Origin of the sequence: Cohnella caldifontis (assembly GCF_029360585.1) — a bacterium.
In the GTDB taxonomy this organism is placed as follows: Bacteria; Bacillota; Bacilli; order Paenibacillales; family Paenibacillaceae; genus Cohnella; species Cohnella caldifontis.
In genome coordinates this window covers 57,672-115,342 of sequence record NZ_JAQZSJ010000002.1, presented here as the reverse complement: position 1 = coordinate 115,342, position 57,671 = coordinate 57,672, and the positions used below count along the sequence as shown (strand labels likewise).

Genomic DNA, 57,671 nt, shown 5'->3' with positions numbered 1-57,671 from the left:
CTCGCCGACCGAAGAACAGGCCGTTCGTTCCGCCCAGCGTTACATTGAAGCATTCCGGTCGCTGCTCGCGGAATCGGAAAGGCTGGACCGTCCGGGCGCGTGGGAAAGCGCATCGTATTCGGCATTCGCGGCGAAGGTTGCTCCCGTTGCCGAAGGGTATTACCGCTTCGAGGGAGGACTTCAGCGGCTGCGGCTGGAGAACCGGATCAATCTGAATCTTACTCCGACGTATTTGAACGGGACGCTGAACGAGAATCAGGAATACAACCGCATCCTGTTTTACGCCGCGCGCGGCCAGGCTTACCCTCCGCTGCCGTTGGTCGAACTGATGGATCTGTGGCTCGAGGATCAGCTGGGGCACGCGCTGCTTCTCGCCAATATCCTCGATCCCGGGGAAACGGATCTGCTTGCGCAGACGGCGGCGTCCGCGGCTGCATTCCGAGGATTATTCACGCAAAACGAACTCATCCGCGGCTATCTCCGCTTCTCACCCGCGAACCTGCCCGTGCAAATCCGGCTGGCCCGCGAAGCGCTGGAATCCGTCCAAGCGTTCAACTCCTTGGTCCTCACGGTGATTCGCATGTACCGGGGGACAGAGTTGGTCAGCCGCACCACGCTGCGGTTTTTGGAGCACCATTTGCCGGAGACGTGTTATTTCATGCGCAAATTGACCGAATTCATCCCCGATGCCGCTCCGCTGGTCAACTGCCCGCTGACCAAGCCCGACTTCACGCAGAACGTTCAGCTTCCTACGAATCCTCCCGTCGTGTGAAGGCGTTTTATTTCGGTTGGCTTGTCGGCTTCAAGTACAGCAGCAGTCCGATAATGGCGAGCGCGCCTCCGATCAGCTGAAACGGGTTCAGCATTTCCCGGAACAGCGCGATGCCGAGCAGGCTGGCGCCGACCGGTTCCGCGAATACGCTCATGGAGATCGTGGTGGCGCTCACGTAGGCGAGAAGCCAGTTGAAAATCATATGGCCGAGCACCGTCGGCACGATGGCGAGCAAGAGGAAAATCAGCCACTCCCGGGGCGGATAGCCGAACATCGGCGTGCCCGTCGCCGCATTATACAAGGCGAAAAAAAGAAAGGCGACGGCGAATACGACAAGGCTGTACAAGTAGGAGGGGACGCGTTCTAATATCCGTTTGGCGATCAGCATATTGACCGCGATCGACAAGACGGACAGGAATGACAGGAAATCCCCGGTGACGGCCGACCTTGAGATGCCCATATCTCCGGAACCGACGAATAAGATGCCGGCGAAGGCGGTCAGCAGCCCCGCGATCCCCATTTTCGAAGGCTTGTCCTTGAAGAGGAGAAAGGATCCGATCATGACGAGGACCGGCTCCAACGACAAGATGATCGTGGAGCTGGCAATCGACGTCAAATCCATGGACATCATCCACCAGAGAAAATGGAGGCCCAGGAAGAAGCCGGCCAGCGCCAGCAGCCCCCAGTCCTTCAGCCGGATGCCGCGGATGGCGGGCAACTGCTTTCTTCCGAACGGAAGCATGAGCAGCAGCGTGAACAGCATCCTGTACATGCCTTGGATGGAGGCTGGCGCCTGCGAATATTTGACGAGAATAGGCGCGAACGAGATCGCGATCATGCCGACCAGCAGCGGGAATATGGGGGCGATCGGCGGCGTTCTCGGGAATGGATTGTCGGGCAAAGGCCGGGTGTCGTTCATTTCTAGGGTGTCAAACCTTTCCGGATAAAATCGATGGTCGCTTGCCGTTCCCGCGTATCGTTCCACTCCGGGTTGCCGGACGAGCCGAAGAACGTCCGCATCAGCACGTATCCAATCGCCGCGGAGGCGACCAGGCGTATGATCGTGACGGACGGAAGCTCGATCAGCTGGCCCTTTTCCCGGAAACGGTCGATGACTTTCTCGATACGTTCTTTCACTTGAGGAAAAACGACGCTCCGAAGCTGCTCCTGCAGTTCCGGATGAAACGGCAGCTCCTGCAGCAGGATGCGCAGAAAGCTTTTGTTTTTCTCCAGGAATTCGATTCGGTTCTCGATCATCGCCCGCAAAAACTGGTCGATCGTTTCATAATCGGTTTTGAAAACGTCGCGGAATTCCCGGAGGACGAACGGAGCCAGCATGCGCACCATGGCCGGGGCGACGATCGCGATGAGCAGTTCTTTCTTCGTCCGGTAATGGCGGAAGATCGTTCCCTCCGCCACCCCCGCGCGCTGGGCGATTTCGCTCGTCGAGGCGGCGGAGTAACCTTTCTCCGCGAATACCTCGACGGCCGCTTCGAAAATGCGTTTTTGTTTCTCCGTCATCCGTTCTCCGGAGGAGCCCGCGCCCATCAGCTCGGCCAGCCAGGGTTCCATGGCTTCGGACATGCGGCATCCCCCCTGATCGTCCGTTTAGTGGTTAGGTTAGATCGTTCTTTGCTTCTTCAAGGCGGCAACGTTCAGCAGCGCGAACAGGACCGAGAAACCGAGCAGCACGTAGATGTCGACTTGTATGCCTGCCAAACCCTTGCCCCTAAGCATGATGTCCCGCATGGCGTCGGCGCCGTAATACAGCGGCATCACATAACTCAGCTTCTGCAGCCAAGGATTCATGGCTTCCAGGTTGAACAAGCCCGAGAAAAATACTTGCGGCACGATCACGAGCGGGATGAATTGAATGATCTGGAATTCGGTTCCGGCATACGAGGACAGCAGGGTGCCCAAGGTCAGCGCCGTCAGCGTGAGAAGCAAATTGATCAGCAACACCAACCACACCGAACCCGCCATGTAGATCCCAAGCACGCGAATGGAGAACCAGGCGATCAGCGTCGCCTGCGCCAAGGTGAACAAGCCGAAGCCGAGCAAGTACCCCGCCACGACTTCGGAACGGCGTATCGGGGTCGCCAGCAGCCTTTCCAGCGTCCCCGTCGTTCTCTCCCGCAGGAACGAGACGCCCGCGAGCAGGAAGACGAAGAAGAACGAGAAGAAGCCGATCAGGACCGGACCGAACGAATCGAAAGAGGACAAATCCTCGTCCCCGTATAGATACGAAATCTGCGGCTGTACCGTCAGCATATCGGCCTGGAGCGTTTTTTGCAAGAGAAGCTGGACGGCCTTGGCCATGGAAGGATCGGTGCCCTCCAGCAGGATCGCCGGCTTGCCGTTCTCGATGGAGATGACCGCATCCAGCTTGCCGTCGCGCAAATCCTCCTCGGCTTCTTTCCGATCCGGGTAATCGACGATCCGGGCCGTTTCCGGATCCACTTTCGCGGTGACCGCGGACGGGATCCCCGCGACCCCGACGTCCGGTTTGACCGTCTGCCCGTTGAACACGAAATGCATCAACGTCAGCACGAGCAGGGGAGCCAGGAACAACAAAGCCATCGTCCGTTTGTCCCGCAGGAACTGCCGGATGATCCGAACCGCAAGGGCGCGCGTTCTCATGATGGGGCACCTCCGCCAAGGACGATAAACGCTTGCTCGATCGAATCGGTTCCGCTTCTGTTTTTCAACCCCTGCGGGGTGTCGACGGCCGTAAGGCGGCCATCCCGGATCAAGCCGATACGGTCGCATTTGTCCGCTTCGTCCATGACGTGCGTCGTCAGAACGATCGAGGTGCCGCGGTCCCGCAGCGCCAGGAGCTCTTCCCAGATCGACCGGCGGAGCACGGGATCGATGCCGACGGTCGGTTCGTCCAGAATCAGCAGCTCCGGCTCGTGCAGCAGCGAGATGGCCAGGGAAAGGCGCCGTTTCATGCCTCCGGAATAGGCGGATACAGTTTTATTCAAATGGTCGTTTAGATCGACGATTTCCATGGCGGCGCGGATCCGCTCTTCGCGCCGGGATCCCGCGAGTCCGTAAAGAGACGCGAAAAACCGCAGGTTCTCGCGCGCGGTCAGCTCCTGGTAGAGGGCGTCCGATTGCGCCATGTAGCCGTAACGTTGCAGCAACGAGAGCTTCGGCATGGTCTCGCCGAACATCCGAACCGTGCCTTCGTCGGCTTTGTCGATTCCGGTAATCAGCTTGATCAGCGTCGTTTTGCCCGATCCGGAAGGGCCGAGCAGCCCGAAAATCTCGCCGCGCTCGACGTTCAGGGAGACGTCGTCCAGCACGGTTTTGGCGCCGAACCGCCGGCTGACGCCGCGGATTTCGACGAGGGGAACGTTCTCCGCCGCGGGTGATTGACCCATGGAACCATCCTCCTTGCGATGAAAATGAGTGAGGACTCACTTTTATGGTTTCATTATAGGCGGGCAGGCGGGAATTGGGAAGGGGGGAAAAATTCAAGGATTGAGGACTTGACGGCCGTACAGGAAGCGACGGGAGCTGCCTATTTATTCGGACATAGCTATGGAGGGCTCGTTGCGTTGGAAACGGCCAGAACGAACGGGAGATTCACGAAACTCGCCCTCTATGAACCTGGCGTTTCCGTCAATCAGTCCATTCCGATATGGCGGGCGGCAAAAGCAAGGAGGCCGTACCTTCGATCAGGGTTCTCGAGCAGACCCTGTCCAATCCGAAGACGCTGATCCTGCCGAAATCCGGTCACATGGCTCCGTTGAATGGACATCGGCCGTCCGGGGTGGTACAACAAGTGAAGCGGTATTTTTCTAACTAGGAGGCCGGACTTTGTCGCCTTTAAGCAAAGAGCAATTAAGCCAAATTCGGGACGAACGCAAAGATCAGATCATGCGGGCCGCGCTTAAGGTTTTTGCCCGGAGGGGAATCGACGGAACGAAAATCAGCATGATCGTCGCGGAAGCGGGGGTGAGCCAGGGGCTTTTCTACCATTACTTCAAGTCGAAAGACGAAGCCCTTATCGCCCTCGTCCAAGAAGCGATAGACATCTCCTATTCCGCAACGAAAAGCCTTCGGGATCTGCCGATAGCCCCGCTGGAGAAAATCCGGTTTTTGACCCAATCCATCTTGAATGATGAGGGCAAGTACTACTTTCTGTTGATTTATCAAGCGCGCATGTCGGATGATTTGCCGGATCGGATCAAAGAGCTTTTTTCGGAATATTCGATGAAAGCTTACGTCGACTTGATGCGTCCCATCTTCGAAGAGGGGCAGCGCTCCGGCGACATTGCGGCGGGTGACCTGGAGGAAATCATCGCCTCTTACTTTACGATCCTTTCGGGCGTGATGGTCGTGAACGCCAAGGGAGACGGCGTCTATCGGATTCCGGATGTCGATACGATCATGCGGCTGGTTACCAAGTAAACGGCAGGTGTCTAGGACGAATGGGCTCGTTTTTCAACCGATATTACGACCGTTTGATGGGACCCGTGGAGAGAAGGATATGCCATCCGGTCCGGGAACGTTTGCTGCCGCAGATCCGGGGTGCCGTGCTGGAAATCGGTTCGGGCACCGGCGTGAATTTCCCCTATTATCGCCAAGCCGATCGCGTCGCGGCGATCGAACCCGAGCCGGTCATGCGGGAAGTTTCCGCCAAGCGTGCCCGTCAGTCCCGCGTGCCGATCGAAGTGATTGACGCGGGAGCCGAGCGGCTCCCCTTCGAATCGGACACCTTCGACGCGGCCGTAGGAACGCTGGTGTTCTGCACGATTCCGGACCCGAAGACCGCCCTGGAAGAGATTCGCAGAGTTTGCAAACCGGGCGGCACCCTCGTGCTGTTCGAACACGTGAAGATGGACCAACCCGCGCTGGGAAAGCTGCAGGATTGGCTGACGCCGGCTTGGAAGCGGATGTGCGGGGGATGCCATCTGAATCGGAACACCTTACAGCACGTCGAGCAGGCGGGATTTCGGATCCGGCGGACGGAGCGGATGTACAAGAACCTGTTCCTGATCGTGGAAGCGGAAAATCCTTGACGGTTATAAACGCTCGTCTCAAACGATAGCGAAAAGGAAGAGGTGTCGATGGTGCTGATCCCCATCCGAGACAAATTACATGACGATGCCATCATGGAATTGGTAGGGTACTCCGTTTTTCCGGATCCGGAAAAGTTGAAGGCCGCAATGGAATCGTACGAATCGAACGACAATATCCTGATGGGATATTCGCTGGACGGAGAAATCATCGGCGTCATCGGATATCGATCCCTGCCAGACGAAGGGATTTATATCCGCCATCTTTCGGTTGATCCGGAATACAGAGGCTTGGGATATGGCAGAGGCATGATCTTGGAATTGATCGATTTGATTAAACCCAAAAAAATCAAACTGGAGACCGACGATGACGCGGTCGATTTTTATCGGAGCATCGGATTCGAAATCACGAGTCTCGGTCAAAAATATCCTCATGCCGAACGATATGAATGCGTGTTTGAAACGGATTTCGCTTGAGGATCAAGGCCTCCTCATCAAGCCTCCGCATGGGGCCGTCACGGTAAAGCCCTTAGCAGAACGAGACTTTCCGGCAATATCGCGAGATTCCGCCCGAAAAACGCAGGGAATCCGCGGGCGATCCCGATGTAAGCGCTGTACGGAACTTGTAGATGCCGGAAACCTCCGACGACGAGGCAAACCTTGCTTTGCGCGCCGCGTCGGAAGGGAGTATGATTCATTTCGTGATCCAACATATCGACAATACCTGATCGCTGAATTCCGCCAAACCGGAAACGGGGGAACCAATGAAGGCCGGATCGACCGATCCGGCTTTCGGGGTGAATCGCCGCGCTTGACAGGCCGGCGTAGGGCTGCTTTCGTGCCCGAATCCGTCAGCTAACCTCGTAAGCGTCCGAAAGAGGGAATGTTCACGCCTGCCTTGCGCCGCAAGGCGAGCCGCGGAAAGCCCTGCTTTCCTGCGGCTTTTTTGTCGTTCTCGTCGAATCCCATCACAAGGAGTCTGCATCCGGAAATGGTCAGCAGGTTCAAACGGTTCTTGATCGGCCGCCCGCTCAGAAGCGCCGAAATCGAAGAAGAGAAACTCGGGAAATTAAAGGCGCTCGCGGTACTTTCGTCCGACGCGTTATCGTCCGTGGCTTACGGAACGGAGCAAATCTTGATCGTTCTGATGGCCGCGGGGTTCGCCGCCGTCTGGTACTCGATTCCGATTTCGTTCGCCGTGCTCGGTCTATTGCTGGTTCTCGTCTTGTCCTACCGCCAAACGATCTACGCCTACCCGGCCGGAGGCGGGGCCTACGTCGTCGCCAAAGACAATCTCGGCGTTCCCGCGGGACTGCTGGCGGGCGGATCGCTTCTCGTCGACTATATCCTGACCGTGGCCGTCAGTTCCTCCGCCGGTACGGACGCGATCACGTCCGCGTTTCCCTCGATGCACGACCACCGCGTGCTCATCGCGCTCGTCATGATCGCGTTCCTGACGGTCATGAACCTGAGGGGGATCACGGAATCCGCTTCCGTCCTGGCGATACCCGTCTATTTGTTCGTCGCGGCAATCTTCGTCCTCATCGTGTCCGGGTTCGTCAAGTATTTGACGGGCGGCGTACACGCCGACGTGCCGGAGTGGGGGACGGCGGTCTCCAACATCAGCCTCTTTCTGCTGCTCAAGGCGTTCAGTTCGGGTTGTTCGGCGCTCACCGGGGTCGAAGCGGTCTCCAACGCGATTCCGAACTTCAAGAAACCCGCCGAACGGAACGCTGCCGCCACGCTGGTCATGATGGGCGCCATCCTTGGCGCCATGTTCATCGGGATCAGCCTGTTGGCCTATTGGTTCGGCATATCCCCGAATCCGAAGGAAACGGTCGTGTCCCAGATCGCGGACGCCACGTTCGGACGGGGCGCCGTCTACTATGCCATTCAAGGCGTAACGGCCCTGATCCTGTTCCTTGCCGCCAACACGGCGTATTCCGCCTTTCCGCTGCTGGCGTTCATGCTGGCCAAGGACAAATTCATGCCCCATGCGTTCAAGGTCCGCGGCGACCGCCTCGGATTCTCGAACGGCATCATCTTTCTCGGCGTGTTGTCGGCACTGCTCGTCGCGGCCTTCCACGGCGACACCGAAAACTTGATTCCGTTGTATGCGGTCGGCGTTTTCATCCCGTTCACGTTGTCTCAGCTGGGGATGATGGTCCGCTGGATCCGCCGGAAGCCGCAAGGATGGGCGATCAAATTCGCGGTCAATACGGTCGGCATGCTGACGACGCTCAGCATTACGCTGATCTTCATCTTCACCAAGTTCCATCAGGTATGGATGATCTTCGTTTTCCTGCCCGCCGTGATCTATCTGTTCTATCAAATCTACCGGCATTACGCGAACACGGCGAATCAGCTCCGCATCGATCCGTGCCATGACAAACCGGTCATCAAGGGCAGCACGATCGTCGTGCCGGTCGCCGGGATCACGCGCGTCGTCTTGAACTCGCTCAGCTACGCCAAATCCCTGACGGACAACGTCATCGCCGTATACGTCGGGTTCGACGACGAAGAAATCGAACGGATGGAGAAAAAATGGGAGGACTGGAATCCCGGCGTCCGCTTGATCGTGCTCCGGTCCAGCTACCGCAGCATTACCCGGCCGATCGTGAAGTTCATCGAAACGGTCGAGTGGAAAAAAGCGGAGACGGACCATCTGACCGTGCTGATCCCGCAATTCATCGTGAAGCATTGGTGGCAGCATATGCTTCACAACCAGTCGAGCCTGCTCCTTCGGGCGTATTTGTTCAACCAGAAAGACGTGGTCATCGCCACGGTGCCTTACCATCTGAGGAAGTGAAACTCCGCTTGCGGTTAAACGTCCCGGGAGCGGGGGAACTTACCACCATGAGCGGGAAATTCCGTTGCGGTGGTGAGCGGTATTGGGTTGGTCCCTGAAAAGATGGCTGATCGGCCGTCCGCTGAAGTCGGCCGAATTAGGGGAGCAGAAGCTGATCAAGACGAAAGCGCTGGCCATCCTGTCGTCGGACGCCTTGTCCTCCGTCGCGTACGGTCCCGAACAGATCCTGCTGACCTTCGCGGCAGTCGGTCCGGCGGCTTTCTGGTTTTCCGTCCCGATCGGGGTCGGGGTACTCGTCCTGTTGACCGCCTTGATCCTGTCCTATCGGCAAATCATTTTCGCGTACCCGCACGGCGGGGGCGCCTACGTCGTTTCCAAAGAAAACTTGGGGTTGTACCCCGGCCTGGTGGCCGGGGGCTCGCTGCTCGTGGACTATATTCTGACGGTTGCCGTCAGCGTATCGGCGGGAACGGACGCCGTTACGTCGGCGTTTCCCGTCTTGCATGCGTATTCCGTTCCCATCGCCGTCGCCTTCGTCGTTTTCATTACCGTTCTGAACTTAAGAGGGGTGACGGAGTCCGCTTCGATCCTGGCTTACCCCGTGTATTTGTTCGTTGCCGCGCTTTTCGTCCTCATCGTCGCGGGCCTCGTCCGCGAATTCTCCGGAGTTGCGCTGCCCGAGCCTCAAACGCCGATCGGCACGCCGGTTGCCGGCGTCGGCCTGTTCCTGCTCCTCCGCGCGTTCGCTTCCGGCAGTTCCGCCTTAACCGGCGTGGAAGCCATCTCGAACGCCATTCCCAACTTCAAGGCCCCCGCTACGAACAATGCGGCGAAAACGCTGCTGGCGATGGGACTCCTGCTGGCCGTCTTGTTCGCGGGCATCGTCTATTTCGTTTACGATTTCGGGGTCGTGCCCGATCCGGAGGTCACGGTGCTGTCGCAACTCGCGGAAACGACCTTCGGAAGGGGCTGGATGTATTACTTTATCCAAGCAACGACCGCGCTCATCCTGATTCTCGCCGCGAACACCGGATATTCCGCCTTTCCGTTGCTGGCGGTGAATCTGGCCAACGACCGGTTCATTCCCCGCATGTTCACCGTCCGGGGAGACCGGCTCGGGTATTCCAACGGCATCCTGTTTCTCGGCTTGCTCTCGATCCTCTTGATTATCGCGTTCCAAGGGCAAACGGAGCATTTGATCCCGCTGTACGCGGTCGGGGTATTCATCCCGTTCACGTTGTCCCAGACGGGGATGATCGTCAAATGGATCCGGGAAAAACCGAGGGGCTGGCAGGGAAAGCTGGCGGTTAACGCGGTCGGGGCGTTCATTTGCTTGACGGTGACCGGCATTTTCTTCGTCACGAAATTCGGACGGGTATGGCCCGTACTCGTGTTTCTGCCGCTGCTCATTTACGGGTTTCACCGCATCCGAAAGCACTATAACGCCGTAGGGGAGCAGCTCAGGGTCGTCCCCGGCGAACCGGCGCTGCGGATCGAAGGGAACGTCGTCATCCTCCCGGTGGGAGGCATCACCCGCGTCGTGGAGAACTCCGTCAATTACGCGAGAACGCTGCACGCGGATCAAATTATCGCGGTGCACGTTCCGTTCGAGCGGGGGGAGGAGGAGCGTTTTGAGCGGAAATGGCGGGAATGGATGCCGGAGATCCGGCTGGTGACGCTTTACTCGCCTTATCGAAGCATCCTCCAGCCGCTGAGCAAATTCATCGACACGGTCAGCCGCAAAGCGGAAGAATCGAATTATACGGTGACGGTGGTGATCCCGCAATTCTTTCCGAGGAAGGGCTGGCACCACTTCCTCCACAACCAGACGAGTTTGTTGCTGCGGACGCGCCTGCTGTACCGGCAGGACGTCGTCGTGACGACCGTGCCGTACCATTTGAAAAAGTAGCCGCGGGAACGGGAGTTCAGTTGAACCGGTACGACGCGTATCTCATTGCGTTGCGCAGGCTGACCCATACGTCCGGGCTTTCGCCGCCCATGTACCAGTATGCGTACCCCGCGATGGAGGAAGCTTCGCCCAGTTTCATTTTCTCGGACAACGAGCGGCCGTCCTCCAGCCAGATCTCGTGGAGCTTCCCTTGGTTCCAATAGGATGCCGTATATTGGCCCGATTCCGCGTTCCAGAGCGTGGGAAGGGAACGCTGCGCGACGAAATCGTTCTGCCAAGGCAGGCTCCATTCCTCCGAGGAAACGGCCGCGCCGCCGTTTACCGTCCAGTCCCGGGTGTAGAAGGGCATCGCGAGGATGGCCTTATTCGCCGGCACTTTCCGCAGCAACGTCTGCAAGCCTTCTGACAACCAAGGCAAGGACGAGACGGAGCCGGGCACCGGATCGTTGCTCCAGTGCTCATCATAGCCCATCAATACGATATAGTCTGCGTCTCGCCCCAATGCGGCGTAATCGTAGGCGGCCGTCCAATCGGTTCCCATGTCCGGGGAAAGGTTCACCGAGAGCGTCGCCGGGATCCCGCGCAACGCGGCAGACAGTTCGGAAATGAACGCCGTGAACGCCGCGCGGTCGGCCGGCGCCACGTTCTCGAAATCGATGTTCAGGCCGTCGAGTCCTTTCGCTTTCGCTTCTTTCGCCAATTCGGCGACGACCGCGGCTCGGAGCTTCGCGTCCGACAGCTGGTCATGCGTCACGCTCTGGTCGGAATGGTTGCCGACCATCGCCCATACCGGATAGCCGTTTCGGTGCGCCCATTCCGTCAATGCGGCGTCGTAGCCGGAGGAAAGCTCGATTCCCGTACTTTCCAAGTAGAACCACCGAGGGGCGAGCGTGTTCACGTTGGACGATAAAATTTCTTTCTCGAATTGGGCCGTCGTGAGTCCGTATTGCCACCCAAGCTGGACTTTCGCTTTCGGCGAGGCCTGGATTTGCGTCATCCATCCGCTCGCACGGACGATCTTGTCGAGCAGGACGGCCGCTTCCTGCCGGGTAATCGGACCGGCGGGACGGAAAGAGCCGCCGTATCCTTGCATCAGGCCCAGCTTCGTTAATCGCAGCACGGATGGAAGGGCGTACCCGGCGATTCCGGCTTGGTCCAGATAGACGGGGGAGTATGCCGTCGTCGCCGATACGTCCGTCTGCTTCGCCGCACGGGCAATGATGACGGCGGCGTCTTGCCGGGTAACGGCCCGGTTCGGCCCGAACTTGTCCGCCGAGACGCCGGTCACGAGTCCGAGCTGCGCGGCGGACTCAACCCACCGGTAAGCCCAGGATTGCCGCGGCACGTCCGCGAAGACGGGGATCGCGCCGTCCACCGGTTCGATCCGGAACAGCCGATCGACCATCGCGGTGAACTCCGCCCGGGTAACCACCCGGTACGGCTCGAAACGTCCGTTGCCGGTGCCGTCTATCAAATCGAGCTGATAGAGCCTCGCGATCGCGTCCTTGGCGTAGGAACCGCCGATGTCCTGGAACGGAAGCGAAGAAGCCGCCGCTGCCGACGGCACAGCCAACGGCAAGGAAGCGCCAAGGAAAGAGAAAAAGACCGCCGCGGCGGCCGTCCAAATCAGGGAGATGCTGCGGATCACACGATTCACCCACTCGATGCAAGAATAGAAGACCATATCTTCTATTCTATTAAAAAGCGAGGGGGGTCCGCGAGTCCCAAAATGTGGGGTCATTCCGATCCAGTCGGCTTGCCGATTCGGAAGACGACGCCGAAGTCGCCTCGGTACGCCGGTTCGCCGAACGTTCTCGTCCAGTCCTGAAGCAATTTGGCCGACACGCCGCTGCGGGCGATGACGTAGTCCGGATGATCGGAGGCAACGATCTCGGGCAAATATTCGCCGAAGCCGTACATCGACCGCTGAAACGCGTTCCAGCCGAGAGCGCCTTTCGACTCGTCGGTGACGAACGGATCCTGCCGGCCGTCGCACAGCACGTCTCCGCCGCGGTACATGACGTATCCCGACGCTCCGTATGGCGCCATCACCCGAGGACGGACCCCGTCCGGCGCCTGCCGAAGGATATAGTCCATTTCTTTGACGGGATATTCTCCCGCGTTGACGGTAGGCGGAACGGCGAACACCGATATCGCGTTGATGACCAGGCCGGCCGCCGCGGGCAGCAACAGCCAGCGCGTACGGATCGGAAGGCGGAAACGGTTCTTATTGAGCATGGGAACGGAATCCGGCAAAGCGGCGGCGAAATAAGGAAGGAACAGCCAGAGGAACAGGTTTTGCTTATAGCTGGATACCCCGAGGTACAGGATGCCGAGCATGAACAGGTAGCGAAACAGCTTGCCCCGAAGCGCGAACGGGAGGATGGCCGCGAAAAACATCAGCGCGAGCAGAATCGGCAAGTTTTCCGGCTTGGAAAATTCGATCGGCTGCCATTCGTTGATGAGCAGATTGAACCGGCCTTTCGTGACCGCGAAAATGAACAGCAAGCTTTTCAGCCCGCCGGGATTCAGCAGTCCGGCCAAGAAGATCACTCCGTAGGTCCACGCATGGCGCTTCGTCCATTGGCGTTCCCGCAGCGCTTCGATCGCCGCCATGACCGTGAAGACGGCGGCGACCGGCCATATGCCGGCATGGAAATTGGCGATGCCTAACGATAACGCACCCGTCAGGACCGCGAACCGGATGCGGGGCACGTGCCGGAACTCGCGGAGATAGACGAAAAACCAGACGATCATCCATGCGGAGACCATTTGCGGACGGATCGTAAAGTAACAATAATAGACCCAGCACGCGGCCGGCAACAGGATCAGCAGGAGGACCGGGTCCCGCCGTTCGTCCAGCCCGAGCTCCCGCCTGGAGACGCGGGCCAGGCGGTCCATGCCGGCGATCGTCAGCAGCAGGCACGACGCCGTAAGCAGATAGGCGCCCGGCCAGCCGAAAACACGGACCAGCAGCGCGAGCACGATCTGAAAGGCGTATTCGTGCGGGATGTAAGGAAGGCGGTCGCCGTAGAACGTATGGATGGCGTGATGGAGGATCGTGCGATGATCGATCATGTACCGGCCCAACTCGTAATGCCAGAACGTGTCCGGGTCGTCGTACGAAAATCGGGGAATCATCAGCAGGGCCGCGGCGAACGCGGCTAAACCGGGCAGAAGGGCGAAGAAACGTTTGGACATGCGGGACTCCTTTGCGGCCTCAAGGGCCAAGCCGATCGGCCGGATCCGTCGTTACGGTTTTAGGAATGAGGCAGGAATTTCAGCTTGCCGGTCAGTTTGCGATAGAGCCGAATGAAGATCATGGAAAGACCGTCCATCCGCTCGCGGTTCTTCCGGACGGCGAAAGCGATGATTCCGGACAAGAGCATCGCGCCGAGGATATCGCCCGGATAATGGACGCCGACGTAAATCCTTGAAATCCCGACCAAAACAGCCATGGCCAACAGCAAGGTCCCCAGCCGCCTCTTGACGAATAATACGCTGAACGCGAGGGAGAAAGCGAGCGTCGCATGATCGCTCGGAAAGGACGGATCCGCGGCGTGACGGATCAGCAGGTGAACGGTATGGCCTACGAAAGGACGGGGATGGTTCGCCATCGGCGATACGAGCCAGCTCGCGAGCAACAGGGATAAGGCGGCCGACAATCCGGAGAAAAATGCCAGCTTCTGATTGGACGTCTTGCCGGTAAACCATAGGATCACCACGATCCCCAGCATCAACCAGATCATGTCCTGCGCGAAAAACTCCATCCAATCGTCTACCGAGTCGAATCGGCCCGCCATGTCGTTGAGAAGTTCAAAAAGTCGATCATTCATGATTCCACATTAATGTTTCCAGACATTCAGCGGCTTGGCCTGTTTGCTGGCGCCGAGCGCCGGCAGGCCGTACAAATCTTCGACCGTTCGCAACACGGAGTAATGATCGGATTTCTCCTCATCGTTCCCGGGTTTAACCATCGGTCCGACCAGCACGGTGGGAATCCGGTTTTTGGCGCTCATGTCGTCTTCGTCCCAGGTGAGGATAAGCAAGCTGTCGTTCTTCATCGCCCAATCTACGTAACCGGACAAATTTTGCTTCAGCCAATCGTCCGCTTGCTTGATCGTGCCGTCATGGATATCGTGATCCAAGTCGGGGATGACGAAGGATACGGTCGGAAGCTTGGCGTAGTCCTTCGGAAATTCCGCGAAGGGCATGTTGGCGGAAACCGGTACGTTCGAGAAGCCGACCCACGGATTGTGTTTTTTTGCGTATTTGAATTTCGAATCGTACGGTCCCGTAAAGCCCGTTTTCGGCAAACTCTCCGAATAACCGCCGAACGTGTAACCTTTGCGTATCAATTCGGAGGCGAGATTCGCCGTGTTGAACGTCTTTTTCGGAGGCGCGTCATTCTTGATTCCTTGGTTCGAACCGGAAAAAAGATCGTAGTAATTCGGCTGGCTCGGGTGCCGGGTAGCGAAATGATTCGTTAAGTTCGCTCCAGCCCGCATCAAATCATTCATGTACGGCGCTTCGGGATTGCCCGAGATTTCGCCGTACGAGCGGTTCTCTTCAACGACGACAACGATTTTGTTCACGGGGGGCGGACGGTAAGCCGTTTGTTCGGGCGCGATTCGCTCTTTCGGCGGCGGGGATGAAGCAGCCCCGGGCTCGATCTGCGTGCATGCGGACAGGCCGGCGAGTGACAAAATAAGAGCACGCGCGAACCATCCCGGTTTGTTCATGGTGTCCACGATCCTTCGGATTGGAATGCAACGCGCCCTCATTATAGGCCAAGCCGCTTCCGAATACAAACGGTCCGCCGGGCATCGGCCGGCGTGTTTTAACACAAGTGCGAACATTGGCTTCATTCCGATTTCATACTTCCGTTATACAATGGACCCGACTGCAATCCCATTCCGAATGGAAAGCCGGTGCCGCATTTGACAAAGGGACAGCGCATCCTGATCGTGTATTCTTCCTTCGGGGACGGACATTTCCAAGTCGCGGACGCGATCCGTGCGGCTCTGGCCGAGCGGGGCGCCGGGCCGATCGCCATGGTAGACCTGCTCGCGGAAGCGCACCCCCGTTGGAATGCTTTGTCCCGTTGGGCGTATTTTTACAGCACCACGCATTGCCCATGGCTGTACGGCATCAGCTACGACCTGACGAATCCCGTCAAGCCGAATCCGTTGCTTAGCCGGGCATTCCTGTCGATCGGACGCAAGAAGATGCGGGAACTCGTGGAGCGGCTTCAGCCGGACGCCTTGATCCATACGTTCCCCTACCTGGCCGTACAAAGCTTGAATGCCCGTAAAGGAGCCCGCATCCCTTCGTATACCGTGGTCACGGATTACGTCCTTCACAGCCGATGGGTGCATCCGGACACCGACGGGTATTTCGCCGCGACCGAACAGGTCAAACGATCGCTCGTTGCCGCAGGGGTGGACGGCGAGCGCGTCGCCGTCAGCGGCATCCCGGTGCGTCCCGTTTTCGAACGATCGATCGACAAAGCCAGGGTGGTCGCGGAGAAAGGGTTGGATCCGGAGAAAAAGTACGTTCTGATTTCCGCGGGAGCTTACGGCGTGCTGGGGCAAACGCGGCAGATGACGGAAACCGTTCTCCGCCGGTCTTCCTTCGATCTGATCTTGATATGCGGGAAAAACGAAAAGTTATTCCGCCGGATGCAAATCGCTTACCGGGATGAGCCGCGCGTTCGCGTCATCGGATTCGCCGAAAGGATGGAAGAGTGGATGGCGGCCGCCAGCTGCCTGATCACGAAGGCCGGAGCCGTTACGTTAACGGAAGCGATGGCGCTCGGGCTTCCCATGATCGTATATCGTTCGCTGCCGGGCCAAGAACAAGGAAACGCCCGCGTTCTCTCGGAACGGGGCGCGTTGCTGGAAGCAAGAAATCCGGACGAGCTTGAGGGATGTCTCGCCGCGGTCTGCCGCGAAGACGTCCGCCGGGGGCTGATACGTGCCATGCAAGCCGTCCACCGCGAGAGCGCGGCAGCTCGGATCGCGGATCGCGTATTGCATTCGGCCGAATCCGTCAATCTTCTTCCGGTGAAAACGGCGAAGCGTAGATTTGGTCGAGACGTTCGGCGGTGGCGGACCAACTGAAACGGTTTAAGCAATCCAGCCGCGCTTCTTGTTTCATGGCTCCCAGCAGCAAGGGCTCCCGGGCCAGCCGGAGAATGGCTTCGGCAAAGGCGCGGGGGCTCCGGTAGTCGGAGACGAGAAGACCGCTTCGATCGTGCGCTACGATTTCCCGGATGCCGCCGATCTCGGATGCGATGACCGGCAGGCCGGTGGACATCGCTTCGACGTTGACGAGGCCGAATGCTTCGTGTTTCTGGGAAGGGCACACGAACACGTCGGCGTTCCGGTAAATCCGATGGATGCGGCGATGCGGCACGGTACCCAAAAACGTCGCCCGGATGCCGAGGGAGCGGGCGAGGCCTCTTAATTTCCTGGAATAGCCTTTCTTCAAAGCGCCTCCGGCGATGACGAGATGCAGCGGCCTTGGACTTTCGGCCCGCGCGAATTTAACGGCCTTGAGAAGCACCGGAAGTCCTTTGCGGGGGATGAGCCTGCCTGCGAACAGCAGGGTCATGGCCCGTCCCGTTTTTTTTCGCTCGGCGGGGCGAAAACGGTCCGTGTCCACGCCGAGCCACACCGTTCGGATCTTCCCGGACGCAAAGGGAAACCGTTCCTGCAGCCGGAAATGAAGCGAATGGCTGTTGACCAGAACGAGATCCGCGGCGTCGATCCCTGCGAGCGTTTCGGAATCCCCGCCGTAGGGGGGAGTGACGTACGTAAGGGAATGCAGGAACAGGGAGACGACGGCTAACGGATGTTGCGCTTTGATCGGAGCGACGAAGTTCGGCCGGTTGTCGATTTGGACGACGTCGAACGGATTTCCGGCCATTTCCCGCATGACGTTCTCGAGATAGGTGCGGGGACTGCCGGTCGAAACCCGTACGAATTCCACGCCTGAATCGAAGGAAGCGGCCGGGTAACGCCGCGTCCGGCGGCTGTAAACGGTCACCGAATGACGCTTAGCCAATTCCTTGGCGACGGCCCATATGGCGATTTCCACGGAACCCCCCAGGACGGGAGGCACCGGGTTCCGTTCCGGCGCGACGATCGCGATGCGCATAGATTCACCCGCTTCGAAATGGGATCAGATTCTCTTGAGCATTCGTGCGTACCGCAGCACCCTTCGGGACACTCTTTTGTCCTTCAGGAAACGGAACAAGTAAGGATCCGGACTCGTATTCAATTCGATGATCCAAGGTTTGAGGGACCGGTCCAGGCCGATATCGGCGCCGACCATGTTCACGCCGGGGTAGCCCCGGTTCAAGGCGGCCGCCGCACGGCGGGACACCGCCGCCATGGTCCGCATCAAGACGTCTATTCTTGCCGGTTTGGCGTATCCGCGCAGCAGCGTGCGGACGTCCGTAGGCTTGCCGCCGCTGTGGTAATTCGTGACGACCCGCCCGGGGCGGGCCAGCCGCCCGATGATCCCGGTCGCTTTCCATTTCCTGCCCGGCGGCTTCTGTACCATCACGCGGATATCGAACAGCTTGCCCCGGACAGTTAAAAGCCGGATTCCCCTTTGAACCAAGTACGGTCGTCCCCGCGTCCTCTTCCGAATCGCTTCGTATAACGGGCGAAAGCCGCGATATCGGCTTCCCGAGCTTCCCCACCGGCAAACGTAACCCCCGGCGCCTGTCCGCGCGACCCGCATGACACCTTTGCCATGCATGCCCGAAACCGGCTTGACATAGACCATCCGGTATCGGTTCAGCATTGCTTGCAGGGACGCGGCGTTTATTCTCCTCGTCTCGGGAACGTAAGGGCGGAGCGCCCGGTCCCGCAAGATCACTTTGGTTTTCGACCACTTGCTACCTACGTGCCGGATTCGGCTGCGGTTCATTTCGTGGATCCACCCTCCCCATTCGGGCTGACAGGCTGAATGCTCTCCCTTACTCTATGTTCAGGTACCCGTTTTCGCATGAGGCAGATGCGGGACAAGGCGGGAGAATCGGGAAATTCCGCGATTGGCCGGTTTCCAAGGTTCGGAACCGTAACAACTGCGGAGGGGCGTTCATACATTATTTTGTCGGATGGAACCGGCGATTGAACGGGACCCATTCGGTGAGGACCTAGTAAACGGAGGGTTTCACCCATGGATGAGTTTAAAAGAGGATTGCAAAATCTGGACGTCGCTCCCTATCAGGCGGGACCGGTAACGCCCGCGGACGCCCAGGTCGCGGCGCAGGCGGGAGATCGGCTGTGCATCGGCTTCTGCGTCGGCATCGGCTTCGGCGTTTGCGTCGGCTTCTGCGGAGGCTGCGCAGGATGCGCAGGATGCGGGGGCTGCTTCCGCTGCGGGGGATGCGGGGGCTGTTTCCGCTGCGGCGGCTGCTTCCGCTGCGGATTCCGCTGCGCCCGCTGCTTCTGATCGGAGCGGCGCGAATTTTCGAATTCGCCATTTCGGCCGACGGCCGAAGTGGCGTTTTTTTTGTCGAAGTCCGATTAATAAGAAAAGAAAATAAAGGAAAGCAAGCGAGGATGTCGAATGAGAGAGGGAAGTCTTCTTCATCCCATTTCATGGGGGCAACTATCATGTCGACTACCAAGAGCGTTTCCCTCACCTCGATTGCCTCTTTCGCGCTAGCCGTATCGATCGGGATTTTGGCCTCCCGGTATCCGTTGCGTTTTTTATACGGAATCGAATTTTTCTTTTTGAATGCGGTTTCATGGTTCGCCTATAAGAGAAGCGGCATGCCTGCCGCATTCGCGACCTCATTCGCGGGTGCGGCATTCGGCGTTTTCCTCTTCGGGCAGTCGCCGCTGCTCGTTCTCGCTCCGGTGGAAGTCTCCCTGGTCCACGCACTGCTGAGAAAAACCAAACGGGCTTCCCTGCTGTACGGGTTCGCGCTCTACTGGGTTCCGCTCGGTCTCCTGCTCCATGGGGCGGCCTACCTATGGCTGCCCGCGTCTCAGACGGCGTACGTCGCGTTGTTTTTGTTGTTCCAGACGGCGAACGGACTATTGAATGCGCTGCTCGGAGAGGTGGCGGGCGATCATTGGCCGGTCTCGATCTCCCGGCGCGTAAGCCTCCGTTACCGGGATTGGAGCATCAAAAGGGTCACGTTTCAACTGTGCGCGGTCCTTCTCGCGGTTCCTTTCGCGGTCTATCTGTTCATTAACGGTCAGTACGCGTACCGGGATACGGTGAAGGGAACGGCGGATAAAATGAACACGATCCAAGCGCACTTGAACGAAACGATCAACGTGCTATCCGCGCAAGATCTGCGTGAATTCAAAGTCCATTCCGCGCTGCAGAAGGAATCCATGCACGAAGCGTTCGACAATCTGACCTTGGACTCCAAGGCGAAACTCGTACTGACCGATCCTAACCGCCAGGTGATCGCGACGAGCGATCCGGCCGTCCAGGACGGCCAGGAAGACTATCGTTGGAGCAACGGCTTCCGCGTTCGGCGGTTGTCCGATTCCCTCTATTTGCTGCAGCCGGCGGACATTCCCGAATACAACCCGATCGCCCGCTGGTCCGCCAGCCAATTCGTATCGATCGCTTCGCTCCAACGGGTTCCCGGCTATCAATTGATCATGAAGGAACCAGTTGCTCCTTTCCAGCAATCCGTGTTCGGTCTCTATCTGCTCAGCGTGAGCGTGATGTTCGTATGGATTTTCGCGTTCGCGGGTTTGGCGCTGTGGACGACGCAGAGGATTTCGAGCGCGCTGACGGAGCTGGCGGATTATTCCACCGGATTGCCGAAGAAAATCCGGCAGCGTACGGCGTTTGAATGGAAAAAAAGCTCGATCCACGAAGTCGACCGGCTGATCCATAACTTCAAGGATATGTCCGCCGAGCTTATGAACATGTTTCAAGAAATCAACGAGAACGAGGATAAATTACGGCTGCTCGTCCATTACGATTCGCTGACGGGCCTTGCCAACCGGTACAGCTTCAGCCGTTATTTGCCCGCGCTGATTCAGGAATCCAGGGAGAAAGGCGCCGAAGCGGCGTGTTTGTTCCTCGATTTGGACCGGTTCAAGGAAATCAACGACACGCTGGGCCATGAAGCCGGAGACACCGTGCTAAGAGCCGTGGGCGAACGGCTGAACCGGTTTAACGGCGAACGCGTCAAATCTTTCCGTCTCGCCGGAGACGAGTTCGTGGTCGTGCTGAGCGCGCCGCTGCCGGACGATCTCGAAGCGTGGGCGGCACAAGTGCGCGAGACGTTGACCCGCGAGCCGATCCGGCTGAAGGAACGTTCGCTGCGATTGGAGTTCAGCGCAGGGATCGCGAGGTACCCCGAGCACGGCCAGGATGCCGAGAGTCTGCTGCGCGGCGCCGATCAAGCCATGTATGAAGCCAAGCTTTCCGGACGGAACAAAATCAAGCTGTATGCGGGAACAAGGACGGAACAACGGAAGGGAGGCGCTGCGGAATGACGGCGAAGATTCGTTCCGTGCTTCTCGTGTTGTTGTTAATCGGCGTCTACCTGTACGTGGAGCGGGATCGGGGGATATCCGGGGCGTCGGCGGAAACCGAAGCGTCCGTCCTTCAAGGCGAGCGATCCGATGAACCCGGCACGGGAGCGGAGAAGACCGAGCTTACGATCTGGTCGTCTCTCCCTCTATCGGAATACGACATTTCACAATACGAAGCGGCCAACCCCGGGATCGAAGTCGAATTGAATGTAATGGACAACGAAACGCAGCTGGTCGAACGTTCATTGGACAATTTAGCCGATGGGACCGCGCCCGACATCCTCGTGCTGAGCCACCGGATGCTCGGCACTTTCAATACGATCGAGAAGCTCGCCGATTTATCGAGTCCGCCGTTCTCGATTGCGGAAAACCTTCGGAACGATGTCGGGGATTACGTCTGGAACATCCATCACTCGCTTGACGGACGGCGGTTGATCGCCGTGCCGTACGAAATCCATCCGAACGTGCTGTATTACCGAGCCGATCTGCTGCAGGAAGCGGGTTTTCCTACGGACCCGAACGAGCTTGCCGAATACTTGGAGGCTCCCGGCAATTGGCTGAAACTGACGAAGGAGATGAGCCGGAGGGGCGTCGCGACCACGGAGTGGACGAATGACGCGGTTCGGACGATCGGCGGCGGGCAATTCCTGTTTGACCGCAAGTTGAACTTCATGCGCTCGAACGACAAATACAAGCAAGCGATCGAAGCAGCGGCGGTATCCAAGCCGTCTTCCGCGAATGTAACCATCTGGAACTCCAATGGACAAGATCAGCTCAAGCAAGGGAAGCTCGGCATGGTGATGCTGCCCGACTGGGGGGAGGGTACGCTGGCCGGTTGGCTGCCGGAGCAATCCGGAAAGTGGCGGGCGACGGCGCTGCCCTTCGGAGCGAGAGCCATCGATTACGGTTCCAGCCGATCGTTCGCGGTTTCCCTCCAAAGCCGGCATAAAGAAGCCGCCGCGAAGTTTTTGAACGGAATCCTGCATTCGTCGGGCAGCATGAATTGGCTGCGCGCGAGCAAGGAATCCGTGTTCTTGGGAGGGCAGGATTCGGCGGCCCTTTATCAGCGGCTGATCCGCGAGCAGCCGGCCGAAGCGGTGCCGACCCCGCTGGACGATACGGCGTTCGAGATCTGGAGCACTACGCTGGAGTACGCGATCAACAAAGGGATGTCGGCGGAAGATACCCTGGATGCGGTGCAGCGGCAAATTTCGGATCGGCTGACCGTTAAGCAGCGGCAGTTGGTCGACTATAACGATCGGTACAAGTGAACGACATTGATTCACCATTCATGGTTCAAGGCCGGGCCAATCCCGGCTTTGAACCACATACGCGAATTTGCCGATCCGCCGTCAGACCGCCGAAATCACGTACCACATACGCGAGTTTGCCGACTCCGCCGTTAGACCGCCGAAATCACGTACCACATCCGCTAAATTGCCGATCCCGCCGTCAGACCGCCGAAATAACGTACCACATCCGCTAATTTGTCGACTCCGCCGTCAGATCCCCGAAATCACGTACCACATCCGCTTATTTGCCGATCCCGCCGTCAGACCGCCGAAATCACGTACCACATCCGCTAAATTGCCGTTCCCGCCGTCAGACCGCCGAAATAACGTACCACATCCGCTAATTTGTCGACTCCGCCGTCAGATCCCCGAAATCACGTACCACATCCGCTAATTTGCCGATCCCGCCGTCTGACCGCCGAAATAACGTACCACATCCGCTAATTTGCCGATCCCGCCGTCAGACCGCCGAAATCACGTACCACATCCGCTAATTTGCCGACTCCGCCGTCAGACCGCCGAAATCACGTACCACATCCGCTAATTTGCCGACTCCGCCGTCAGACCGCCGAAATCACGTACCACATCCGCTAATTTGCCGACTCCGCCGTCAGACCGCCGAAATCACGTACCACATCCGCTAATATGCCGACTCCGCCGTCAGATCCCCGAACTCACGTACCACATCCGCTAATTTGCCGACGCCGCCGTCAGACCGCCGAAATAACGTACCACATCCGCTAATTTGCCGATCCCGCCGTCAGATCCCCGAAATAACGTATCACATCCGCTAATTTGCCGACTCAGCCGTCAGACCGCCGAAATAACGTACCACATCCGCTAATTTGCCGACTCCGCCGTCAGACCGCCGAAATAACGTACCACATCCGCTAATTTGCCGATCCTGCCGTCAGACCGCCGAAATAACGTACCACATCCGCTAATTTGCCGATCCCGCCATCAGACCGCCGAAATAACGTACCACATCCGCTAATATGCCGATCCCGCCGTCAGACCGCCGAAATCACGTACCAAATCCGCTAATTTGCCGATCCCGCCGTCAGACCGCCAAAATAACGTACCACATCCGCTAATATGCCGACTCCGCCGTCAGACCGCCGAAATAACGTACCACATCCGCTAATTTGCCGATCCTGCCGTCAGACCGCCGAAATAACGTACCACATCCGCTAATTTGCCGATCCCGCCATCAGACCGCCGAAATAACGTACCACATCCGCTAATATGCCGATCCCGCCGTCAGACCGCCGAAATCACGTACCAAATCCGCTAATTTGCCGATCCCGCCGTCAGACCGCCAAAATAACGTACCACATCCGCTAATATGCCGACTCCGCCGTCAGATCCCCGAAATAACGTACCACATCCGCTAATTTGCCGCATGGTTCAACCCGCGCAACAAAGCGTTTCACTCGCAGCTATTCATAATTGGACGGGTGAAGCCACGTCTTCCGGAATGATAGACAAATTTCCCGACATACGCTTGAAGGAAGCGGATTGAAAGGAGTGGGGTGCTTGGACCCGTCCATGCGGCCGAAGGTGTCGGGGGACGCCTTCTACCTTCCCGATCCCGAAGGGATCGTCTATTTTCGCGGAAACCGGGGTTCATTCCGGATGCAAGGCCCAATGATCGACCGGTGGATCGAACAACTCGTTCCGATGTTCGGCGGCGAGCATACGCTTGCGGAGTTGACCGACGGGCTGCCGGAGCCCCACCGGAGCCGCGTGTTCGAAATCGCGGCGACATTATACGAGAACGGGTTCGTGCGGGACGCCGGCCGGGACCGGCCCCATCGGCTCGCCAAGCCACTGCTGGAGAAATACGCCCAACAGATCGAATTCCTCGATGCCTTCGGCGGGTCGGGCGCGGCGAGATTCGAGGATTATCGGCAAACACGGGTGCTAGCCGCCGGGAACGGATCGATCCTCGTGTCCCTCGTGTCCGCGCTTCTCCATTCGGGTATGCCGAAATTCCGGGTCTTATCGGGCGGCTTGACGGAAGCGGAGCGGAACCGGATTCGGGAACTGGCCGCTTATGTCCGCCTGACGGATCCGGAGACGGAACTCGGGGAGATCGGGGAATCGCCGGGAAGCATCGAAGGGTGGGAGAAGGAAGTCGCCTCCTGCCAGGCCGTACTCTATGCCTCGACCGGGGAAGACCTGGCGGAGTTCCGCAGCCTGCATGAGGCGTGCCTGCGGCGGGACGTCCCGCTGCTGCCCGCGCTTCGGATCGCGCAGACGGGCGTCGCGGGCCCGCTTGTCCGCCGTTCGGACGGCTGCTGGGAATCGGCGGTGCGCCGTCTGCACCGCGGGGCCATCGAGAAAGATCCGGCGTTGCATGCGATGTCCCCGACGGCCGAAGGGCTGCTGGCGAACGTGCTCGTGTTCGAGCTGTTCAAAATGCTGACGGAAGTCTCGGTGCCGGAGCTGAAAAACGAGATTTACGCGCTCGATTTGGAAACGCTGGAGAGCGCGAGGCATCCGTTCCTGCCGCATCCGGCCGTTGCGGGACGGCGGGATCCGAAACCGCTGGAAGCGGCAGCGGTTCTCCAGCTGCCGTCCGCGCAAACGCAAGCCGGAGATTTTGCCGCTCTCGTGACGAACGTCTCCCGAATCACTTCCCCGGTAACGGGCGTTTTCCAAGCCTGGGACGAAGGGGATTGGGAGCAGCTGCCGCTTTCGCTCTGCCGCGTCAGGCCCGCCGATCCGCGGAGCGAAGGGCCTGCGGAGCTGCTGCAGGAGCTCGTGTGCGGCGGATTCACCCATGAGGAAGCCAGGCGCGAAGCCGCGCTGGCCGGTATCGAGGCGTACGCGTCGCGGGGGTTCGGCGAGCCGGGGCTGGCCCTGGGCGCGGGATTCAGTCCCGCGGAAGGCGTTGGCCGGGCGATTCGCCATCTATTGCGCGAGCGGTTAGGCGTTCCGATCCGGGAAGCGGCGCCGGAAGGCATTGTCGCGCCGGAAGCGGATATCGATGACGAACGGGCTGCGTTTTATTTAAGGTCATTAACGATCATGCAGGCGGAACCGGAGATTTGGGCAGGCCACGCGCTTCTCGGGTTCCCTGTACGGTGGGTCCGCAGCGGAGAACGCTGGTACGGCGCCGTCGGGCCGACGCCGGCGATGGCCCGGCGCGAAGCGCTATTGCTGGCCGTGCTGGCGATCCAGACGCGAGATCGGATCCCCGATACGGCCGAAGCGGCGGAGCGGATCCGCCCGGCACCGGAAGCGGCCGAATGGGAATCGTCGTTCGGCAATGGCATCCGCCTTCTGGAGGAACAGGGGTTAGGGCCGGAGATCGACGACGTTTCGGCAGAGCCGTTCATGAAAGAAATTTTCGCCGGTGTGTACGGCGTTCGGCTGAAAGGGGAGGAGGCGCCGTGAAAGCCGCCGTCGCGTTGATTGGCGAGGGGACGTTGGCGGAAGAGGTGGCGGAGCGGTTGAAGGACCGAATGAAGGACCGGTTCAGACTCACCCGCCGGCCGGATTTCCGGGACGGCCCTCCCCGCGATGCCGATCTGGCGCTTGTGCTGAGCGACGGATGGTCTCCCGCTCGGCATTTGGACGCCGAGGAAGCGTTCCGGCAGACCGGCACGCCGTGGCTGCGGGGCGGCGCGCTATTCGGCGAAGGCTTCGTCGGCCCTATCGTCCGCCCGGATCGGCCGGGATGCTCGCAATGCGCGGACCGAAGGCGCATGATGACCGGGCGGGACCGAAAGGAAGCTTGGATGATCAAACAAGCCATCGTGGAAACGGGCGGGGAGCGCGAGGACGTATGGGCTTCGCTGCCGGGTCTTCGGCAGCTGGCTCTACTGATCGCGGAGGAGACGGAGCGCTTGCTGGAAGGGAGCAGCTCCCGGACCGACCAACGAATGCTGTTGATTAATTTAACGACATTAACGATAACCGGCCATTCCGTGTTGCCGGATACCGCATGCCCCATTTGCGGGTCAATGCCGGAGGATGACGCCGAGGGCGCGAGGATTCAGCTGCGGGAAAGCCCGAAGACGGGGCCGGGCAATTACCGCACCCGATCGCTCGGCGAGTTGGAGGAAGGCCTGCTGCGGGATTATTGGGATAACCGGACGGGCTTGCTGAACGGCAAAGTGTACGACTTGCTGTCCCCGTTCGCCGACGCCAGCGTGAATCTGCCTCTGTTCGAAGGCGACGAAGGGACGGCGGGTCGCACCCACCGTTACCCCGACAGCGTGCTGGCCGCGATCCTGGAAGGTTTGGAACGGCACTGCGGCGTCATGCCGCGCGGCAAACGGACCGCCGTCCGGGACAGCTTCCGGCGGTTGGGGGAGTCGGCGCTCGATCCGGCATCGGTCGGCCTCCATGCCGAAGAGGGGTACGCGCGGCCCGACTTTCCTTTTCCGCGTTACGACCCGGACCGCGAGATGGACTGGGTGTGGGGTTATTCGTTCCGGCGGGAACGCCCGATTCTCGTGCCCGAGCGGCTGGCGTATTACAGCGCCGGCTGCGGGGAGGGCTTCGTCTACGAGACGTCGAACGGATGCGCGCTGGGAGGCAGCCTGGAGGAAGCGATATTCTACGGCATCCTGGAGCTTGCGGAGCGGGACTCGTTCTTGCTCACCTGGTACGCGCAGCTGCCGCTGCCGAGAATCGATCCCCGCTCCGCGGGAGACGCGGAGCTGGACCTCATGATCGAGCGGATGAGGTCCGCGGCCGGCTACGACGTCCTGCTCTTCGACGCCACGATGGAATACGGCATCCCGTGCGTCTGGTCGATCGCGAAAAACCGGGGAAACCGCGGCTTGAATCTGCTCTGCGCGGGAGGCGCCCATCCCGATCCGGTGCGGGCGGCGAAAGGCTCGATCCATGAGCTGGCCGGCATGGTGCTGGCGCTAGGATCCCGGTTCGAGGAAGGCCGGGAAACGTGGAAGGAAATGCTCTCGGACCCCGGCAAAGTCCGGGCCATGGAAGACCACTCCATGCTGTACGCCCTTCCGGAAGCGGAGAGCCGGTTCGATTTCCTCCTTGATCCCGCGCGTCCGACGCGTTCTTTCGCCGAAGCCTACGGTTCGCCCGCCCCTTGGAACCCCGACCTGGCGGCCGATTTGCGGAAGCTGATCGATGCCTTCCTCAAGCAGGGCCTGGACGTCGTCGTGGTGGACCAGTCCTCGCCGGAGACGCTTCGCAACGGGCTCCGTTGCGTCAAAGTGATCATTCCGGGGCTGCTGCCGATGACGTTCGGCTACCACTTGACCCGGCTCGCCGGACTGGAGCGCGTGCTTCGGGTTCCCGCCCAACTCGGATATACGGAGCAGCCGCTTACGCCCGCGCAACTCAACCGCCATCCGCATCCGTTCCCGTAATCCGTTCTCCGGAGGATCAACCCATGGACAAGGAACTTCTCCGATTCGTAACGGAGCTGCATTTCGAGACCGACAAAGCCAAACCGCACGATTGGGAGGCGGATTGGGAAGACGCCCCGCTGCCCTACAAGCTCTACCGGGGGGTACCGGCCTTCGATCTGGCGGCCGATTTTCCGCTGACGCTGGAAGATTCGCCTGCCGGCGGTCAACCCGCCGCCCGGAGCCTGGGGTATTTTCTCGGATACGCGTATGGCATAGCGCAGATCAGCCGGTCCGTGCCACTGTCGGGCGAGCAGGCCGAAATCGCGCTGGGCCGGCGGGTCGTCCCGTCGGGCGGAGGGCTGTACCCGAACGAACTGTACGTCTACCTCAAGCTGCCGGACCTGCCGCGGGGCGTCTTTCATTACGATGCGGCCCATCATCGGCTTCTGCTCCTCCGCGAAGGCGATTTCGACGACGTGCTGGAGCAGGCGCTTGGAGAACGCTGCGACCTGTCGGCTTGCTTCGGGGCCGTGTTCGTATCCGCCGTGTTCTGGAAAAACTTTTTCAAATATTATCATTTCTCCTACCGGCTGCAAGGTTTGGACGCCGGCGTGCTGCTCGGACAGCTGCTCGAGTCGGGAAAGCGTTTCGGCTACGGCGCCGTCGTCTGCTATCAGTATCTCGACCGGGTAATCGGCCGGCTGCTCGGATTGAATGAGGGCGAAGAAAGCGTCTATGCGGTCGTTCTGTTGACGGACAGCCTCGGGCGGAAGGTGCGGAAATCCGGTTCGGAAACCCGGCGCGCCGGCGCGGAGGAACTGCTGCGGCAGCTGCCGGAGCTGAATCACGCGCATTACGTCCGTTCCCGCCGGATCCGGGAATACCCGATGCTGCTCCGGATGGACGCCGCGTCGCGGATCGAATCGGCGGAAGCGTTCCGGTTGCGGGAATTCAACCGGGAAGACCCCGGCGGATTCCCCCTGATCCGGCTGCCGGAGACGTCCCCGCGCCCGTGCGATTTGGCTGTCCTGGCCCGCCGGAGGTACTCGCCGGAGACCGACTTCGTTCTGAAGCCGATCGGTTTGCCTTCGCTTGCGGAGTTGCTGCGGCAGACGTTGGACGATGCGCGGTACCGCAACGATCTCGCCCGCTCCGACGAGGAAACCGGACCGCTCGCGGAACTCGTCTTTTGCGCGTACGGCGCCGAAGGGCTGGAGAACGGGGCTTATCGGTACGACGGCGAAGCGCACGCGCTTCGCCTGATCCGCCAGGGAGACCATCGGGCTTGGCTGCAATACGCCACGACGTTCCCTAACGTCAACCTTTCCCAAGTCCCTCTATGCTTCCACGTAACGGGCGACCGGGAACACGGCTGCCCGGGCTTCGGACCGAGAGGCTACCGCATTCAGCAGATGGAAGCGGGGATGCTGCTGCAGCGCCTGCTGCTGCGCGCCGCGGCGGCCGGGTGGGGGGGCCGGCCATTGCTCAGCTACGAGGCGGAAGCGATCGACGATCTGTATCGGCTGCCCGCCCGGGGCGATACGGCTTTGATCCAAGTGCCGGTCGGCCCCTACCGTTACCGTGCGAGATGGGAAGGCGGGTTGTTCCGCTGACCGGATGCCATGCCCGCGCCGACGCGCGGGCTTTGCTTTTGGTTTTTGATAGGAGGTAGATTATACTAGTGACTGAAACCGTATAAGAGGAGATGGTCAACGTGGAGAGACGAGTTTACGGCAGAACCGGCATGGATGTAAGCGTATTGGGCTTCGGCGGAGCCGAAATCGGCTTCCGGGGCGCGACTCCCGCGGAAGTGGACAAGCTGCTCGGCAGCGCGCTGGATGCGGGCTTGAACGTCATCGATACCGCGGAGTGCTATAAAAACAGCGAAGAGCTGATCGGCCAGACGGTATCGCACCGCCGCAGCGAATATTTCCTGTTCACCAAATGCGGCCATGCGTCCGGTCTGGACACGCCGGACTGGGATCCGGTTACGCTGGAAGCCAGCATCGACCGCAGCCTGAAGCGGCTGAAAACGGATTATGTCGACCTGATCCATCTGCATAGCTGCTCGAAAGAGGTGCTGGAGCGGGGAGAGGTCATCGAGGTGCTGGAACGGGCCCGCGAAAAAGGCAAAACGCGCTTCATCGGATACAGCGGAGATCACGACGCGGCGCTGTACGCCGTACGGACGGGGCGGTTCGATTCCTTGATGACCTCCTTCAACATCGCCGACCAAGAGCCGCTGGACCAAATTCTGCCCGAAGCGGCGAGCCGGAACATGGGCGTCGTGATCAAACGGCCGGTCGCCAACGTGGCATGGCGGTTCCGGGAGCAGCCGGATCGTTCCGCTTATGAATACGAGTACTGGAACCGTCTTCAGAAGCTGGATTACGGGTTCCTGAAGTCGGGAAGCGCGTCGCCGGAAACCGTCGGGGTCGCGCTGCGCTATACGCTGTCGGCCCCCGGCGTCCATACGGCTATCGTAGGAACGTCCAACCCGGGACGTTGGCAGGAAAATGCCCTTCTCCTGCAAGCCGGCCCCCTCGCGGAATCGGAGTTCGCGGGCATCCGGAACCGTTGGAAAGAAGTTGCGGAGCCCGACTGGATCGGACAAGAGTAAGCGAATGGGCGCAAACGAAGGGTTGCGGGATCCGCAGCCCTTTTCTTTTGCAATGTATGTCGAAAATTGTGGAATCTTGGTAATAATTAGGTCTATATACCTATGATCAAAAGACTCGCTAGGCGTAAAATTTACGAGTGGAAGACGTTTGAACACCGGGGGAGCGAGTACATCATGTGCAGCGTCGGCGACGGAACCCGCGCGGATGACGCATTCGCCAGGGAGTTTTGGGAGAGCCCCGATTTCGCGTTATGGTCGTTCGACAAACGGACAAACCGGGCGGCGATTTCCAAGGGAATGGTCCATCTATTCGGATACGGGGAAGAACAATTCGCTCGCAATCCTTGGCTCTGGCGAGACGTCGTCCATCCCGACGACGCGAAGTTGGCCGAAGACTTCATGGCGACCCTCGATTCCGGCATCGCGAGCACGTTCGAACGCCGGATCGTCCATGCCGGCGGCGAAGTCAAGTGGGTGCGGACGATGGCTGCTCCGATCATGGACGAGTTCGGGCGGGTCGTGAAGGTCAACGGAATCGACCTGGACATCACGGAAGCGAGACGGCGCAAAGAAGAAGAAAGCGAGCAAGAGCGGACGATCCGCGATTTGCTGGAAGACGCGGGGGCGGCCATTTGGACATACGATGCGGGATCGCGGCGGTTGGACGGAATCGCCGACGCGTTGGCGCGGGTGACCGGTTATCCCGCGGAGAATCTCGCGCGGGACGATGTTTTGAAAACCGTCATCGATCCGGAAGATCGGATTCCGTTCGAACGTTATATCGAGCGTTTATGCACCGGCGAGGTAGAAGCAGGCGAGTTCCGGATCTCGCGGGCCGACGGCGAGATCCGCTGGATTCAAGTGAAAGCCGCCGTGAGCCGCGGGGGCAGGGGAGACGTCCGCAAGCTGCATGGACTGATTCTCGATATCACGGAACGGAAACGGATGGAACAAACCCTCCATCGCAGCGAGCAGCGCTATAAATCGCTGTTCGAACGGCATTCCGACCCCATCGTGGAATTGGACCGCGACGGACGGATCCGGGCGATGAATCCCGCGGCCGTCCAGGCGCTCGGTTCGGACTTCTCCGGGCAGCGCATCGAGAAGACGGCGGATTTCATGAGCCCCGACGCGGAGCGTATGGCGGTCCGTCAGTTCCGAAAAGCCGCCCGGTACGGGAAGTCCCCGCAATACGAATTGACGACTTTGCTTCCGAACGGGGAGTTCGCGGATTGGCAGGCCAAAAACGTGCCGATCTACGTAAACGGACGGATTGACGGCATGTTCGTGATCGGGACGGACAATACCGGCAAAAAGCAGGCCGAACGGGCGCTCGCGGCCAGCGAAGCGATGCATCGCCTCATCACGGAGAATATGCAGGATCTCGTTGCCATCGTGGACTCGGACGGAGTGATCCTCTATGCGTCGCCTTCGTTTCGAATGGTGCTTGGGTATGATCCGTTGTCGATGATCGGAAACGACTGCTTCGACTATTTGAACCCCGGCGAAGAGAAAGACAAGGCGGTCGCGGCATTCGTCGACCTGAAGATCTACGGAAACAGCGCGCACGTTCGGGCGCGCTGCCGGCGGTCGGACGGATCGGAACGATTCTTCGATTTCGTCTGCACTCCGGTCGCGGGCGTTTCCGGACGCGTCGAGCAGGCGGTGGTGGTCGGACGGGACGTGACGGAAGAAGTGCGCTATGAGGCGGCCTTGCTGGAGAGCGAAGCGCGGTACCGCAAAATCGTGGAATTGTCCCCATCGGCCATCGTCGTCTATCGGAACCTGCAGGTCACCTACATTAATCCTACGGGTCTACGGATGCTGGGGGCGGATTCTCCTCTGCAAGTTCTCGGCATGAATCCGCTGGATCTCGTCCATCCCGATCGGCGGGATTACGTCCAAGGCCGCATGGGAAACACGGTGAAGACGGGGTTCAGCGCCGCGGCCGAATACCCGATCGTCAGCTTGGACGGAAGAACGGTGGACGTAGAGGTTACGGCCATATACGACGCCGCGTCGGAATCGGTCCAACTGGTATGCAACGACGTTTCCGCGAGGAAAGAGGCGGAGAGAGCGCTCTTGGAGAGCGAGGAATTCAATCGGCGGCTGGTCGAGTTGCTGCCGGAAGCGGTCCTCGTACATAGCGATTACCATTGCATATTCGGCAATCCGGCGGCTTGTTCGCTCTTCGAAGCCCAAGAGGGATTGGCCGGCTATCCCGTCGCGGAGCTCATCCATCCCGAGGATTAGCCGAGGGCCGTCAGCCTGCTGGACAAGGTGTATCACGAACGCTATACGAGTCCGTTGGAAGAACAAAAAATCTTGCGGATTGACGGCTCTTGGGCGAATGTGGAGATCATCTCCGCCCCCATCCTCTACCAAGGAAAAAACGCCGCCATTTCGGTCCTCCGCAACATTACCGAAAGGATCGAAGCGGAGCATCTGCGCCGAATGGCCGAAGAAAAGCTGCGGATCAGCGAGAACCGGTATTTTCGCCTGCAGGCCAGCTTGGACCGTTTTTCCCACGATTTGTTCGGCGTCCTCAAAATCCCGGAATTGGAGGACCGGCTCGTCAAGGAAGTAGGAGCCATGCTGCCTGCGGAGCGGATCAGCTTGCTTGAGGTCAGCGGTCAAGACCGCGTGTCGAGCAGGCGGGGGAGCCATCTGCCGATGATGAAGCCGAAGACGCTCTGCCGGCTGAGCCGACAGCTGCCGATCTGCAAGGTAACGGAAATTCCCGAGGGCAACGTGCTGAAAATCGGGGAATTCCAGGGTGCGGATTATTTGCTGTTCATCGGGGAACGGCCGCACCTGCTGGAGCTGGAACCGGTCAAAATATGGCTGGAGACGATCTGCAGGTACGTCAGCGTGCTTTACGACAATTTCCGCGCGATCGAGGATTTGACCCGCGAGCTGGAACAGGCGGCGGGCCGGAAGCAGGCACCGTCCTGGCTGCTGCGGCTGCTGTTCCGCTTGAACGAACACGAGCGGAGGAGATTGGCGCAGGATCTCCACGACGCGGCTCTGCAGGAGCAAATCATCTGGTATCGGAAGCTGGACCAACTGTTGTCGGACTCCGGCATGCCGCCGGCCGCGCGGGAGCAGCTGGAGCGGATTTCCCAGGGGCTTCTGGACGTCATCTACCAAATCAGGCTTACGTGCGTGGATCTGCGGCCGCCCATGCTGAAGGAAGAAGGGATCGTCGCCGCGCTCGAATCGATGTTCGAATTCACGCAGCTCCGTTCCGATTACTCGATCCGGTTTCAAACCGACGGCTTCCGGACGCCGCTGTCGGAGGACCAAGCCATCGGCCTCTACCGCATCGTGCAGGAATTGCTCGCCAATGCGAGCAAACATTCGAATGCGTCGTCGGTTTCCTTCAAGCTGACCCAATCGGCGGGTTGGATCGAGTTGGTGTACGATGACGACGGCATCGGCATGGACTTGGAGAAAGCCGGCGACAATTTCGTCAGCATGGGCGTATACGGCATGAAGGAACGGGTGCACAGCTTGAACGGAACCATCGCGTTCCGTTCCTCCCCCGATCAAGGCTTAACCATATTCATCCGTTTTCCCGTCACGGAAGCGGAATCGAATCCCGGCGAAAGGCAGGAACCATCATGATCGACGTCTTGCTGGTTGACGATCATCCGGCCGTCATGGAAGGGACCAAATTGCTGTTGGAACAAGAAGGGGACATTCGGGTCATTTTCGCGCAAACCGCGGAGCAGGCGCTGCAATTGGCCGGGGACCGGCCGTTCGACGTCATGCTCATCGACCTTCAAATGCCCGAGATGAACGGAATCGATCTGGCGAAACGCATTTTCGCCGGCGTGCCGGACGCGGTGATCCTGATTTATACCGGTTACGAATTCAAAAACCATTTCAACCTGATGGTGGAAGCGGGGATATCGGGATTCGTGCTCAAAACCGCAAACCGCGAACAGTTGGTCACGGCGGTCCGTTGCGCGCTGAGAGGCGAAGCGGTCCTGCCGGTCAGTCTCGTGAAACAGCTCCGGAAACTGTCCGCGCCGGTCCGGCAGAACGAAACGCCGGAAGAAAAACTGGCTTTGTCCGATCGGGAGATCCGGATTCTCGAAGACATCGCCGAAGGAAGAAGCAACAAGGAAATCGCGCTCGCCCTGCACATGAGCCAGCGCTCTCTCGAATACGGCTTGACGGGACTGTTCCAAAAGCTGGGCGTCAAGTCCCGCGTCGAGGCCGTCATGAAAGCCAAGCAGCTCGAACTCTTGGGCGCCGAGACCGTCCGTTAACCCTCCGTTAACCCTCCGTTAACCCTCCGTCCTTTTCCCGACATGTTCCTCCCCATAGCGTAACTCGGCAAGCCTCTTCCCCTTCGGAGAGGCTTTTTTCGCGTACCCGCATCATAAACATCCAATTTTCGACAAAATTCCGCAAAAAATTTGCGCGACCGCGCAATCGATTTTCGGTTACAGGAACATAGACCCAGCACTATGATCATTATGAGTTCCAAACGTTGACATATCAGGGTCGGAAATATGAGTCTATAGACCCAGAAGCGAGAGGCGGATATGAATCTGAGTTCGGAAAATCAGGCTTTGATCGATAGTCTGGTCGCGTCCATCCGGCAGGTCGTACCCCAGACCGTCACGCCGGGTGAAGCCCATCCGGTGGAGGATGCGGTTGCGTTGAACGACATCGGCGTTATGGTCGGGATTACCGGCGACTTCCATGGACAAGTGGTCCTTCAGGGAGGCGACGCCGCATTCGGTCAATTGGGGGCGAGCATGTTCGGCATGCCGCTGGATGGCGAGATGCTGCACAGCTTCGTCGGCGAATTGGGGAATATGGTCGCGGGCAACGCGGCCACGCTGGTAGCCGGCATAGGGAAAAGGATCGACATCACGCCGCCGGCGGTGATGCGCGGACAGCTGCAATTGTACGGATTCGAACAGGGGTTCCGGATTCCGCTGACGCTGGACCCCGGCGGAGAGTTAAACCTCATCGTGAAAATTAACGACCAAGGAGTTGCTTAACATGGCGAAAGTGCTGGTAGTCGACGATGCGGCGTTCATGAGGATGATGCTGAAGTCCATATTGGTCAAAGGGGGACACGAGGTGGTCGGCGAAGCCGAGAACGGCGCCGTAGCCGTCGATCAATACGCGGCCTTGAAGCCCGACCTCGTCACGATGGACATCACCATGCCGGTCATGGAAGGGATCGAGGCGGTCAAAAAGATCGTTTCTTCGGATCCTGCAGCGAAGATCATCATGTGTTCCGCGATGGGACAGCAAGGCATGATCGTGCAGGCGATCCAGGCCGGGGCGCGGGACTTCATCGTGAAGCCGTTCCAGGAAGAACGCGTGCTCGAATCGATTCAAAAACTCGTGGGGTGAAGGAAAATTCATGTGGAATTGGACCGTAAGAACCCGATTGATTCTCGTTTGCCTAGTCATTCTGATTTTGCCCAGCGCCGCGATCGGATGGTTCTCCTATCAAAGCGCGGCGGACAAAGTATCCGCGGAAATCGAAACGAACGCGATGCAGAACGTGCAGACCGTGAATAACCAAATCAACGAGTTGATCCAATCCGGCTTGGCCGACGCCGATTATTTGGCGAAATCGGTCAAGGGCACGATGGTTGCCGGCGATCAGACCGCGGAAGCCGACCGCATCCTGGAACCGTTCAAAGCGGTGAAGCCGCAGCTCGACAACGCCTTCTACGCGACGGAAACGGGGAAGTTCCTCATTTATCCGTTCAAGGCCATGGAGGAAGGATTCGATCCCCGCACCCGGGCTTGGTATCCCGCCGCGATGCAGAATAACGGCCGTGCGGTCGTGAACGATCCGATGATTTCGGCGGACGGAAAAGGCTCCGTGATCGTCGTGACGTCCGAAGCCGCCGCCGACGGTTCCGGCGTGGTCGGCGTCACCATCAACCTGGCCAGCTTATCCAAGCAGATCAACCAAATCAAAGTGGGGAAAAAAGGCTATGTCTTCATTTTGGACAAAAGCCGGAAGTACGTCACGCATCCGACCGCGAAGCCCGGGACGCCGAACGAAAGCCCCCACGTCCCGAAATTTTACGAGAAAGATTCCGGAACGCTGAATTACGCCTTAAACGGAAGCGCCAAAAAAGCGGTATTCCTGACCAACGAGACGACCGGCTGGAAAATCGTCGGAGCGATCGAGACAAGCGAAATCGCGGACGCGACCCGCTCCATCCTGTATACCACCGTGATCGTCATCGTCATTTTCGTCATGGTCGGAGCGCTGCTCACGGTGTGGATCGTCCGTTCGATCACGCAGCCACTCAGCCGCTTGATGGATGCGACGGGGAAAATCGCGGAGGGCGACTTGTCGGAGGAGGTTCCGGTCCGCAGCCGGGACGAGCTGGGGCGGCTTTCCGCTTCGGTCAACGCCATGGCGGGCAAGCTGAGGGATCTGATCGGGGAGATCGTGCATACGTCGGAAAGCGTCGCCGCGTCATCTGAACAAATCTCGGCCAGCACCGAGGAAATCGCCGGCGGAATGAACATGCAGTCCGAAGCCGTCCAGCACATGCAGGAGCGATTCGGCGAGTTGTCTTTGGCCGTGGCGGCCGTGGCATCCAGCGCGGAAGAAGCCGCCAGGCTGGCTTCCCAGACGTCCGCGATCGCCTTGGAAGGCGGGGATGTCGTGCGGAAGTCCATCGAAAGCATGGGACAGGTCGGGACCCAAATGGAACGGTTGGAGTCGGACTCCGCCAAGATCGGGGAAATCATCGAAGTGATCGACGATATCGCCGAACAGACCAACCTGCTGGCACTCAACGCGGCGATCGAAGCGGCCCGTGCCGGCGAACAAGGCAGGGGATTCGCCGTCGTCGCCGACGAAGTGCGGAAGCTCGCGGAACGGAGCGGCGAAGCGACCAAGCAGATTACGTCGATCATCAAGGAAATGCAAGAGAACACGCACAAGAGCGTAACGGCGGTCACCAGCGGGGTCAGCCAGACGCGGGAAACCGGGGAAGCGTTCGACCGCATCATCGCCATGGTTTCCGAGACCGAGCACAAGGTCGGGGAAATCGCCGCCGCGAGCGAGGAGCAGGCCGCGCAGTCGGATGAAGTGATGCGTTCCATCGAGAATATTTCGGCTGCCGCCGAAGAAGCGGCAGCGGCTTCGGAAGAAACGGCCGCCACGTCCCAGACGCTTGCCGTACTCGCCGAAAAGCTGCACGCGTCGGCGTCGGTTTTCAAGGTCAAACGATAACGAAGCGAATTCCATCAAAGAGGGTGCGACCATGCAAGCGACGGAAAAGGACCAGTACGTCGAGTTCGGAATCGAAGCGGAACAATACGCCATTCGGATCCACGATATCCACGAAATCATCAAGATGCAGGAAATCACGCAGATCCCCAGCGTGAAACCGTACGTCAAAGGCGTGATCAACCTTCGAGGGAAAATCGTTCCGGTTCTCAGCCTGAGGAAACTGTTCGGCATGGAAGAAGCGCCTGCCGAGAAATCGACCCGGATCGTGGTCGTCAACCATCTCGAGGACACGGTCGGCATCATCGTCGATCGCGTCAACAAAGTGGCGACGTTCTCCGACATTCAGCCGCCTCCGGATCGGGTCGGCGGCATCGACGGCAACTTTTTCGTCGGGATCGGACTGACGGCAGGCGGGCTCGTCGGCATTCTCCGCCTCGATGAAGTGCTGCTTCACGAATAAGGAGGCCGCCATGCTGAACGAATATAAAGAGGTTTTCCTGGAGGAATTGGAAGAACAGCTTCAGCTGATGGACGAGTTCATCTTGAAGCTGGAGCGGGAAGGCGGTTCGGATGACGCCGTCCAGAGCTTGTTCCGCGCCGCCCATACGCTAAAGGGCTCGTCCGCGGCCATGGGATATGAAGAAATGAAACAGCTCACCCACCGCATGGAGCATCTGCTGGATCGGGTCAGGGCCAAGAAAACCGCGGTGACGCCGGAGCTGATCGACCTTCTGTTCCGTTCGCTCGACAACCTGAAACTGCTCAAGAACGGCATCGTGGATTCCGACGCGCCCCGGGCGGACATCTCGGACAACGTGAAGGCGCTGGAAGCGTTCGAACGCCGCGCGGAGGAAGCGGCAACCTCGGCCGCGGCGGAGCGGGACGCCGGATGGACGCGGCCGGTTCTCTCGCTTTCCGACCGCTTGAAAGTGAAAGAGCAGAAGGAGAAAGGACACCGCGTCTATTGGTTGTCCGTCGGCATCGCGCCGGAGTGCGTCATTCAAGGCGCGCGTGCCTACGTCATCCAAACGATGCTGTCCGAATGGGGAGAAGTGCTGCTCGCTTCTCCGGAATACGAGAGCCTGGAAGAAGGCTATACGGAATCGCTGACCTTAACCTATCTCTATGCCGGAACGCAAGAGGCCGATGAGATTCGCGAGAAGGTCCAGGGGCTGGCGGACGTGGCGGACGTAAAAGCCGAGCCGGTGGACACGGCGGAAACCGAAATGGCGGCCGTTCCGCAGGCGGCGGACAAGCCGACCATGGAAGATCCGCAATCGGCGGCCAAGTCGAAATCCCAGACGATCCGCGTCAGCGTGGACCGGCTGGACCACTTGATGAACCTGGTCGGCGAGCTGGTGATCGACCAGACGCGGATCCAGCAAGTCGAACGCACGCAGAGAAGGCGGTTCCAGGATCCTTCGGTCAGCGAACTCGGCCATATCTCGGACCATCTGTCGCGGATCATCGGCGATTTGCAGGAGAGCGTCATGAAGGCCAGGATGCTTCCGATCGAACAGCTGTTCAACCGGTTCCCCCGGATGATCCGGGACTTGTCCCGAGAGCTGGGCAAAGAGCTGGAACTCACGATGGAAGGCCAGGACACCGAGCTGGACCGCACGTTGATCGAAGAGATCGCCGACCCGCTGATCCATCTGATCCGCAACGCGGTCGACCACGGACTGGAAAGCCCGGGAATCCGGGAGCAGAGGGGCAAACCCCGCAAAGGCTCGCTCGCGATCCGCGCCGCGCATGAGGACAATCAAGTGGTCATCTACGTCGAAGACGACGGCGCGGGGATCGATCCCGTCAAAATCAAGGCGTCGGCGGCGGACAAAGGCATCATCTCCGCCGAAGAAGCGGAAACGTTGAGCGACCGGGAAGCGATCCATCTCATTTTCCGGCCGGGCTTTTCGACCGCTCAGCGGGTCAGCGACGTATCCGGGCGCGGGGTGGGCATGGACATCGTCCGCAGCCATATCGAGAAATTGAACGGTCTCATCGATATCGAAACCCGGCTGGGCGAGGGGACGAGCTTCAAGATCAAGCTTCCGCTGACTTTGGCGATCATCGTGGGATTGCTGGTCAAGGTGAACGGGCAGACGCTGATCATCCCGATGTCCAACATCGCCGAGATCGTCAGGGTCACCCGCGGGGACATCCAGAACATGCAGGGACAGCCGGTCGTCATGATCCGCCACCAGGTCATCCCCGTCGTGAGCATCCACGACCGCTTCCGTTCGGAGAACCGACGGGAAGAGAAATCCCAAATTCCCCTGGTCATCGTAGGATCGGCGGAGAAGCGGCTGGCGCTCGTGGTGGACGATCTGATCGGCAACCAGGAGATCGTCATCAAATCGCTGGGCGCTTATATCGGCAAAGTGGAAGGTATCGCCGGGGCGACGATTCTGGGCGACGGAAGCGTGGCGCTGATTTTGGAAATCGCATCGCTGTTCCATCGGAACGTCGGCCAGTAAAAATAACAGGGCAAACGATGAGGTGCCGCATCCATGAAATGGTTCCAAAACCTGAAAACATCCATGAAGCTGATCTCCGCATTCGTCGTCATGTGTATCATCATGGCTTTCGTCGGCTGGTCCGGCTTGAACAGCACGGGCAAAATCAAAAGCTCGATGGACGACCTGAACGACAACAGCTTGCTGCCGATCGTTTATTTGACGGACGCCAAGTATTTGTACCAGAGAATCCGCGTGAACATCCGGGATATGGCGTATATCGCCGTTACCGATCAGGAGAACAACGATTACAAGGATAAAATCGAAGGCTTCAAAAAAGAACTGCTGGCGGATATCGACAAGTATAACGCGACGGAAAAGACCGATGCGGAAAACGAAATGCTCGCCAAGTTCCAACCGGCATGGGAAGCGTATTCGAAGCTGATCGATCGAGGATACGCGTTGAACGAGAAAAACGAGGTGGAAGCGTTCGCCGTGCTGTTGAAGGGAGAAATGAAGCAGAGCGGGGACGAGCTGCAACAGGTGCTGGACGATCTTGTCGCGCTCAACGTTAAAATCGCCGGGGAAACGAACGATCAAGGCGACGCGCTTTACAAATCCACCCGCGCGACGACGCTCGCGGTCATCGCCGTTGCCGTTTTGCTGAGCATTTTGCTGGGCTTCTGGATCTCCCTGCTGATTTCCCGGCCGTTGAACCGGACTTTGGCCGTGGTCGACAAGGTGTCCCAAGGCGATCTTCGGGAAACGCTCGACATCGAGACGAAGGACGAGGTCGGCCGTCTGGCCGCCGCGGTCAACCGCATGATCCGGAACCTGCGTTCGACGGTCGGAAGCATTCAGGCGTCCGCCGAGAGCGTCGCCGCCGCCTCCCAGCAAATTTCGGCCAGCACGGAGGAAATCGCGAGCGGAAGCTCGACCCAGGCGGGAGCGGCGCAGACGATGACGGAGCTCTTCCGCGAGCTGACCGACGCCATCAACGCCGTCGCTCGCAGCGCGGAGCAAGCGTCCGAGCTCTCGGGCCGCACCGTGACGGTCGCCCATGAGGGCGGGGAAGTCATCCGCTCTTCCATCGAAGGCATGATCCAAGTCAACGACCAGATGCAGCTGCTCGAACAGGATTCCAACCGGATCGGGGAAATCATCGAGGTCATCGACGACATCGCGGAGCAGACGAACCTGCTGGCCTTGAACGCGGCGATCGAAGCCGCCAGGGCGGGCGAACAAGGGCGCGGGTTCGCCGTCGTCGCGGACGAAGTCCGCAAGCTGGCGGAACGGAGCGGCGAAGCGACCAAGCAAATCACCTCGATCATCAAAGGCATGCAGGCGAATACGAAGACGAGCGTGAAAGCCGTGACCGAAGGCGTCGCTTCCTCGCGCCGGACGGGAGAGGCGTTCAAGAACATCGTGGACATGGTGAACGAGTCCGCCGGCAAAGCGAACGAAATCGCCGCCGCCAGCGAGCAGCAAGCCGCCCAATCGGGCGAATTCCTGTCCTCGATCGAGAGCATATCCGCGGCGTCGGAAGAGGCGGCGGCCAGCAGCGAAGAGACGGCCTCCACCGCGCAGTCGCTCGCCCTGTTGGCGGAAGACCTCAACCGGTCCGTCTCCCAGTTCAAAATCCGATAAGGCGGGATTCCCATGTCGTCCATGACGGCGTCTGACCTCGATTTCGAGCAGTTCAAAACGAAGCTGAAAGCCAAAACCGGCATCGATCTGTCGCTCTACAAGGAAAACCAGATGAAGCGCCGGCTCATCAGCCTGAGGGATAACAAAGGTTTCAAGACGTTCGGCGAATTTTTCCGGGCGTTCGCCGCTGACCGCAAGCTGTTCGAGGAGTTCCTCGACCACATGACGATCAACGTCTCGGAATTTTACCGGAACGCCAAACGTTGGGAAGTGCTGGAGCGGAAGATCGTGCCGGATTTGCTGAAGCGGAGCCGATCCCTGAAATGCTGGAGCGCGGCATGCTCGACGGGGGACGAGCCCTATACGCTGGCCATGATCCTGCTCGGTTCGCTCAGGCGCCACGAATTCCAGGTGCTGGCGACCGACATCGACGAAGGCGCGCTCCGCAAAGCCAAAGAAGGCGTCTATCCGGCCCAATCCGTCCGGGAAGTGCCCAAAGCCGTCCTCGGCCGGTTTTTCCGGGCGCAGGGCGCGACGTACCGCGTGACCGAAGAAGTCAAGCAAAACGTGACGTTCCAGCACCATAACCTGCTCGCCGATCCGTACGGGCAGCAATTCGATTTGATCGTCTGCCGCAACGTGCTGATCTATTTCACGGATGAGGCGAAAGATGCCGTCTACGCCAAATTCAGCAAAGCGCTGAAACCGGGAGGGTACTTGTTCATCGGCGGAACCGAGCAAATCTTCCAACCCGCCCGATACGATTTGGAACCAACCGAAACGTTTTTCTATCAGAAGGTCTGAATCCGAAACCAAGAAAAGGGATGGGAACGATGAACATGACGGTGGCTAAAAAGCTTTACGCGAGTTATTCCGTGATCTTGGTGATGTTAGCCGCTCTGGCGGTCTACAGCGTCATCGGCATGAACCGGGTGGAGAAGCAGACGAACAGCATCGTGACCGACGCGATCCCGCTCTCGCTGGCGGCGTCCGAAATCTTGACCTCTCTCGTGAACGAAGAGACCGGCGTTCGCGGGTACCTCGTATCGGGAGACGAAACCTTCCTGCAGCCCTATACGATGGGGCGAGAAATGGTCAATCAACAGTTGCAAAAAATCCAGCCCCACCTGGCAAGCCATCCGATCATGGCCGGATTGATCGAACAGGCGAAGCCGCAAATCGATCAAATCAACCAGTATTTCGAATCGCAAATCGCCTTGGCGAAGTCCGGGAAGCTGGAGGAAGCGCGTTTGAAGGTCGGGGACGGAAAGACGCTGTTCGACGGTTTCCGGGCAACCCACGACAAAATCAAATCCGACATCGACAAACTCGTGAACGACGCCTGGAACCGAGCCAGGAGCGCGAAGAAAATCGCGACGGACGTCTTGGCCGCGATCACGGTCATCGCGTTAGCCGCCACGATCGTCGTCGCCTACTTGCTGATCCGGAGCATTTCGAATCCGGTCCGCGCCGTCACCGCCGCGCTGGAGCAGGTGGCCGGCGGGGATTTGAGGTCAGACGAGCTCAAAGTCAAAAACAAAGACGAAATCGGCAGCATGGTGCTGGCCTTGAACCGGATGAGGGCCAACCTCCGCGGATTGATCGGCGTCACGACGCAATCCGCCCATAACGTGTCCACGGCGGCCCAGCAAATATCGGCCAGCACGGAGGAGATCGCCGGCAGCAGCACGAGCCAGGCATCCGCCACGCAATCGATGAACCAATTGTTCCGGGAATTGTCGGACGCGATCCGCTCGGTCGCCGCCAACGCGGAGCAAGCCGCGGAACTGTCGGAATCCTCGGTCCAAATCGCCCAAAACGGAGGGAAAGCCGTGCGTTCCTCCATCGAGGGGATGAACGGCGTCAGCGAACAGATGAACCGGCTCGAAACCGATTCCCACAAAATCGGGGAGATCATCGAGGTCATCGACGACATTGCGGAGCAGACGAATTTGCTCGCGTTGAACGCGGCGATCGAGGCGGCCCGCGCCGGCGACCAAGGGCGCGGATTCGCGGTCGTCGCCGACGAAGTCCGCAAATTGGCGGAGAGGAGCGGGGAGGCGACCAAGCAGATCACGTCGATCATCCGCGGCATTCAGGAAAGCACGCGCCAAAGCGTTATTGCCGTCGCGGACGGAGTCGCCTCAACGAGGGAAACGGGGACGGCCTTCGAACGGATCATCGAGCGGGTGAACCAAGCTTCGGCGAAAGTATCCGAAATCGCCGCCGCGAGCGAGGAGCAGTCCGCCCAGGCGGAAGAAGTGCTCCGTTCGGTCGAGCACGTCGCGTCCGCCAGCGAGCAATCGGCCGCCGCCGCGGAGGAGACGGCCGCCACTTCGCAGTCTCTCGCCCAATTGGCGGAACAGCTGAGCGATTCCGTCTCCAACTTCAAAATCCGGTAAGAAGCGGAAAGACGGGAGAGGAGAGTATGGGCCACACCAAAGTGCTTATCGTGGACGATTCCTTGTTCATGCGCAAGCTGATCGCGCGGCTGATCGAAGAAGATCCGCAGCTTCGGGTCGTCGGGGCGGCTCGCAACGGGGAGGAAGCAGTCCGGATGGCGGGCGAGCTGCTGCCGGACGTGATCACGATGGACGTCGAAATGCCGGTGATGAACGGATTGGAGGCGCTCGCCCGCATCATGAAAGAGCGGCCCGTGCCCGTCGTCATGCTGAGTTCGCTCACGCAAGAAGGGGCGAAGGAAACGATCGAGGCTTTGCAGCTCGGCGCGGTCGACTTCATCGCCAAACCGTCCGGTTCGACTTCCGCGGATCTCTATAAAATCAAAGACGAGATGCGCCAAAAGATCAAAGCCGCGGCTGCGGCCCCTTCGTCGGCGCTGCGGCCGATCCGGCGCGAACCGTATGCCGCTCCCCCGCCGCCTCGTATGGCCGTCCTAAACCGGTCCGTGCCGGCATCGGTTCGGCAGCTGATCGCCATCGGCACTTCCACGGGCGGGCCGCGCGCGCTCGATGCCGTGATCGGCGAGCTGCCGGCCGGATTTCCGTATCCGGTGCTCGTCGTCCAGCATATGCCGCCCAAGTTTACCCGATCGCTGGCCGATCGGCTGGACAGCCTGTCCAAGCTTCGCGTCGTGGAGGCGGAAGACGGCCAGCCGCTGCGCGGCGGCACGGTCTATATCGCGCCGGGCGATTTCCATATGACCGTCGCGGAAAACGGAGGAGAGTACCGGATTCAGCTGAATCGGGAACCCCAGCGCAACGGCCATCGTCCCTCGGTGGACGTCCTGTTCGAATCCGTCGCGCGGCTCTCCGGGGTGAAGCGGCATTACGTCTTGATGACGGGGATGGGAGCCGACGGAGCGAAAGGCATGCTCCTGGCCAAAGAGTCCGGTGCCGGCACCACGATCGCGGAGGCCAAAGAATCCTGCGTCGTGTTCGGCATGCCCAAGGCGGCGATCGAGCTCGGCTGCGTCGACCATGTCGTCCCGCTGGCGCAAATCCCCGGCAAACTGCTTGAGTTCACGCAAAAAAGCTAAACGGAACGGAAGGGAACAGCGGACCGTCCAAGCGGGGATTCGATCCCCACGCTCGGATGGTCCGCTATTCTCTTTTTTTAATTCCCGTGAATAGGAGCAGCAGGAAAGAGACGACGATCGTCGATACCGTCCAAGCCCAAGCCAGGGGGGCATGGCCCGTATCGATGGCGAGATAGATCGCGGTCGGCATTGTCTGCGTACGTCCGGGAATGTTCCCGGCCACCATGAGCGTCGCGCCGAATTCGCCGAGACAGCGGGCGAAGCCGAGGACGTAGGCGGAAAGCAGGGAGGGTGCGGCAAGCGGCAGCGCGATGTGCCGGAAAACTTGCCATTCGCTCGCCCCGATCGACCGACCGGCGTCCTCCAAGTCCCGGTCGACGGCATCGAAGCCGGCCTTCATCGTCCGGTAGACAAGCGGAAAGGCGACCACGACCGACGCGACGACCGCTCCCTGCCAGGTGAAGACGAGCGGGAATCCGACCGCTTCCAGCAGCCTTCCCAGCCCGTTTTTCCGTCCGAGGACCGTAAGGAGCAGAAAACCGACTGCCGTAGGAGGCAGGACGAGCGGCAGCATGAACGCCGTTTCAACAAACGTCTTCCCCCGGAACGATCTCCGGGACATCCGCCATGCCGCGACGATTCCGAGCGCTAAAACCAGAAGACTGGATACGAAGGAAATTTGCAGCGATAACCGAACCGGCGTCCAGAACGTCTCCCCATCCATGCGCGTCACCGCAAGCCGGGCTTCGCGAACCCGTAGCGGGCGAACACGCCGAAGGCTTCGTCGGAGCGGAGGTAGTCGTAAAAGTCTTCCGCTTCCTCGGGATGCTTCGTCGATTTCACGATGCCCGCCGGATACTCGATCGGGGAGTAGGTGCCCGGATCGACGGAAAAGGCGATTTTGACTTTAGAGGAGGCGAGTGCGTCGGTTTTGTAGACGAACCCGGCGTCGGCGTTTTCCGTTTCCACGTATTGGAGAACCTGCCGAACGTCTTTTCCTTGCACGGTTTTGGCTTGAAGCGAATCCCACAGTTTGGCGTTTTCGAGCGCCTCTTTGGCGTAGCTGCCGGCCGGCACGCTCCCCGGAATGCCGATCGCCACATGCCGTACGCCATCTTTCGTCAGATCCGCCAACCCGCTGATCGGGACTTGCCCGCCCGCGGGCACCACGACGACGAGCTCGCCCGCGAGCATCGCAGCGTGCCGCTCCGGATCGATCAGCTGTTTTTCGACAAGCGCGTTCATGTTTTTGGGGGATGCGGAAAGGAACAAATCGGCGGGGGCTCCTTGCTCGATCTGTTGCTGCAGGGCGCCGGACGAGCCGAAATTGAAATCCAGTTTCACGGAAGGGTGCCCGGATTCATACGCTTTTCCGATTTCCTCCAGGGCATCGGTCAAGCTGGCCGCAGCGGATACGGTCAATTCCACGTTTTCGCCCGAAGGCTGAGTCTTGGAATCGGCGTTGCATCCTGCCATCCCAATCGCCGCCAAAATCGCCAGACTCGCCGCGCAAATGCTCAACCGACGTCTCATGATCTCCACTCCACCATTATGTTTCGTTATATGTAGATATAATTGGATATATTATATGGTTCAGAGGATGTTCTTGTAAACGCCTATCCGTCTGGCACATGCCGGACTATGATAGAATAGAGACGCATCCATCCTGGAACAGGGGAATCGCCATGGAACCGGATATTTCCTATACGACGGAAGAAGTCGCCAAACTTCTCAAAATATCGAAGCTCACGGTCTACGATCTGATCAAAAAAGGGGAACTGCCCTCCTATCGGGTAGGGAAACAAATGCGGGTCGACGCATCCGACCTGGAAGCGTACAAACGGCGGGCCAAAGGGATCGCCGCGAATGAGGCTGCCTTCCCGGCCGCTCCCGTTTCCCGAGTCGTTCCGCATCCTCCGGGCCCGGTCTCGGGGAGCAGCCCGATCGTCATCACCGGCCAAGACGTCAGCTTGGACATTCTCGCCTCGCATATCGAGAAGCGCGTGGACGGCGTGCGTCCGCTCCGTGCTTATGCAGGCAGCCTAGACAGCCTCATGGCCATGTACCGCGGCGAAGCCGACCTCGTCAGCACGCATCTGCTCGACGGGGACACCGGGGAGTACAATTTGCCTTATATCCGGGCCATTCTCGTCGGGTTTCCGTATCTCGTCGTGAACCTGCTTTCCCGGCGGGCCGGGTTCTACGTTCCGCGCGGCAATCCGCGCAAGCTCGCCGCTTGGGAGGATCTGAGGCAGCCCGGCCTGCGGATCGTGAACCGCGAGAAAGGCTCGGGGGCCAGGGTGCTGCTGGATGAGCAGCTGCGTTTGCACGGGATTCGGCCGGATCGTCTCCTGGGGTACGATACGGAAGAAACGAATCACCTCGGGATCGCCGCCAAAGTCGCTTCCGGCGAAGCGGATGTCGGCGTCGGGATCGAGAAGGCCGCCTCCATCGTCGGAAACGTCGATTTCATCCCGTTAATCCAAGAACGTTACGATTTGGTGCTGTTAAAAAACCGCAGTTGGACGGACTCCGTGCTGCGCATCCTGAATTCGGAAGCGTTCCGCAGCGAACTGGGCGCGATCTCCGGCTACGACTTAACGATTACGGGCCGAATTTTGCTTGAAACGTAGTTCGGCAGTTCGCCGCCCATCGTTGACGCCGGCCGTCTCCCTTAGGGGAGGCGGCTTTTGCGTTGCATAATCCCATAACGGAAGGAAAACCTAAACCTGGTTTCGAACTCCCCGGGGGTGAAACGATTGGAAACAGCAACGTACCTGGCGCCGCACGAAACGATGGAAATCCACGAAATGCTCAATTTCAAGACGCTTTGCCTCGCCCAATCGAAGATGATGCAGGGCCTCGTTTTCGATCGGGACCTCAAGAAACTGTTGCAGAAAGACGTGGACATGACGATTCGGCACGTCCGGCAGCTGCAAGGCCTGTACGAGAAAATCCGGCTGAGCGAAGACGGGGGGGCGCACGCGGGTGAATAACGATTATCTGGACCCGATCAACTCCGTCGGCATGGCCGATCTGGCGGATTGCACTTTCGCCGTGGAGTTTCTGATGCGCGCCAAGAACGGCGTGCGGAATTGCGCGTTCGCGATCGGGGAGACGGCGTCGCCGGAGGCCAGGCAAATCCTGAAAGGACAGCTGCAGGAAGCCTTGGATCTGCATGACGAGATTTCCCGCCTGATGATCGACAAGCACTGGCTGCACCCCTATCAAGTCGGGGAGCAGTTCCGGATGGACTTGAAGGCTGCCGACACGACGGTCAAAATCGCGAATCTCGATTTGTTCCCGGATGATACCGCCCGGCTCGGCATGTTCGCGACGCCGGACCGATAGAGCGGAGGAGAATGCCCATGAAAGCCGTAACGTACCAAGGCATCAAGAACGTCCAAGTCCAAGAAGTCGCGGATCCGCGAATCGAGAAGAAGGACGACATCATCGTGCGGATCACCAGTTCGGCCATCTGCGGCTCCGACCTGCACCTGATTCACGGCATGATCCCGAACTTGCCCCAGAACTACATCATCGGCCATGAGCCGGTCGGCATCGTGGAAGAAGCGGGGCCGGAAGTGACGCGCCTCAAGAAAGGCGACAAGGTGATCATTCCGTTCAACGTCAGCTGCGGCCAATGTTGGTATTGCCGGAACCGCCTGGAGAGCCAATGCGACAACTCCAATCCGCACGGCGACATGGGCGGCTTTTTCGGCTATTCCGAGACGACGGGCGGCTATCCGGGCGGGCAGGCGGAATACATGCGCGTTCCGTACGCCAATTTCACGCCGTTCAAAGTGCCGGAGAGCAACGAAGTGCCGGACGAGAAGTTATCGGTCATCGCCGATGCCATGACCACCGCTTACTGGAGCGTGGACAACGCCGGGGTCAAGGAAGGCGACACGGTCATCGTGCTCGGGTGCGGGCCGGTCGGCTTGTTCGCCCAGAAGTTCTGTTGGCTGAAAGGCGCCAAACGGGTCATCGCCGTCGATTTCATCGCGTACCGGCTGGAGCGGGCCCGCAAACGGAACAACGTGGAAACCGTCAACTTCGAGAAGGAAGAGAACATCGGCAACCATCTGAAGGAGATGACCCGAGGCGGCGCCGACGTGGTGATCGACGCGGTCGGCATGGACGGCAAAATGACCCCGCTCGAGTTCCTCGCGTCCGGCATGAAGCTGCAGGGAGGCGCCATGGGCGCGATCGTCATCGCCTCGCAGGCCGTGCGCAAGGGCGGAACGATTCAAATCACCGGCGTGTACGGCGGCAGATATAACGCCTTTCCGCTCGGGGATTTGTTCCAGCGCAACGTCAATATCCGGACGGGACAGGCGCCGGTCATCCATTACATGCCGCAGATGTACGACATGGTGGCTTCCGGCAAGATCGACCCGATGGACGTGGTGACGCACGTGATTCCGCTATCGGACGCCAAGCGCGGGTACGAAATATTCGACGACAAGCTGGACGAATGCGTAAAGGTGGTGCTGAAGCCATGACGGGGGGAGGGAGCCTCGGTTCCGTGATGCCGAACCGGTTCGGCGTGCATGAAACGCTCGATCTGCATGAAATCGCGGCTTTCAAGACGCTGTGCCTGACGAAAGCCAAAACGATGCGGATGCTGGTCAGCGATCCCGAGTTAAAGGCGTTGATGGAGCTTGAAGTGCAGCGGACCGAAAGCCATCTACGGGAACTGGACGGAATATTGGCGCAAGCCGTCGAACCGCCGGAGGTGAGAACATGATCCCCGTAATCGAAAAGCTGATGGGGCTGGACGTCCTGACCGACCAGGTGATCGGATGGGACTTGCTGACCTCGTCCAAATCCGGCATCCATATGCTCGCCGTCGCCGCGACGGAAGCGGCGACGCCGGAGCTGAAAGCCGCGATCCGGAAGCAACTGTTCGAAGCGATCGATACGCACGAACAACTGACGAGGTGGATGGCCGACAAAGGGTTTTATCGCCCCTATGACGTGCCGGAGCAAATTCGGCAGGACCGGGCGAATCTGCAGACGGCGCTGAACCTTCCTTCTTGACGTCGTTCCGATGAACCGCTGCTGGCCGCGCCGCGCGCGGCCTTTTTCCATGGAACGGAATTTCGTTTCAATCCGCGCTTCCGCCGGGTATATAATGGGGTAGAAAGAGTCGGATGAAGGAGAGCTGCCCGAGGCCATGGCTGGAGAGCGAAAACGTTATCTGTCCCGATCGTTGTACGCCTATTCCACCTTTGGGGCTGCTTTGGCAGGTCCGGACGGCGAAATCGAGGAAGCCAACGAAGCGTTGTGCGCCATGCTCGGACAAGAGAACATTATCCGTACAAACTTCATGGATTGGCTGGCCCCTCAGGATCGTCTCCCCAGCTTCGCGCATCTTGCGGCGGCTGCCGCGTCGTCCCCGCAGGCGCTACGGCTGGTACGAACGGACGGCGAAGAGCGTTGGGTGTCCTTGCGGGCCGTTGCCCTTGAAGCGGAACCGCCCGGGCGATGGCTGATGGAAGCGGCCGATATTTCAAGGCACCGGACGGAGCAGCAGGAGACCCTGATCTTGGAGGCTCAGCGGATCGCGAGAATCGGCAGTTGGGAATGGGACCTCGCGAAAGACGTCGTGACGTTCTCGGAACAAATGGATTCCGTGTGCGACATCGATCGCTCGGAATGGGGCGTTCGTCCGCCCAAGCTGACGGATTTGGCGCAGCCGGAAGTTCGGCCTGCCTTCGAACAGGCGATTTCCCATGCCTGGCGGGAGAGAAGGCTGGATTTCGAATTCCGCCGGCAACAAGCCGACGGTTCGGTCCAATACCTGCATGCACGGGGGGTGGTTAACTGCTCCGCCGACGGACGTCCGCTGAAGATGTACGGAACGATCCAGGATATTTCCGACCGCAAGCATGTCGAACTGAAGCTTCAGGAAACCGTCGAAAGGTATACCTCGCTCAAAAAGTACAATCATGACGCGATCTTCTCGATCGATCTGTCGGGAAACATCATCCATGCCAACACGATGGCCGAAAAGCTGACCGGATATTCGATTCCGGAGTTGGCCGGCCAGCCGTTCACCCGTTATTTGGCCCACGGGGATATCCGGGCGATTCTTGCGGAACTGAGGAGGGACGTGAACGCGGAGAACGGGATCGACCAGATCGTGCATAAAGACGGGCAAGTCGCGGAAGTGCTGACGACCATCGCGCCGATCGTCATCCACGAGCAGCTGGTCGGCTACTACATTATCGCCAAAGACATCACGGAGCAGAAGAAATTGATCATCGCCAAGGAAGCCGCGGAGACGACCAACCGGGCCAAAAGCGAATTCCTGGCCATGATGAGCCACGAGATCCGCACGCCGATGAACGGCGTGATCGGCATGACCGACCTGCTGCTCGAGACGACGAACCTGGACGCCCAGCAGAAGGAATATTTGGATATCATCAAAAAGAGCGGAGAGACGCTGCTGGCGATCATCAACGACATCCTGGACTTTTCGAAAATCGACTCCGGAACGACGGTGCTGTCCGAAGAGCTGTTCGAATTGCGGAACAGCATTTTCGAGACGGTGGACATCCTCTCGCCGAAGGCGCAAGCGAAAAAGCTCGACATGTCGTTCTCCATCGGTCCCGACGTGCCGCAATTGCTGTACGGCGACGTCACCCGCCTGAAACAAGTGCTGTTTAACTTGGTCGGCAACGCGATCAAATTCACCTCGAAAGGCGGCGTATCGATCACGGTCCGGCAGCTGGCCCGCCACGAAGGGCATGTCATGCTGAAGTTCACGGTCAGCGACACCGGGATCGGCATTCCGCCGGAAAAGTCCGATCAGCTGTTTCAGCCTTTTTTTCAATTGGATAATTTCATGACGCGCCGGTCGGAAGGGACCGGCCTAGGCCTTGCGATCAGCAAACGGCTGGTCGAGCTGATGGGCGGGGAAATTTGGGTCGAGCCGACCCATGGGCCGGGTTCTACCTTCGCGTTCACGATCGTGATGGGGGAGGAGAAGAAACCGGAGCTTGATTTGGACCCGTCCGATTCCGGCCTGGAAGGCCAGGCCAAGGTAACGCCTTTGCGCGTTCTGGTCGCGGAGGACAACGGCATCAACCAGTTCGTGCTCACCCGGATGCTGGAAAGCCAGGGGCATCGGGTGCGGGTCGCGGAAAGCGGGGGAGAAGCGGTTGAGGCCGCCTTGACCGGGCAGTACGACCTGATTTTCATGGATATCCAGCTGCCCGGGATGAACGGCCTGGAGGCAGCCGACTGGATCAAGAAGAGCTTGTCGGGCGACGAGTGCCCGATCATCGTGGCCGTGACGGCCAACGCATTGAAGGGCGACCGGGAACGGTATCTCAAAGCCGGCATGGACGATTATCTCAGCAAGCCGTTAACCCGTCAGGCGGTGCTGGACATGATCCGCAAATTTTTCTAACGGGTCAGCTCGCGGATCGAAACGAAACGGCGGCCCAAACGTCCGAACCCGCCGGTAAGCCGATGAAGGGGAGAGTTCGCGCCGTAACGCCATCTCCCCCCGGAATCCCGGCGGATATAAGGGAATTCGAGAAAGGGATGGTAGAAGAACGAAGCCAGTTCTTCCTCGCCGTATTCGGAAGCTGCGTGTAGGATGCGATCGACATCCCGGTCGACGGAGGATCCCCCGACGTAACCGAGCGGGGTCGGGACATAGGCCGTCCATCCCCGGGCGGACAAGGAAGGGCGGAGCGTGACCCGCCGACTTTCCGGAAAGTCCGGGTTCGTCTCATGGATGACGCCGCTGCAAGCGTCCAGAATCCTTCGCTGCACCTCCGAGGCAACGTAGTGCGGAGACTCGAACCATTCGGCACGCAGTCCGGCCGCGCGGAACGCGGTCAGCGCCGAATGGAACCTTCCGAACGCGTAGGATTGCCGGAACGCCGCGGGATCCGCGAGCGCGGAGGGCGGATCGTCCGGCGGGCAGTCTTGCCGGCAGGACGCGTCCGCGAATTCGTTGCCTTCGCCGCTGACGGAATGGCCGTATTGATGGGTATAGCCGTGCATCCCCAGAGAGGCGCCGCAGCGGACCAACCCGTGCAGCAGGTGCACGAAACGCGCCGCTTCGGGATCCGCCAGATCGGCGATCGACCGGTCGTATCTCCGCCCGGGATCGACGAAACGGGGGATGACGGCGGCTTGGAACGGGATGCCGCTTGTCTTGAGCCGGCTTGCGACAACCAGAAGCTTCGCCCCATTCTCCGCGGATTCGTAGTAACCTCCGGGGCCGATGTCCTCCAGCCGGAGCAACGCTTTCCCCATCATCCATTCCCCCGATGTTCCTTCGAATCGTTCCTCCTCTCATCCATATGGTCCATTGACGGTTTCCATCACTTGATCACGCCGGTTCCTTTGAAGCGGACCTGTACATGCATAGAGAACCGGACCTCGGGATAAATCTCCTGCCACTTCCCGTATTCCGCGTCGCCTTGGTGCCTAGTCGCCCGGTAATGCAAGCCCAGCCCGATCGGATCGACCCCGTTTTGCTGGAACTTGCGCAACAAGGCCAGCATCTGGTCCTTCATTTCGGCGGCCACAAGGCGCTCCAGTTGGGTCCAGGAAAGGTCGAACAACGGCCTTTGCGCGTCTTCGGACTCCACTTCGGCGGAGACGCGGAAACGGACTTCGGGCGTGCCGCCGGCAGGCGTCAAAATCTTGTAACTTACCTTCAACCGGGTGCCGGTAAAGGTGACCCATTTGTTTTGCACTTGGGCTTTCATGGCAAAACGCGGGTAACTGCGGGCCAGTTGGTTGAAAATGCTCGTTTCGTCCGGCGAAAGTTCCAGTTTTTTCTTCGTGCCTTTGAGGATGACGACGTTTTCGATAATGAACGTTTCCGGCTCCGATTTGATGACCGGAAGGAACGGATCCTTGCCTTTATACTTCCACATACGGTAATAGTCGAATAAATGGACGGGCACCAGATAAGGGGATTCCGTTCCTTCCTTGGAGAACGGCAGGATCAACCCGTTGCCGGGCAGCCGTTCCGACAGCGGTTTCGTTTTGATGACCGCTTCCGCGTCGGGCACTCCGATGCCCATATACGAGATCATCTGGATGTCCCGGCGGCGGAAAAACCAGTCGAGCGAGTGTCCGAGTTCGTGGTCGTCCGAGAACGCCTTGCCGATGACGATCAGTTGGGCATGGCCGAAATCGAACTCTTTGTCGACCTTGGACTTCGCTAAGCGGACGGCTTCCGCGATCGTTTCGGCTTCCTGGGTAATGACCTGGAATTTCGCTTCCCCGGGCTCGGTTTTGGGCGACGGGATCGCGAGCTTCAAAGATACTTTGTATGGAGCGGTCTTGCCTTCGTCGATGCCGACGGCGATGACGAAGAACCGTTTGTCGAGGTCCTTGAAGCCGCAGCCGGCGAATGCCAATGCCATTCCGAGAATCGCGAGCGTTTTGGCGGCTCTATGCATGGCGTTTCTGCCTCCTTCGAAGCAGCGCGAACCATACGACGGAGATCACGAGCAGCGCTTCCGTCGCCAACCGGATATATTGCCACCCGATCACGAAATCGAGCATGCCTTTGTCGCTGGTTCGAAAACCGGAGACCAGGGTAATGACCGAGATCGCAAGACTCGCCAGGACCTGTACGGGAATTTTGCGGGATTTCACGGTGATCGTCGTTTTCCCGATCGCGTCCGTAACGAAGTTGACATAGATGTTCCAACACGTCGTAATGTACAGGAGCGAGAACCCGATATAGATGAACAAAAACAGAAAGACGACGCGTTGAATGAAGCCGAATTGCATGCGGAGCGTATCGGCGGTCGAGATCCAGGTATACAAGTATTCGCCTACGCTGTCCACGCCAAGCAAGCCAACGGGAGAGAGGAAGGAAGACAACATGACCAGCAAACCGGTTAAAGGAATCAGCCACAGATGCTTGATTTTCAATTTCTTGAAGATCCGGTTATACAATACGAGCTTGAGATACCCCGTAAAAGGATAAGTAGCGGCCGCGAAGGCGATCAAGTTCGGGGGTTTGAGCGCGTAATCGCTGAGGACCTGGATCGAATCCCAATCGATATCCCGGCTGGTGACCGATTTGTACATGATATAGAAAATGAACGGGAAATTGACGAGCAACACGATTTCGTTGATGTTCAGAATGGCCGATGGGCGGAAACACGCCGCGAAGCAGCCTAGGCCGCAATAACAGAGCAGCATGACCGCGGGATTCGTCTCCGGGCTGAGGAACCGCAAGGTGACCATCGAGAACGCAATGAGAATCAAGGAACCGGCAATGGCAAACATCCCTCCCAGAAAGAGAAGGGAGGGAACGCGAATCCAATCGGGAACGTAGCGCTTGAGGATTTCCGGAAGTCCTTCTCCGGGAAACTGGTTCATGGACAGCACGAATATAATCGCGCAGACGCTGCCGTAAACGATGCCCAAAGCAACCGACATGATGCTGCCGTTGAACCGTTCGTTCATGAGCAGCCGCGGGACGAAAAAGATCGTATTGATCAAAAGGCTCAGCCAGAACAAGTAGTAAAAGTAACGGCTCAATACGGATCCCCCTCCTTATAGCCGGAAACGGCAGGTTCCCCGATAAACATGCGGAAATAGGGCACGCCGAAGCTCTTGAGGCTGCAGGCGTACAAGGTAACCGCGAACATGCCGCACACCACGCCGGTCAAGCCGAACATGATCGCGAGCACGATCAGCGGATACTTGGCGATCCGCAAGGCGAAGCTCATGGCGGTGATGGGGATCAGGAAATTGCTGATGGCGACCGCGGACGTCACGATGATCATGACGCTGCTGACCAGTCCCGCTTGCTGCGCGGCTTGTCCCAGAATCAAACCGCCGACGGTCGTGGCCGTGGAACCGATGTAGCGGGGCAGCCTCAGACTGGCTTCGAGCAGGGCTTCGATCAGGAACAGCATGATGAACACCTCGACGAACGACGGATAAGGCACGGCGGCCCGGCTGCCCGCAAGCGAGAGCGCGAACTGCACGCGGAAGATTTCCGGATTGTAGGAGACGACGGCGACGTACAGGGCGGGCAGCGTCATCGTCACGAAGATGCCGAGATAACGAAGCATGACCAGCGAGCGGGTGACGACGAACGATTGGTACACGTCGTCCATGGCCGAGACGAAATCGAAGAACACCGCCGGCGCGATGAGGACGAAGGGGGTCCCGTCCAGCACGATCAGGAATTTGCCCTGCGCCAGGTTGAATATCGCGCGGTCCGGCCGTTCCGATATGGTCATGATCGGGATCCAGCGGTATTTCGTTCCGGTGATCAAAGCTTCCACCTGCCCGGCGGAAGCGACCACGTCCGCATCGATGCGCTGCAATTTCCCGCGGATATCGTCAATGACCTGCGGAACGGCCTTGCTCCGGTCATAGACCAGATAGGATTGGGTTTGGGAAACTTTGCCCAGCTTGAAGGACTCCGCGACCAGATCGGCGCTGGGATACCGTCGGCGGAGGATCATCAGGTTGGTGTCGATATCTTCGGACAAGGCGGACTGGGGACCTTGCAGCGTGGTCTCGATGACGGCTTCCCCGATCTTGTCGTTGCCCGGCTTCGGCGCCCTAAGCTTAAATCGCTTGCCGTTCAGCACGATCACGACGAATCCTTCCAGCAAAGATTCCGTCGGGTCGGCGTCTTCTTCCATCGACTTGCAGAACAAGGCGGATGACAACACGGTCTCGAACGCTTCGGGGGTATCCGTCAGCAGGAACGGATGGGCGATTTCCTTCTGGATGATATCCGGTTTGCAGAGCGTGGTGAAATAAAGCAGTTCGATTTTGAACCTGCCGTTGTCGAGCGTTTCTTTCCGGAAATCGTGGGAACGTTGAAGGTACTCGACGGCTTTCTGATCCATGATGTTCGACCTCGAAGAGTGCGGTTTTCTTTTAACGTTCGCCAACGCTGGAGAATTTATGCAATCCAAAGGAAGAAGGGTTGCCCCGGCGGCATGTGCTGCCGGGACAACCCTTCTGCGGGAAGATACGATTACGGGGATTTACAAGAAGGCCATGCCGACCAGGCCGCAGACGACGCCGGCCGCCGCTACCCAAACGAGCAGAGACCATAGGATTTTGCGCGGGAATGCGCCTGCCGCGATCAACACCGAAGGCAGGCTGATGGCCGGCAGCGTCAGCAGGAGCGCGGCCGCGGGACCGGTCCCCGTGCCTGCGGCCAGGAAGGACTGGATGATCGGGATTTCCGCGGCCGTCGGAATGACGAACAGCGTGCCGAAGACGGCGAACAACAGCAGCAGCCCGATCTCGGAACCTTCCATGGACGGGAACATCCACCATTTGAGCGCGCCGAGCAGGAGCACCGCTGCCAAGTAAGCGGGGACGACCTGCAGCAGCATGAGCCCCAGGCTTTTCCCCCACCGCAGCCAGAAGGACCGCGGTTCCTCCATGGCGGCGCGGGATTCCGGAGCGGCTTCCGGCAGGGCGGCTTCCTTGCCCCTCATGATCCGGCTCGTCCCATAACCGGCGCCGAACGTCAGCAAGGCACCGAAAACGAGCCGAAGGACGG

General features: G+C 59.3%; 51 protein-coding genes and 1 riboswitch (2 of these 52 cut by a window edge). Of the genes, 34 read left to right on the top strand and 17 right to left on the bottom strand.

Going from position 1 to position 57,671, the window contains the following annotated elements; translation table 11 throughout:
- On the top strand, window positions 1-772 hold the 3' portion of the coding sequence (locus PTZ19_RS03475) for a DUF2935 domain-containing protein (protein ID WP_276352386.1). It extends 89 nt beyond the left edge of the window; 772 of the gene's 861 nt are visible here — the last part of the coding sequence; its start codon lies beyond the left edge, outside the window; its stop codon occupies window positions 770-772.
- Between the two features lie 7 nt (window positions 773-779).
- Here the strand turns inward: PTZ19_RS03475 and PTZ19_RS03470 are convergent, their stop codons facing one another.
- The 4 genes from PTZ19_RS03470 to PTZ19_RS03455 are packed head-to-tail and all read right to left on the bottom strand — an operon-like array spanning window position 780 to window position 4,158.
- Window positions 780-1,691: a DMT family transporter gene (locus PTZ19_RS03470; RefSeq protein WP_276352385.1), complete on the bottom strand. Its 912-nt coding sequence runs from the start codon at window positions 1,689-1,691 to the stop codon at window positions 780-782.
- 2 nt (window positions 1,692-1,693) lie between these two features.
- Entirely contained in the window at window positions 1,694-2,356 is a 663-nt protein-coding gene (locus tag PTZ19_RS03465) for a TetR/AcrR family transcriptional regulator (protein ID WP_276352384.1), read from the bottom strand.
- Between the two features lie 36 nt (window positions 2,357-2,392).
- A complete protein-coding gene (locus PTZ19_RS03460) occupies window positions 2,393-3,412 on the bottom strand; it encodes an ABC transporter permease (protein WP_276352383.1) in 1,020 nt (339 codons plus the stop codon).
- Entirely contained in the window at window positions 3,409-4,158 is a 750-nt protein-coding gene (locus tag PTZ19_RS03455; RefSeq protein WP_276352382.1) for an ABC transporter ATP-binding protein, read from the bottom strand. Before PTZ19_RS03455 ends, PTZ19_RS03460 begins: the two co-directional genes overlap by 4 nt.
- Window positions 4,159-4,176: 18 nt before the next feature.
- Between PTZ19_RS03455 and PTZ19_RS25365 the strand changes: the two genes are divergently transcribed.
- The 6 genes from PTZ19_RS25365 (at window position 4,177) to PTZ19_RS03430 (ending at window position 10,517) form a co-directional block, all read left to right on the top strand.
- Window positions 4,177-4,497, top strand: coding sequence for an alpha/beta fold hydrolase (locus PTZ19_RS25365; protein WP_422614971.1), 321 nt, complete (start codon window positions 4,177-4,179; stop codon window positions 4,495-4,497).
- Between the two features lie 100 nt (window positions 4,498-4,597).
- A complete protein-coding gene (locus PTZ19_RS03450) occupies window positions 4,598-5,191 on the top strand; it encodes a TetR/AcrR family transcriptional regulator (protein WP_276352381.1) in 594 nt (197 codons plus the stop codon).
- 20 nt (window positions 5,192-5,211) lie between these two features.
- Window positions 5,212-5,802 (top strand): class I SAM-dependent methyltransferase, encoded by a 591-nt coding sequence (locus PTZ19_RS03445; RefSeq protein WP_276352380.1) that lies wholly within the window; start codon window positions 5,212-5,214, stop codon window positions 5,800-5,802.
- Between the two features lie 48 nt (window positions 5,803-5,850).
- Complete coding sequence (locus PTZ19_RS03440; protein WP_276352379.1) at window positions 5,851-6,276, top strand: GNAT family N-acetyltransferase; 426 nt, start codon at window positions 5,851-5,853, stop codon at window positions 6,274-6,276.
- A gap of 242 nt (window positions 6,277-6,518) precedes the next feature.
- Window positions 6,519-6,684, top strand: a riboswitch (cyclic di-AMP (ydaO/yuaA leader).
- Window positions 6,685-6,790: 106 nt separating this feature from the next.
- Window positions 6,791-8,608 (top strand): APC family permease, encoded by a 1,818-nt coding sequence (locus PTZ19_RS03435; RefSeq protein WP_276352378.1) that lies wholly within the window; start codon window positions 6,791-6,793, stop codon window positions 8,606-8,608.
- Window positions 8,609-8,690: 82 nt separating this feature from the next.
- Window positions 8,691-10,517, top strand: a complete 1,827-nt coding sequence (locus PTZ19_RS03430) for an APC family permease (protein WP_276352377.1) — start codon at window positions 8,691-8,693, stop codon at window positions 10,515-10,517.
- 16 nt (window positions 10,518-10,533) lie between these two features.
- Here PTZ19_RS03430 and PTZ19_RS03425 read toward each other — a convergent pair whose 3' ends face one another.
- From PTZ19_RS03425 to PTZ19_RS03410, 4 genes are all read right to left on the bottom strand, one after another.
- Complete coding sequence (locus PTZ19_RS03425) at window positions 10,534-12,165, bottom strand: S-layer homology domain-containing protein (protein WP_276352376.1); 1,632 nt, start codon at window positions 12,163-12,165, stop codon at window positions 10,534-10,536.
- 89 nt (window positions 12,166-12,254) lie between these two features.
- Window positions 12,255-13,718 (bottom strand): hypothetical protein, encoded by a 1,464-nt coding sequence (locus PTZ19_RS03420; protein WP_276352375.1) that lies wholly within the window; start codon window positions 13,716-13,718, stop codon window positions 12,255-12,257.
- 59 nt (window positions 13,719-13,777) lie between these two features.
- Window positions 13,778-14,353, bottom strand: coding sequence for an undecaprenyl-diphosphatase (locus PTZ19_RS03415; RefSeq protein ID WP_276352374.1), 576 nt, complete (start codon window positions 14,351-14,353; stop codon window positions 13,778-13,780).
- 9 nt (window positions 14,354-14,362) lie between these two features.
- Window positions 14,363-15,259: an alkaline phosphatase family protein gene (locus PTZ19_RS03410; protein WP_276352373.1), complete on the bottom strand. Its 897-nt coding sequence runs from the start codon at window positions 15,257-15,259 to the stop codon at window positions 14,363-14,365.
- A gap of 189 nt (window positions 15,260-15,448) precedes the next feature.
- Between PTZ19_RS03410 and PTZ19_RS03405 the strand changes: the two genes are divergently transcribed.
- Entirely contained in the window at window positions 15,449-16,639 is a 1,191-nt protein-coding gene (locus PTZ19_RS03405; RefSeq protein WP_276352372.1) for an MGDG synthase family glycosyltransferase, read from the top strand.
- On the opposite strand, the gene PTZ19_RS03400 is transcribed toward PTZ19_RS03405, so the two are convergent.
- Together PTZ19_RS03400 and PTZ19_RS03395 are read right to left on the bottom strand one after the other, a co-directional pair.
- Entirely contained in the window at window positions 16,569-17,678 is a 1,110-nt protein-coding gene (locus tag PTZ19_RS03400) for a glycosyltransferase family 4 protein (RefSeq protein ID WP_276352371.1), read from the bottom strand. The genes PTZ19_RS03405 and PTZ19_RS03400 overlap by 71 nt on opposite strands.
- Before the next feature lie 24 nt (window positions 17,679-17,702).
- The gene (locus PTZ19_RS03395; protein WP_276352370.1) at window positions 17,703-18,458 is read right to left on the bottom strand and encodes a YheC/YheD family protein; all 756 of its coding nucleotides are present in this window, start codon (window positions 18,456-18,458) and stop codon (window positions 17,703-17,705) included.
- A gap of 252 nt (window positions 18,459-18,710) precedes the next feature.
- On the opposite strand from PTZ19_RS03395, the gene PTZ19_RS03390 reads away from it, so the two are divergent.
- From PTZ19_RS03390 to PTZ19_RS03300, 19 genes are all read left to right on the top strand, one after another.
- Window positions 18,711-18,986 (top strand): heterocycloanthracin/sonorensin family bacteriocin, encoded by a 276-nt coding sequence (locus PTZ19_RS03390; protein ID WP_276352369.1) that lies wholly within the window; start codon window positions 18,711-18,713, stop codon window positions 18,984-18,986.
- A 164-nt stretch (window positions 18,987-19,150) separates the two neighbouring features.
- The gene (locus PTZ19_RS03385) at window positions 19,151-21,007 is read left to right on the top strand and encodes a diguanylate cyclase domain-containing protein (RefSeq protein WP_276352368.1); all 1,857 of its coding nucleotides are present in this window, start codon (window positions 19,151-19,153) and stop codon (window positions 21,005-21,007) included.
- The gene (locus tag PTZ19_RS03380) at window positions 21,004-22,317 is read left to right on the top strand and encodes an ABC transporter substrate-binding protein (protein ID WP_276352367.1); all 1,314 of its coding nucleotides are present in this window, start codon (window positions 21,004-21,006) and stop codon (window positions 22,315-22,317) included. Before PTZ19_RS03385 ends, PTZ19_RS03380 begins: the two co-directional genes overlap by 4 nt.
- Before the next feature lie 1,557 nt (window positions 22,318-23,874).
- Window positions 23,875-25,740 carry a bacteriocin maturation protein gene (locus tag PTZ19_RS03375; RefSeq protein ID WP_422614966.1) on the top strand — a complete coding sequence of 622 codons (1,866 nt, stop codon included), beginning with the start codon at window positions 23,875-23,877 and terminating at the stop codon, window positions 25,738-25,740.
- Window positions 25,737-27,695 (top strand): TOMM precursor leader peptide-binding protein, encoded by a 1,959-nt coding sequence (locus tag PTZ19_RS03370; RefSeq protein WP_276352366.1) that lies wholly within the window; start codon window positions 25,737-25,739, stop codon window positions 27,693-27,695. Before PTZ19_RS03375 ends, PTZ19_RS03370 begins: the two co-directional genes overlap by 4 nt.
- Before the next feature lie 23 nt (window positions 27,696-27,718).
- Window positions 27,719-29,290, top strand: coding sequence for a SagB family peptide dehydrogenase (locus PTZ19_RS03365; RefSeq protein WP_276352365.1), 1,572 nt, complete (start codon window positions 27,719-27,721; stop codon window positions 29,288-29,290).
- 101 nt (window positions 29,291-29,391) lie between these two features.
- Window positions 29,392-30,297 carry an aldo/keto reductase gene (locus PTZ19_RS03360; protein WP_276352364.1) on the top strand — a complete coding sequence of 302 codons (906 nt, stop codon included), beginning with the start codon at window positions 29,392-29,394 and terminating at the stop codon, window positions 30,295-30,297.
- A gap of 174 nt (window positions 30,298-30,471) precedes the next feature.
- Window positions 30,472-32,550, top strand: coding sequence for a PAS domain-containing protein (locus PTZ19_RS03355; RefSeq protein WP_276352363.1), 2,079 nt, complete (start codon window positions 30,472-30,474; stop codon window positions 32,548-32,550).
- A gap of 72 nt (window positions 32,551-32,622) precedes the next feature.
- On the top strand, window positions 32,623-33,924 hold the full coding sequence (locus PTZ19_RS03350) for a sensor histidine kinase (protein WP_276352362.1): 1,302 nt from the start codon (window positions 32,623-32,625) through the stop codon (window positions 33,922-33,924).
- Window positions 33,921-34,574: a response regulator transcription factor gene (locus PTZ19_RS03345; RefSeq protein ID WP_276352361.1), complete on the top strand. Its 654-nt coding sequence runs from the start codon at window positions 33,921-33,923 to the stop codon at window positions 34,572-34,574. The genes PTZ19_RS03350 and PTZ19_RS03345 overlap by 4 nt, the downstream gene beginning before the upstream one ends.
- A gap of 279 nt (window positions 34,575-34,853) precedes the next feature.
- On the top strand, window positions 34,854-35,318 hold the full coding sequence (locus PTZ19_RS03340) for a chemotaxis protein CheX (protein WP_276352360.1): 465 nt from the start codon (window positions 34,854-34,856) through the stop codon (window positions 35,316-35,318).
- Between the two features lies 1 nt (window position 35,319).
- Window positions 35,320-35,679, top strand: coding sequence for a response regulator (locus PTZ19_RS03335; RefSeq protein ID WP_276352359.1), 360 nt, complete (start codon window positions 35,320-35,322; stop codon window positions 35,677-35,679).
- Window positions 35,680-35,689: 10 nt separating this feature from the next.
- Complete coding sequence (locus tag PTZ19_RS03330) at window positions 35,690-37,534, top strand: methyl-accepting chemotaxis protein (protein WP_276352358.1); 1,845 nt, start codon at window positions 35,690-35,692, stop codon at window positions 37,532-37,534.
- 31 nt (window positions 37,535-37,565) lie between these two features.
- A complete protein-coding gene (locus PTZ19_RS03325) occupies window positions 37,566-37,994 on the top strand; it encodes a chemotaxis protein CheW (protein ID WP_276352357.1) in 429 nt (142 codons plus the stop codon).
- Window positions 37,995-38,004: 10 nt separating this feature from the next.
- Window positions 38,005-40,011: a chemotaxis protein CheA gene (locus PTZ19_RS03320; protein WP_276352356.1), complete on the top strand. Its 2,007-nt coding sequence runs from the start codon at window positions 38,005-38,007 to the stop codon at window positions 40,009-40,011.
- 33 nt (window positions 40,012-40,044) lie between these two features.
- The gene (locus PTZ19_RS03315; protein WP_276352355.1) at window positions 40,045-41,637 is read left to right on the top strand and encodes a methyl-accepting chemotaxis protein; all 1,593 of its coding nucleotides are present in this window, start codon (window positions 40,045-40,047) and stop codon (window positions 41,635-41,637) included.
- A 12-nt stretch (window positions 41,638-41,649) separates the two neighbouring features.
- The gene (locus PTZ19_RS03310) at window positions 41,650-42,441 is read left to right on the top strand and encodes a CheR family methyltransferase (RefSeq protein ID WP_276352354.1); all 792 of its coding nucleotides are present in this window, start codon (window positions 41,650-41,652) and stop codon (window positions 42,439-42,441) included.
- A 35-nt stretch (window positions 42,442-42,476) separates the two neighbouring features.
- The gene (locus PTZ19_RS03305; RefSeq protein ID WP_276352353.1) at window positions 42,477-44,039 is read left to right on the top strand and encodes a methyl-accepting chemotaxis protein; all 1,563 of its coding nucleotides are present in this window, start codon (window positions 42,477-42,479) and stop codon (window positions 44,037-44,039) included.
- A 26-nt stretch (window positions 44,040-44,065) separates the two neighbouring features.
- Window positions 44,066-45,136, top strand: a complete 1,071-nt coding sequence (locus PTZ19_RS03300) for a protein-glutamate methylesterase/protein-glutamine glutaminase (RefSeq protein ID WP_276352352.1) — start codon at window positions 44,066-44,068, stop codon at window positions 45,134-45,136.
- Window positions 45,137-45,200: 64 nt separating this feature from the next.
- Here PTZ19_RS03300 and modB read toward each other — a convergent pair whose 3' ends face one another.
- Both modB and modA read right to left on the bottom strand, forming a co-directional pair.
- Entirely contained in the window at window positions 45,201-45,860 is a 660-nt protein-coding gene (modB, locus tag PTZ19_RS03295; RefSeq protein ID WP_276352913.1) for a molybdate ABC transporter permease subunit, read from the bottom strand.
- 5 nt (window positions 45,861-45,865) lie between these two features.
- Window positions 45,866-46,669, bottom strand: coding sequence for a molybdate ABC transporter substrate-binding protein (gene modA, locus PTZ19_RS03290; RefSeq protein WP_422614965.1), 804 nt, complete (start codon window positions 46,667-46,669; stop codon window positions 45,866-45,868).
- A 152-nt stretch (window positions 46,670-46,821) separates the two neighbouring features.
- Between modA and PTZ19_RS03285 the strand changes: the two genes are divergently transcribed.
- The 7 genes from PTZ19_RS03285 to PTZ19_RS03255 all read left to right on the top strand — a co-directional run bounded on the left by PTZ19_RS03285 (window position 46,822) and on the right by PTZ19_RS03255 (window position 52,556).
- Window positions 46,822-47,769 carry a helix-turn-helix transcriptional regulator gene (locus PTZ19_RS03285; protein WP_276352351.1) on the top strand — a complete coding sequence of 316 codons (948 nt, stop codon included), beginning with the start codon at window positions 46,822-46,824 and terminating at the stop codon, window positions 47,767-47,769.
- 162 nt (window positions 47,770-47,931) lie between these two features.
- Window positions 47,932-48,132, top strand: coding sequence for a spore coat protein (locus tag PTZ19_RS03280; RefSeq protein WP_276352910.1), 201 nt, complete (start codon window positions 47,932-47,934; stop codon window positions 48,130-48,132).
- Window positions 48,125-48,487: a spore coat protein gene (locus tag PTZ19_RS03275; protein ID WP_276352350.1), complete on the top strand. Its 363-nt coding sequence runs from the start codon at window positions 48,125-48,127 to the stop codon at window positions 48,485-48,487. Before PTZ19_RS03280 ends, PTZ19_RS03275 begins: the two co-directional genes overlap by 8 nt.
- A 17-nt stretch (window positions 48,488-48,504) precedes the next feature.
- A complete protein-coding gene (locus PTZ19_RS03270) occupies window positions 48,505-49,641 on the top strand; it encodes a zinc-dependent alcohol dehydrogenase (protein ID WP_276352349.1) in 1,137 nt (378 codons plus the stop codon).
- The gene (locus tag PTZ19_RS03265; RefSeq protein WP_276352348.1) at window positions 49,638-49,886 is read left to right on the top strand and encodes a hypothetical protein; all 249 of its coding nucleotides are present in this window, start codon (window positions 49,638-49,640) and stop codon (window positions 49,884-49,886) included. The genes PTZ19_RS03270 and PTZ19_RS03265 overlap by 4 nt, the downstream gene beginning before the upstream one ends.
- On the top strand, window positions 49,883-50,179 hold the full coding sequence (locus tag PTZ19_RS03260; protein WP_276352347.1) for a spore coat protein: 297 nt from the start codon (window positions 49,883-49,885) through the stop codon (window positions 50,177-50,179). The genes PTZ19_RS03265 and PTZ19_RS03260 overlap by 4 nt, the downstream gene beginning before the upstream one ends.
- Before the next feature lie 136 nt (window positions 50,180-50,315).
- On the top strand, window positions 50,316-52,556 hold the full coding sequence (locus PTZ19_RS03255) for an ATP-binding protein (protein WP_276352346.1): 2,241 nt from the start codon (window positions 50,316-50,318) through the stop codon (window positions 52,554-52,556).
- Here the strand turns inward: PTZ19_RS03255 and PTZ19_RS03250 are convergent.
- From PTZ19_RS03250 to PTZ19_RS03230, 5 genes are all read right to left on the bottom strand, one after another.
- Window positions 52,553-53,416 (bottom strand): DUF2334 domain-containing protein, encoded by an 864-nt coding sequence (locus PTZ19_RS03250; protein WP_276352345.1) that lies wholly within the window; start codon window positions 53,414-53,416, stop codon window positions 52,553-52,555. The genes PTZ19_RS03255 and PTZ19_RS03250 overlap by 4 nt on opposite strands.
- A 68-nt stretch (window positions 53,417-53,484) precedes the next feature.
- Window positions 53,485-54,576, bottom strand: a complete 1,092-nt coding sequence (locus PTZ19_RS03245; protein ID WP_276352344.1) for a Ger(x)C family spore germination protein — start codon at window positions 54,574-54,576, stop codon at window positions 53,485-53,487.
- Window positions 54,569-55,672, bottom strand: coding sequence for a GerAB/ArcD/ProY family transporter (locus PTZ19_RS03240; RefSeq protein WP_276352343.1), 1,104 nt, complete (start codon window positions 55,670-55,672; stop codon window positions 54,569-54,571). The genes PTZ19_RS03245 and PTZ19_RS03240 overlap by 8 nt, the downstream gene beginning before the upstream one ends.
- On the bottom strand, window positions 55,669-57,003 hold the full coding sequence (locus PTZ19_RS03235; RefSeq protein ID WP_276352342.1) for a spore germination protein: 1,335 nt from the start codon (window positions 57,001-57,003) through the stop codon (window positions 55,669-55,671). Before PTZ19_RS03235 ends, PTZ19_RS03240 begins: the two co-directional genes overlap by 4 nt.
- A gap of 141 nt (window positions 57,004-57,144) precedes the next feature.
- Window positions 57,145-57,671: the 3' portion of a permease gene (locus PTZ19_RS03230; protein ID WP_339329288.1), read on the bottom strand. 541 nt of this gene lie beyond the right edge of the window; only the last 527 of its 1,068 coding nucleotides appear in the window; the start codon falls outside the window, past its right edge; it ends in the stop codon at window positions 57,145-57,147.

What these genes read in the sequence shown, in the direction of transcription:
- PTZ19_RS03470 (WP_276352385.1), bottom strand. Translation starts at nt 1,691, where the DNA reads ATGAACGACACCCGGCCTTTGCCCGACAATCCATTCCCGAGAACGCCG.
- PTZ19_RS03465 (WP_276352384.1), bottom strand. Translation starts at nt 2,356, where the DNA reads ATGTCCGAAGCCATGGAACCCTGGCTGGCCGAGCTGATGGGCGCGGGC.
- PTZ19_RS03460 (WP_276352383.1), bottom strand. Translation starts at nt 3,412, where the DNA reads ATGAGAACGCGCGCCCTTGCGGTTCGGATCATCCGGCAGTTCCTGCGG.
- PTZ19_RS03455 (WP_276352382.1), bottom strand. Translation starts at nt 4,158, where the DNA reads ATGGGTCAATCACCCGCGGCGGAGAACGTTCCCCTCGTCGAAATCCGC.
- PTZ19_RS25365 (WP_422614971.1), top strand. Translation starts at nt 4,177, where the DNA reads ATGAAAATGAGTGAGGACTCACTTTTATGGTTTCATTATAGGCGGGCA.
- PTZ19_RS03445 (WP_276352380.1), top strand. Translation starts at nt 5,212, where the DNA reads ATGGGCTCGTTTTTCAACCGATATTACGACCGTTTGATGGGACCCGTG.
- PTZ19_RS03440 (WP_276352379.1), top strand. Translation starts at nt 5,851, where the DNA reads ATGGTGCTGATCCCCATCCGAGACAAATTACATGACGATGCCATCATG.
- PTZ19_RS03435 (WP_276352378.1), top strand. Translation starts at nt 6,791, where the DNA reads ATGGTCAGCAGGTTCAAACGGTTCTTGATCGGCCGCCCGCTCAGAAGC.
- PTZ19_RS03420 (WP_276352375.1), bottom strand. Translation starts at nt 13,718, where the DNA reads ATGTCCAAACGTTTCTTCGCCCTTCTGCCCGGTTTAGCCGCGTTCGCC.
- PTZ19_RS03415 (WP_276352374.1), bottom strand. Translation starts at nt 14,353, where the DNA reads ATGAATGATCGACTTTTTGAACTTCTCAACGACATGGCGGGCCGATTC.
- PTZ19_RS03410 (WP_276352373.1), bottom strand. Translation starts at nt 15,259, where the DNA reads ATGAACAAACCGGGATGGTTCGCGCGTGCTCTTATTTTGTCACTCGCC.
- PTZ19_RS03400 (WP_276352371.1), bottom strand. Translation starts at nt 17,678, where the DNA reads ATGCGCATCGCGATCGTCGCGCCGGAACGGAACCCGGTGCCTCCCGTC.
- PTZ19_RS03395 (WP_276352370.1), bottom strand. Translation starts at nt 18,458, where the DNA reads ATGAACCGCAGCCGAATCCGGCACGTAGGTAGCAAGTGGTCGAAAACC.
- PTZ19_RS03390 (WP_276352369.1), top strand. Translation starts at nt 18,711, where the DNA reads ATGGATGAGTTTAAAAGAGGATTGCAAAATCTGGACGTCGCTCCCTAT.
- PTZ19_RS03385 (WP_276352368.1), top strand. Translation starts at nt 19,151, where the DNA reads ATGTCGACTACCAAGAGCGTTTCCCTCACCTCGATTGCCTCTTTCGCG.
- PTZ19_RS03380 (WP_276352367.1), top strand. Translation starts at nt 21,004, where the DNA reads ATGACGGCGAAGATTCGTTCCGTGCTTCTCGTGTTGTTGTTAATCGGC.
- PTZ19_RS03365 (WP_276352365.1), top strand. Translation starts at nt 27,719, where the DNA reads ATGGACAAGGAACTTCTCCGATTCGTAACGGAGCTGCATTTCGAGACC.
- PTZ19_RS03355 (WP_276352363.1), top strand. Translation starts at nt 30,472, where the DNA reads ATGTGCAGCGTCGGCGACGGAACCCGCGCGGATGACGCATTCGCCAGG.
- PTZ19_RS03345 (WP_276352361.1), top strand. Translation starts at nt 33,921, where the DNA reads ATGATCGACGTCTTGCTGGTTGACGATCATCCGGCCGTCATGGAAGGG.
- PTZ19_RS03340 (WP_276352360.1), top strand. Translation starts at nt 34,854, where the DNA reads ATGAATCTGAGTTCGGAAAATCAGGCTTTGATCGATAGTCTGGTCGCG.
- PTZ19_RS03335 (WP_276352359.1), top strand. Translation starts at nt 35,320, where the DNA reads ATGGCGAAAGTGCTGGTAGTCGACGATGCGGCGTTCATGAGGATGATG.
- PTZ19_RS03330 (WP_276352358.1), top strand. Translation starts at nt 35,690, where the DNA reads ATGTGGAATTGGACCGTAAGAACCCGATTGATTCTCGTTTGCCTAGTC.
- PTZ19_RS03325 (WP_276352357.1), top strand. Translation starts at nt 37,566, where the DNA reads ATGCAAGCGACGGAAAAGGACCAGTACGTCGAGTTCGGAATCGAAGCG.
- PTZ19_RS03320 (WP_276352356.1), top strand. Translation starts at nt 38,005, where the DNA reads ATGCTGAACGAATATAAAGAGGTTTTCCTGGAGGAATTGGAAGAACAG.
- PTZ19_RS03315 (WP_276352355.1), top strand. Translation starts at nt 40,045, where the DNA reads ATGAAATGGTTCCAAAACCTGAAAACATCCATGAAGCTGATCTCCGCA.
- PTZ19_RS03310 (WP_276352354.1), top strand. Translation starts at nt 41,650, where the DNA reads ATGTCGTCCATGACGGCGTCTGACCTCGATTTCGAGCAGTTCAAAACG.
- PTZ19_RS03305 (WP_276352353.1), top strand. Translation starts at nt 42,477, where the DNA reads ATGACGGTGGCTAAAAAGCTTTACGCGAGTTATTCCGTGATCTTGGTG.
- PTZ19_RS03300 (WP_276352352.1), top strand. Translation starts at nt 44,066, where the DNA reads ATGGGCCACACCAAAGTGCTTATCGTGGACGATTCCTTGTTCATGCGC.
- modB (WP_276352913.1), bottom strand. Translation starts at nt 45,860, where the DNA reads ATGGATGGGGAGACGTTCTGGACGCCGGTTCGGTTATCGCTGCAAATT.
- modA (WP_422614965.1), bottom strand. Translation starts at nt 46,669, where the DNA reads ATGAGACGTCGGTTGAGCATTTGCGCGGCGAGTCTGGCGATTTTGGCG.
- PTZ19_RS03285 (WP_276352351.1), top strand. Translation starts at nt 46,822, where the DNA reads ATGGAACCGGATATTTCCTATACGACGGAAGAAGTCGCCAAACTTCTC.
- PTZ19_RS03280 (WP_276352910.1), top strand. Translation starts at nt 47,932, where the DNA reads ATGGAAATCCACGAAATGCTCAATTTCAAGACGCTTTGCCTCGCCCAA.
- PTZ19_RS03270 (WP_276352349.1), top strand. Translation starts at nt 48,505, where the DNA reads ATGAAAGCCGTAACGTACCAAGGCATCAAGAACGTCCAAGTCCAAGAA.
- PTZ19_RS03265 (WP_276352348.1), top strand. Translation starts at nt 49,638, where the DNA reads ATGACGGGGGGAGGGAGCCTCGGTTCCGTGATGCCGAACCGGTTCGGC.
- PTZ19_RS03260 (WP_276352347.1), top strand. Translation starts at nt 49,883, where the DNA reads ATGATCCCCGTAATCGAAAAGCTGATGGGGCTGGACGTCCTGACCGAC.
- PTZ19_RS03255 (WP_276352346.1), top strand. Translation starts at nt 50,316, where the DNA reads ATGGCTGGAGAGCGAAAACGTTATCTGTCCCGATCGTTGTACGCCTAT.
- PTZ19_RS03250 (WP_276352345.1), bottom strand. Translation starts at nt 53,416, where the DNA reads ATGGGGAAAGCGTTGCTCCGGCTGGAGGACATCGGCCCCGGAGGTTAC.
- PTZ19_RS03245 (WP_276352344.1), bottom strand. Translation starts at nt 54,576, where the DNA reads ATGCATAGAGCCGCCAAAACGCTCGCGATTCTCGGAATGGCATTGGCA.
- PTZ19_RS03235 (WP_276352342.1), bottom strand. Translation starts at nt 57,003, where the DNA reads ATGGATCAGAAAGCCGTCGAGTACCTTCAACGTTCCCACGATTTCCGG.